At 68.1% G+C, this 56,036-nt stretch carries 58 protein-coding genes and 1 tRNA gene (2 of these 59 running past the window's edge); 28 read left to right on the top strand and 31 right to left on the bottom strand.

Translation table 11 applies throughout. The annotated features are described in order from the left end of the window. A protein-coding gene (locus tag KIK15_RS18570) for a transglycosylase family protein (RefSeq protein ID WP_307851784.1) crosses the window boundary here: on the bottom strand, positions 1-613 show its 5' portion. It extends 509 nt beyond the left edge of the window; only the first 613 of its 1,122 coding nucleotides appear in the window; it begins with the start codon at positions 611-613; the stop codon falls past the left edge of the window. Between the two features lie 82 nt (positions 614-695). Beyond that, on the bottom strand, positions 696-1,541 hold the full coding sequence (locus KIK15_RS07735) for a TatD family hydrolase (protein WP_307851783.1): 846 nt from the start codon (positions 1,539-1,541) through the stop codon (positions 696-698). A 59-nt stretch (positions 1,542-1,600) separates the two neighbouring features. Between KIK15_RS07735 and KIK15_RS07730 the strand changes: the two genes are divergently transcribed. Next, on the top strand, positions 1,601-2,182 hold the full coding sequence (locus KIK15_RS07730; RefSeq protein WP_214243603.1) for a DJ-1/PfpI family protein: 582 nt from the start codon (positions 1,601-1,603) through the stop codon (positions 2,180-2,182). A gap of 4 nt (positions 2,183-2,186) precedes the next feature. Here the strand turns inward: KIK15_RS07730 and KIK15_RS07725 are convergent, their stop codons facing one another. After that, on the bottom strand, positions 2,187-3,059 hold the full coding sequence (locus tag KIK15_RS07725) for a PhzF family phenazine biosynthesis protein (protein ID WP_214243602.1): 873 nt from the start codon (positions 3,057-3,059) through the stop codon (positions 2,187-2,189). Further along, positions 3,056-3,478 carry a heme-binding protein gene (locus KIK15_RS07720; protein ID WP_307851782.1) on the bottom strand — a complete coding sequence of 141 codons (423 nt, stop codon included), beginning with the start codon at positions 3,476-3,478 and terminating at the stop codon, positions 3,056-3,058. The genes KIK15_RS07725 and KIK15_RS07720 overlap by 4 nt, the downstream gene beginning before the upstream one ends. 120 nt (positions 3,479-3,598) lie before the next feature. Between KIK15_RS07720 and KIK15_RS07715 the strand changes: the two genes are divergently transcribed. The 4 genes from KIK15_RS07715 (at position 3,599) to KIK15_RS07700 (ending at position 6,893) form a co-directional block, all read left to right on the top strand. After that, on the top strand, positions 3,599-4,381 hold the full coding sequence (locus KIK15_RS07715; RefSeq protein ID WP_214243600.1) for a hypothetical protein: 783 nt from the start codon (positions 3,599-3,601) through the stop codon (positions 4,379-4,381). 206 nt (positions 4,382-4,587) lie between these two features. Further along, entirely contained in the window at positions 4,588-5,172 is a 585-nt protein-coding gene (locus KIK15_RS07710) for an LGFP repeat-containing protein (RefSeq protein ID WP_214243599.1), read from the top strand. A gap of 109 nt (positions 5,173-5,281) precedes the next feature. Further along, complete coding sequence (locus tag KIK15_RS07705; RefSeq protein ID WP_214243598.1) at positions 5,282-5,764, top strand: GNAT family N-acetyltransferase; 483 nt, start codon at positions 5,282-5,284, stop codon at positions 5,762-5,764. Between the two features lie 70 nt (positions 5,765-5,834). Then, entirely contained in the window at positions 5,835-6,893 is a 1,059-nt protein-coding gene (locus KIK15_RS07700; RefSeq protein WP_214243597.1) for a glycerophosphodiester phosphodiesterase family protein, read from the top strand. A gap of 4 nt (positions 6,894-6,897) precedes the next feature. On the opposite strand, the gene KIK15_RS07695 is transcribed toward KIK15_RS07700, so the two are convergent. Together KIK15_RS07695 and KIK15_RS07690 are read right to left on the bottom strand one after the other, a co-directional pair. Beyond that, positions 6,898-7,458, bottom strand: coding sequence for a hypothetical protein (locus tag KIK15_RS07695; protein WP_214243596.1), 561 nt, complete (start codon positions 7,456-7,458; stop codon positions 6,898-6,900). A 247-nt stretch (positions 7,459-7,705) separates the two neighbouring features. After that, the gene (locus tag KIK15_RS07690; protein ID WP_214243869.1) at positions 7,706-8,476 is read right to left on the bottom strand and encodes a hypothetical protein; all 771 of its coding nucleotides are present in this window, start codon (positions 8,474-8,476) and stop codon (positions 7,706-7,708) included. 156 nt (positions 8,477-8,632) lie between these two features. Here KIK15_RS07690 and KIK15_RS07685 point away from each other — a divergent pair, with 156 nt between their 5' ends. The 3 genes from KIK15_RS07685 to KIK15_RS07675 are packed head-to-tail and all read left to right on the top strand — an operon-like array spanning position 8,633 to position 12,353. After that, a complete protein-coding gene (locus KIK15_RS07685; protein ID WP_214243595.1) occupies positions 8,633-9,541 on the top strand; it encodes an alpha/beta fold hydrolase in 909 nt (302 codons plus the stop codon). A 51-nt stretch (positions 9,542-9,592) separates the two neighbouring features. Continuing rightward, on the top strand, positions 9,593-11,140 hold the full coding sequence (gene metG / locus KIK15_RS07680; RefSeq protein ID WP_214243594.1) for a methionine--tRNA ligase: 1,548 nt from the start codon (positions 9,593-9,595) through the stop codon (positions 11,138-11,140). A 13-nt stretch (positions 11,141-11,153) separates the two neighbouring features. Further along, positions 11,154-12,353, top strand: coding sequence for an aminodeoxychorismate synthase component I (locus tag KIK15_RS07675; protein WP_214243593.1), 1,200 nt, complete (start codon positions 11,154-11,156; stop codon positions 12,351-12,353). A 28-nt stretch (positions 12,354-12,381) separates the two neighbouring features. Here the strand turns inward: KIK15_RS07675 and rsmI are convergent, their stop codons facing one another. Then, positions 12,382-13,200, bottom strand: coding sequence for a 16S rRNA (cytidine(1402)-2'-O)-methyltransferase (gene rsmI / locus KIK15_RS07670; RefSeq protein ID WP_284149973.1), 819 nt, complete (start codon positions 13,198-13,200; stop codon positions 12,382-12,384). Positions 13,201-13,325: 125 nt separating this feature from the next. Here rsmI and KIK15_RS07665 point away from each other — a divergent pair, with 125 nt between their 5' ends. Beyond that, entirely contained in the window at positions 13,326-14,930 is a 1,605-nt protein-coding gene (locus tag KIK15_RS07665) for a dolichyl-phosphate-mannose--protein mannosyltransferase (RefSeq protein ID WP_374222837.1), read from the top strand. A 38-nt stretch (positions 14,931-14,968) separates the two neighbouring features. On the opposite strand, the gene KIK15_RS07660 is transcribed toward KIK15_RS07665, so the two are convergent. From KIK15_RS07660 to KIK15_RS07640, 5 genes are all read right to left on the bottom strand, one after another. Beyond that, complete coding sequence (locus tag KIK15_RS07660; protein WP_214243591.1) at positions 14,969-15,544, bottom strand: hypothetical protein; 576 nt, start codon at positions 15,542-15,544, stop codon at positions 14,969-14,971. Positions 15,545-15,641: 97 nt separating this feature from the next. After that, positions 15,642-16,001 (bottom strand): GntR family transcriptional regulator, encoded by a 360-nt coding sequence (locus KIK15_RS07655; RefSeq protein ID WP_214243590.1) that lies wholly within the window; start codon positions 15,999-16,001, stop codon positions 15,642-15,644. Positions 16,002-16,011: 10 nt separating this feature from the next. Beyond that, complete coding sequence (locus tag KIK15_RS07650) at positions 16,012-17,238, bottom strand: arginine deiminase (RefSeq protein ID WP_214243589.1); 1,227 nt, start codon at positions 17,236-17,238, stop codon at positions 16,012-16,014. 37 nt (positions 17,239-17,275) lie between these two features. Beyond that, complete coding sequence (locus tag KIK15_RS07645; protein ID WP_214243588.1) at positions 17,276-18,487, bottom strand: MFS transporter; 1,212 nt, start codon at positions 18,485-18,487, stop codon at positions 17,276-17,278. Positions 18,488-18,515: 28 nt separating this feature from the next. Continuing rightward, positions 18,516-19,577, bottom strand: a complete 1,062-nt coding sequence (locus KIK15_RS07640; protein ID WP_214243587.1) for a patatin-like phospholipase family protein — start codon at positions 19,575-19,577, stop codon at positions 18,516-18,518. 877 nt (positions 19,578-20,454) lie between these two features. Here KIK15_RS07640 and KIK15_RS18315 point away from each other — a divergent pair. From KIK15_RS18315 to KIK15_RS07615, 5 genes are all read left to right on the top strand, one after another. Beyond that, on the top strand, positions 20,455-20,664 hold the full coding sequence (locus KIK15_RS18315) for a hypothetical protein (RefSeq protein WP_250324424.1): 210 nt from the start codon (positions 20,455-20,457) through the stop codon (positions 20,662-20,664). A gap of 99 nt (positions 20,665-20,763) precedes the next feature. Further along, positions 20,764-21,222 carry a VOC family protein gene (locus KIK15_RS07630; RefSeq protein ID WP_214243586.1) on the top strand — a complete coding sequence of 153 codons (459 nt, stop codon included), beginning with the start codon at positions 20,764-20,766 and terminating at the stop codon, positions 21,220-21,222. A gap of 34 nt (positions 21,223-21,256) precedes the next feature. After that, positions 21,257-21,574 (top strand): hypothetical protein, encoded by a 318-nt coding sequence (locus KIK15_RS07625; protein ID WP_214243585.1) that lies wholly within the window; start codon positions 21,257-21,259, stop codon positions 21,572-21,574. 60 nt (positions 21,575-21,634) lie between these two features. Next, positions 21,635-21,922, top strand: coding sequence for a DUF1490 family protein (locus KIK15_RS07620; RefSeq protein ID WP_214243584.1), 288 nt, complete (start codon positions 21,635-21,637; stop codon positions 21,920-21,922). Next, positions 21,922-24,138: a cation-translocating P-type ATPase gene (locus KIK15_RS07615; protein ID WP_214243583.1), complete on the top strand. Its 2,217-nt coding sequence runs from the start codon at positions 21,922-21,924 to the stop codon at positions 24,136-24,138. The genes KIK15_RS07620 and KIK15_RS07615 overlap by 1 nt, the downstream gene beginning before the upstream one ends. Here KIK15_RS07615 and KIK15_RS07610 read toward each other — a convergent pair. Genes KIK15_RS07610 through KIK15_RS07600 form a run of 3 tightly spaced genes read right to left on the bottom strand, consistent with a single transcriptional unit; the run spans position 24,084 to position 25,744 of the window. Continuing rightward, on the bottom strand, positions 24,084-24,995 hold the full coding sequence (locus KIK15_RS07610; RefSeq protein WP_214243582.1) for a ribokinase: 912 nt from the start codon (positions 24,993-24,995) through the stop codon (positions 24,084-24,086). The genes KIK15_RS07615 and KIK15_RS07610 overlap by 55 nt on opposite strands. A gap of 13 nt (positions 24,996-25,008) precedes the next feature. Next, on the bottom strand, positions 25,009-25,470 hold the full coding sequence (locus KIK15_RS07605) for an NUDIX domain-containing protein (protein ID WP_214243581.1): 462 nt from the start codon (positions 25,468-25,470) through the stop codon (positions 25,009-25,011). 55 nt (positions 25,471-25,525) lie between these two features. Continuing rightward, the gene (locus KIK15_RS07600; RefSeq protein ID WP_214243580.1) at positions 25,526-25,744 is read right to left on the bottom strand and encodes a hypothetical protein; all 219 of its coding nucleotides are present in this window, start codon (positions 25,742-25,744) and stop codon (positions 25,526-25,528) included. Positions 25,745-25,970: 226 nt separating this feature from the next. On the opposite strand from KIK15_RS07600, the gene KIK15_RS07595 reads away from it, so the two are divergent. Beyond that, a complete protein-coding gene (locus tag KIK15_RS07595; RefSeq protein ID WP_214243579.1) occupies positions 25,971-27,680 on the top strand; it encodes an FAD-binding dehydrogenase in 1,710 nt (569 codons plus the stop codon). Positions 27,681-27,746: 66 nt separating this feature from the next. Here the strand turns inward: KIK15_RS07595 and KIK15_RS07590 are convergent, their stop codons facing one another. Both KIK15_RS07590 and KIK15_RS07585 read right to left on the bottom strand, forming a co-directional pair. Then, positions 27,747-28,313 (bottom strand): LemA family protein, encoded by a 567-nt coding sequence (locus KIK15_RS07590; RefSeq protein WP_214243578.1) that lies wholly within the window; start codon positions 28,311-28,313, stop codon positions 27,747-27,749. Between the two features lie 40 nt (positions 28,314-28,353). After that, a complete protein-coding gene (locus KIK15_RS07585) occupies positions 28,354-30,105 on the bottom strand; it encodes a DUF2207 domain-containing protein (RefSeq protein WP_214243577.1) in 1,752 nt (583 codons plus the stop codon). A gap of 256 nt (positions 30,106-30,361) precedes the next feature. Here KIK15_RS07585 and KIK15_RS07580 point away from each other — a divergent pair, with 256 nt between their 5' ends. The 4 genes from KIK15_RS07580 to KIK15_RS18310 are packed head-to-tail and all read left to right on the top strand — an operon-like array spanning position 30,362 to position 34,432. Then, positions 30,362-31,354, top strand: coding sequence for a LacI family DNA-binding transcriptional regulator (locus tag KIK15_RS07580; protein WP_214243576.1), 993 nt, complete (start codon positions 30,362-30,364; stop codon positions 31,352-31,354). Between the two features lie 8 nt (positions 31,355-31,362). Further along, positions 31,363-32,643 (top strand): extracellular solute-binding protein, encoded by a 1,281-nt coding sequence (locus tag KIK15_RS07575; RefSeq protein ID WP_214243575.1) that lies wholly within the window; start codon positions 31,363-31,365, stop codon positions 32,641-32,643. 2 nt (positions 32,644-32,645) lie between these two features. Next, positions 32,646-33,587 carry a carbohydrate ABC transporter permease gene (locus KIK15_RS07570; RefSeq protein ID WP_214243574.1) on the top strand — a complete coding sequence of 314 codons (942 nt, stop codon included), beginning with the start codon at positions 32,646-32,648 and terminating at the stop codon, positions 33,585-33,587. 32 nt (positions 33,588-33,619) lie between these two features. After that, the gene (locus KIK15_RS18310) at positions 33,620-34,432 is read left to right on the top strand and encodes a carbohydrate ABC transporter permease (protein ID WP_214243573.1); all 813 of its coding nucleotides are present in this window, start codon (positions 33,620-33,622) and stop codon (positions 34,430-34,432) included. Here KIK15_RS18310 and KIK15_RS07560 read toward each other — a convergent pair. The 4 genes from KIK15_RS07560 to KIK15_RS07545 are packed head-to-tail and all read right to left on the bottom strand — an operon-like array spanning position 34,422 to position 37,858. Next, on the bottom strand, positions 34,422-35,075 hold the full coding sequence (locus KIK15_RS07560; protein ID WP_214243572.1) for a class I SAM-dependent methyltransferase: 654 nt from the start codon (positions 35,073-35,075) through the stop codon (positions 34,422-34,424). The two genes, KIK15_RS18310 and KIK15_RS07560, sit on opposite strands and share 11 nt — an antisense overlap. A 1-nt stretch (position 35,076) precedes the next feature. Next, positions 35,077-36,510 (bottom strand): NAD(P)/FAD-dependent oxidoreductase, encoded by a 1,434-nt coding sequence (locus tag KIK15_RS07555; RefSeq protein ID WP_214243571.1) that lies wholly within the window; start codon positions 36,508-36,510, stop codon positions 35,077-35,079. Then, positions 36,507-37,160 carry a CDP-alcohol phosphatidyltransferase family protein gene (locus KIK15_RS07550; RefSeq protein ID WP_214243570.1) on the bottom strand — a complete coding sequence of 218 codons (654 nt, stop codon included), beginning with the start codon at positions 37,158-37,160 and terminating at the stop codon, positions 36,507-36,509. The genes KIK15_RS07555 and KIK15_RS07550 overlap by 4 nt, the downstream gene beginning before the upstream one ends. Continuing rightward, entirely contained in the window at positions 37,160-37,858 is a 699-nt protein-coding gene (locus KIK15_RS07545) for a TVP38/TMEM64 family protein (RefSeq protein WP_214243569.1), read from the bottom strand. The genes KIK15_RS07550 and KIK15_RS07545 overlap by 1 nt, the downstream gene beginning before the upstream one ends. A gap of 160 nt (positions 37,859-38,018) precedes the next feature. On the opposite strand from KIK15_RS07545, the gene KIK15_RS07540 reads away from it, so the two are divergent. Genes KIK15_RS07540 through KIK15_RS07525 form a run of 4 tightly spaced genes read left to right on the top strand, consistent with a single transcriptional unit; the run spans position 38,019 to position 41,954 of the window. Then, complete coding sequence (locus KIK15_RS07540; protein ID WP_250324292.1) at positions 38,019-39,278, top strand: ABC transporter substrate-binding protein; 1,260 nt, start codon at positions 38,019-38,021, stop codon at positions 39,276-39,278. Next, entirely contained in the window at positions 39,248-40,114 is an 867-nt protein-coding gene (locus KIK15_RS07535) for an ABC transporter permease subunit (RefSeq protein WP_250324291.1), read from the top strand. The genes KIK15_RS07540 and KIK15_RS07535 overlap by 31 nt, the downstream gene beginning before the upstream one ends. Beyond that, complete coding sequence (locus tag KIK15_RS07530) at positions 40,111-40,905, top strand: ABC transporter permease (RefSeq protein WP_214243568.1); 795 nt, start codon at positions 40,111-40,113, stop codon at positions 40,903-40,905. The genes KIK15_RS07535 and KIK15_RS07530 overlap by 4 nt, the downstream gene beginning before the upstream one ends. Further along, positions 40,902-41,954, top strand: coding sequence for an ABC transporter ATP-binding protein (locus tag KIK15_RS07525; RefSeq protein WP_214243567.1), 1,053 nt, complete (start codon positions 40,902-40,904; stop codon positions 41,952-41,954). The genes KIK15_RS07530 and KIK15_RS07525 overlap by 4 nt, the downstream gene beginning before the upstream one ends. 55 nt (positions 41,955-42,009) lie before the next feature. On the opposite strand, the gene KIK15_RS07520 is transcribed toward KIK15_RS07525, so the two are convergent. The 5 genes from KIK15_RS07520 to KIK15_RS07500 form a co-directional block, all read right to left on the bottom strand. Then, a complete protein-coding gene (locus tag KIK15_RS07520; RefSeq protein ID WP_250324361.1) occupies positions 42,010-42,558 on the bottom strand; it encodes an antibiotic biosynthesis monooxygenase in 549 nt (182 codons plus the stop codon). Between the two features lie 124 nt (positions 42,559-42,682). Next, a complete protein-coding gene (locus KIK15_RS07515) occupies positions 42,683-43,999 on the bottom strand; it encodes an HNH endonuclease signature motif containing protein (protein ID WP_250324290.1) in 1,317 nt (438 codons plus the stop codon). A 299-nt stretch (positions 44,000-44,298) separates the two neighbouring features. Further along, positions 44,299-44,371, bottom strand: a tRNA-Ala gene (locus KIK15_RS07510). Positions 44,372-44,550: 179 nt separating this feature from the next. Then, complete coding sequence (gene glpR / locus KIK15_RS07505) at positions 44,551-45,597, bottom strand: gephyrin-like molybdotransferase receptor GlpR (protein ID WP_214243565.1); 1,047 nt, start codon at positions 45,595-45,597, stop codon at positions 44,551-44,553. Between the two features lie 142 nt (positions 45,598-45,739). After that, positions 45,740-46,405 (bottom strand): GNAT family N-acetyltransferase, encoded by a 666-nt coding sequence (locus KIK15_RS07500; RefSeq protein ID WP_214243564.1) that lies wholly within the window; start codon positions 46,403-46,405, stop codon positions 45,740-45,742. Positions 46,406-46,569: 164 nt separating this feature from the next. Between KIK15_RS07500 and KIK15_RS07495 the strand changes: the two genes are divergently transcribed. After that, a complete protein-coding gene (locus KIK15_RS07495; protein ID WP_214243563.1) occupies positions 46,570-47,817 on the top strand; it encodes a hypothetical protein in 1,248 nt (415 codons plus the stop codon). Positions 47,818-47,825: 8 nt separating this feature from the next. Here the strand turns inward: KIK15_RS07495 and glp are convergent, their stop codons facing one another. Together glp and KIK15_RS07485 are read right to left on the bottom strand one after the other, a co-directional pair. Beyond that, positions 47,826-49,094, bottom strand: coding sequence for a gephyrin-like molybdotransferase Glp (gene glp / locus KIK15_RS07490; RefSeq protein ID WP_214243562.1), 1,269 nt, complete (start codon positions 49,092-49,094; stop codon positions 47,826-47,828). 115 nt (positions 49,095-49,209) lie between these two features. Continuing rightward, a complete protein-coding gene (locus tag KIK15_RS07485) occupies positions 49,210-50,127 on the bottom strand; it encodes a UTP--glucose-1-phosphate uridylyltransferase (RefSeq protein ID WP_374222830.1) in 918 nt (305 codons plus the stop codon). 128 nt (positions 50,128-50,255) lie between these two features. Here KIK15_RS07485 and KIK15_RS07480 point away from each other — a divergent pair, with 128 nt between their 5' ends. From KIK15_RS07480 to KIK15_RS07470, 3 genes are all read left to right on the top strand, one after another. Further along, positions 50,256-50,864, top strand: a complete 609-nt coding sequence (locus tag KIK15_RS07480; RefSeq protein WP_307851781.1) for a 5-formyltetrahydrofolate cyclo-ligase — start codon at positions 50,256-50,258, stop codon at positions 50,862-50,864. A 100-nt stretch (positions 50,865-50,964) separates the two neighbouring features. After that, complete coding sequence (locus KIK15_RS07475) at positions 50,965-51,324, top strand: FmdB family zinc ribbon protein (protein WP_214243561.1); 360 nt, start codon at positions 50,965-50,967, stop codon at positions 51,322-51,324. 103 nt (positions 51,325-51,427) lie between these two features. After that, entirely contained in the window at positions 51,428-52,123 is a 696-nt protein-coding gene (locus tag KIK15_RS07470) for an SAF domain-containing protein (RefSeq protein WP_214243560.1), read from the top strand. A gap of 63 nt (positions 52,124-52,186) precedes the next feature. Here the strand turns inward: KIK15_RS07470 and glmS are convergent, their stop codons facing one another. Both glmS and KIK15_RS07460 read right to left on the bottom strand, forming a co-directional pair. After that, positions 52,187-54,007 carry a glutamine--fructose-6-phosphate transaminase (isomerizing) gene (glmS, locus tag KIK15_RS07465; RefSeq protein WP_214243559.1) on the bottom strand — a complete coding sequence of 607 codons (1,821 nt, stop codon included), beginning with the start codon at positions 54,005-54,007 and terminating at the stop codon, positions 52,187-52,189. Positions 54,008-54,068: 61 nt separating this feature from the next. Further along, positions 54,069-54,329, bottom strand: coding sequence for a hypothetical protein (locus KIK15_RS07460; RefSeq protein WP_307851780.1), 261 nt, complete (start codon positions 54,327-54,329; stop codon positions 54,069-54,071). A 186-nt stretch (positions 54,330-54,515) separates the two neighbouring features. Here KIK15_RS07460 and mscL point away from each other — a divergent pair, with 186 nt between their 5' ends. Then, entirely contained in the window at positions 54,516-54,914 is a 399-nt protein-coding gene (gene mscL / locus KIK15_RS07455; RefSeq protein ID WP_214243558.1) for a large-conductance mechanosensitive channel protein MscL, read from the top strand. Between the two features lie 83 nt (positions 54,915-54,997). Here the strand turns inward: mscL and KIK15_RS07450 are convergent, their stop codons facing one another. After that, positions 54,998-56,036, bottom strand: the 3' portion of a protein-coding gene (locus KIK15_RS07450; protein WP_214243557.1) for a cation acetate symporter. The gene runs 605 nt beyond the window's last position; 1,039 of the gene's 1,644 nt are visible here — the last part of the coding sequence; its start codon lies beyond the right edge, outside the window — the gene reads right to left on this strand; the stop codon is at positions 54,998-55,000.

The raw sequence follows: 56,036 nt of genomic DNA, 5'->3' as shown, positions 1-56,036 counted from the left end.
CCGTCACGGTCATGTCCGCCGAGACGGGGGTGTCGGCGGAGGGAACCACGGTGTCGTCACCTTCGAGTGGTTTACCGAGATCAGTCAGCAGCTCGCCGACGGTCTTCGCCGCCACCGACGGCGTCGAGGGGACCAGCGCATCGACCAGCTTCACCGGCTTGGGCAGGACGACCGCGACGGCGGCGCCGGCCACCGGCAGCGTCTCCGAACGAGGCACCGCCACGTCGATGGTCGGCGAGGCGAGGTCCTGCTGGGCCAGCGCCTGCTCGACGGTCACGGCGTTGGTCTTGATCTCACGCTTGGATCCGTCGACCACCAGGGTGACGGTCTTGAGACGGTGGAAGGTGATGGTCTGCCCGTCACCGACGGCGGCCCTCGGTGCCGGTCGCACCAGGTCGCCGCCGGACGGGTGCAGGCCATGGTCGGCCAGGATGTCCTTGACCGAGGAGCGCATGGTCGACACGGTCATCAACTTGCCGTCGACGTCGATCCTGACGGTCTTGTGCATGACGATGCCCATGCAGGCACCGGCGATGAGGGTGAGCAGCAGGGCAGCGATGGCGAGACGGACCCGTACGGACTTGGAACTGTTGATCCTGGCTATGAAAGTCACACGTCAGTTTCTGGTCGGGAACGGTTTCCGTGCGACGGCCGAACGATGGGCATCGCGACGATCACAGAAGAGTAACGACCCGTCAGCGCGTTGGCAAAGCGATCCGATAAATCGTTTGCGCATTCTTGACGATCGTGGACGCCAGGTCGCGGGGGTCGGTGCCGCGGACGTCGGCCAGCGCCCGCACGGTGTAGGGCAGGCAGTAGGACTGGTTGGGCGCCCCCCGGTACGGGTGCGGGGTGAGGAACGGCGCATCGGTCTCCACCAGCAGCAACTCGTCGGGGACCACCCGTGCCGCCGCCTGCAGAGGTGCGGCGTTGGCGAAGCTGACCGTGCCCGAGAAGCTCAGCAGGTAGCCGCGCTCCACGCATTCCCGCGCGATCGCCTCGTCACCGGAGAAGCAGTGCATGATCACCGTCTCGGGGGCCCCGGCATCGGCCAGCACGTCGAGCAGATCACGGTCGGCGTCGCGGTTGTGGATCATCAGCGGCTTGCCGACCCGCTTGGCCAGGTCGATGTGCCACCGAAACGCCTCGTGCTGCACGGTTTTCGGCGCGCAGTCCGCCGACCGGTCCAGCCAGTAGTAGTCCAGGCCGGTCTCCCCCACCGCCACCACCCGCGGGTGCTGGGCCATCGCGGTGAGCTCGGCTGCGGTGTCGTCGTTCAGGTCACCGGCGTGGGTGGGATGCAACGCCACCGCCGCCCACACGCGGGGGTCCCATTCGGCGGCGGCCACCGCCCACCGGGCATCGACCATGTCATCGGCGACGGTCACCACGCCGCGCACCCCTACGGCCTGCGCGTGATCGAGGATCGCGTGGACGGTGTCGGCGTCGCGGCCACCGCAGGCGGCCAGGTGGGTGTGGGCGTCGATCAGGTCGCCCACCGGTTCCGGGTCGGGCGGCGGCACGCGCGGCTTCTTGCTCACCGGATCATCGTGCCGCACCCCACCGCGGCACCGGTGCTCGCCCACCTACGATGCGCCTCATGCAGACCATCGGGATCTACCTGTTCGACCGGTTCGAGGAACTCGACGCGGTCGGCCCGTGGGAGGTGCTTTCGGCGTGGACCCTGGAGCATCCAGGCGATGGGTGGCAGGTCCAGCTGATCGCCGACGACCTCGCCCCGATCACCGCGGCCAAGGGCATGGCCGTGGTCCCGCACGCGACCCGCGACATCGACCTCGACATCGTTCTGGTCCCCGGCGGCGTGGGGACGCGCACCGTGATGACCGATGCGTCGGTGCTGGGCTGGTTGCGTGGGCTGCATGCGGCCGGCCATCTGGTGACCAGCGTGTGCACCGGCGCGCTGGTGTTGGCCGCGGCCGGGTTGTTGCGGGGACGGCCCGCGACCACGTACCACCAGTCGTTCGACGATCTCGAGGCGATCGAGCCCACGGTGGCCTCGCGACGCGATGTCCGGTGGGTCGACGACGGCGACATCGTCACCAGCGCCGGGGTGTCGGCGGGCATCGACATGGCGTTGCATCTGGTGTCCCGGCTGGTGTCGGTCGAACGCGCACGCTCGGTACGCGACCTCATCGAGTATCACCCCGACCCTCCGGTGTGACGCCTCAGAGGTCGACGGTGCCGGAGATGACGGTGACTGATCGTCCGCCCACCCAGATCGTGTCGCCGTCGGCGCGCAGTGTGACATCGCCGGCGCGACCGATCGCGCTGCCCTGACGTGCGGTGTAGGTCTGCGGCAGCTCACCGGAGCCGATCAACCACTGCGCGAAACCCGCGTTGAGGCTGCCGGTCACCGGGTCTTCGTTGATACCGAGATCGGGCACGAATCCACGTACCTCGACGTCGGCCGGCCCGTCGGTGTGTGCACCGATGACACCGACGTGAAATCCCATCAGCGCCTGCCAGTTCGGGCGCAGCGCCAGCACTTCGGCGGCCGAGGCCAGTCGCACCCCGATCCACCCGGGACCGTTGTCGATGTGGCGGGCGTCGAGGACCGCCGACCGCTCCACCCGCAGTGCGCCGCAGATCTCGGCGAGCAGATCAGGGGCAACGGGTTCGTCACGACGCAACGGTGGCGCAGCGAACTCGAGCCCGTCGTCGGACACCGAGATCTCGACCAGCCCGACACCGCATTCCTGAACGACCCTGTGGCCCTTGGGTTGTCCCCCGGCGTCCAACCATGCCTGCGCCGACCCCAGCGTGGGATGGCCGGCGAAGGGCAACTCGCCACCGGGGGTGAAGATGCGGACGCGGTAGTCGGCGGCCGGGTCGGTAGGGGGCAACAGGAAGGTGGTCTCCGAGAGATTGGTCCACCGTGCGAAGTCGGCCATCTGCGCGTCGGTCAGGTCGGCCGCGTCGAGGACCACAGCCAGCGGATTACCGGTCAGTGGGCCGGATGCGAACACATCAAGCTGAACGAAGTGGGACTTCGTCCCCCGTGAGTGATTGTGGAGGGCGGGCCCTCCAGAATCGCTCACGGGTTCGGGGTGAGGCCGACCGCGGAGATACCCGCCACCGCGGCCGCCTCATCGGCGTCGGAGGTGTCGCCGGTGACCCCGACCGCCCCGAGCAACACCCCGTCGGCGTCGCGCACCAACACGCCACCGGGCACCGGCACCAGAGAACCGACCGCGTCGGTGACAGCAGCGATGAAGTAGGCCTGCTGCTCAGCGCGCGCCATGATCGACCGCGACCCCATCCCCAACGAGAGCGCCCCGTATGCCTTGCCGTGGGCGATCTCGAACCGCTTCATCGACGCGCCGTCCTCGCGCTGGGCGGCGATCACGTGACCGCCGGCGTCGAGGACCACGACGGTCAACGGCTTCAATCCCTGTTCGCGCCCGTGCGCACGGGTCGCGGCGATGAGGGACAACGAGGTGTCGAGGTTCAGGGTCACGCCGGTGCCTTTCGCAGAGCCGTCACGTGAACGTGCGGCAGATTGGAATTGGTTCGGTGGAATTGGTTCGGTGGAGTCGGTTCGGTGGAGGCGACTGGCGCCTTCGGGCACCATTCAACCGTGACCGATCCGCTGGACCCCGACCACGTCCGCTCAGAGTCCGCCCGGTGGGTGTCGCGGTGGTATCCCGCCCACGCTGATCACCATCGACGTGACGGCCTCGAGTGGTATCAGGTGGGCCCGCTGGCCACGGTCATCGAGGTCGGATTCGACCCGCACGACACGGCAGACGGTGTCGTCGACCGCCTGATACACACCGTCACAGCCACCGGGGCCGACGAACTCGAATTCGACATCGGGCCCGGCAGCGCACCGGCGGGCACCGAGCAGGTGTTGCTCGATCGCGGCGCCCGCATCGTCGAGCGCGCCGACGTGCTGGCCGCCGACATCGCCGAGGGTCTGGCAACCCTGGCAGCGCGGCCGCCGTCGGCGGCGCACGCGCGGATGGTCCGCTCACGCGACGACGTCGACGCCTACGAGCGAATCCAGGCTGCGGTGTGGGATTACCCGCCACCCACCGACCACGACATCGACCGCGCCCTCATCGACGTCGCCGATGCAGGCGACAAGTGCCTCGGGCTACTGGACGCAACACCCTGCGGCGCATCCGGTTTCACGATCGACGGCCAGACCTGCCGGCTGTGGGGCGGGGCGGTGATCGCAGCCGCCCGCCGAAGCGGGGTGTACACGGCGATGGTGTCCACCCGACTGCACAACGCACGCGACCGCGGGGCCACCCTGGCCCTCACCAACGCGCGCACGCAGACCTCGTCGCCGATCCTGCGACGCCTGGGATTCACCGTGTTCGCCCAACGCCACACCTTGCGCGTGCCCACCCGCTGAGCCGCAGCCTGCGTTCTCGACGGGGGCGTCTGTCGTCTGAACAGATGAATCGACTCCTTTTCGAAATCCGGTGTAACGCCACGCTCGCAGTCTCGATAGTCAGAGCAAGCACGCAGTGGTACCACCCGGTACCACGCAGCTCCCGCTCGTGCGATGACCGACCGGACGATCCCGGTCGTCGGAATTTCGGCAAGGAGATGAACGACATGAGAACAGCAACCAAGCAGCGGATCGCGGCAATTCTGACCGCGTTCTGCGTCGGATCCGTTCTGGTCAGCGGGCAGATCGCCGGACCAGCATCAGCCGACAGCTATCCCGGCGGAGTACTGGTGAAGGGCCGCATCGAGCAGGCTTACCTGCAATCGGGCGGACAGGCGAAATGGGGCCGCCCGTTGACCACCGAACTGGTGGCAGGCAAGGGCGGGCGCTTCCAACTGTTCTCCCGCAACACCTCCTTCTACTGGAACCCGCGGGTGGACTTCGGTCGAGCGCATCAGATCAGCGGCCCGATTCGCGCCAAATGGGGCGAGTTCAATTGGGAGAACGGGAAGCTGGGCTACCCCGTCACCAACGAATTCACCGAAGGCAACGCCAAGGTCAACTTCTTCCAGGGCGGCACCATCTACTACTCGAAAGCCACCGGGGCACACCCGGTCTGGGGCGGCATCCTGTTCAAGTGGCGTGCCCGCGGCGGTGTCAACTCCACGCTGGGCCTGCCGATCGGCGACGAGCAGGGGTTCGGCTTCTACTACTCACAAAAGTTCCAGAACGGAACCCTGTACTGGCCCTGATCCGTCGACCGACGCCCACCGGTCCTGCACCTCAGGACCACACCCCGGCGCGGCCGGTCGGACCACGAGTCCGGCCGGCCGTTGCGTGTTCGCCCACTAGGCTCGAGTCATGGGACCGCCCCCACCCGGGCCGCACCTGCGCATCCTGGTGCCCGAGGACGACCCCGATCTGCGTGCTCTGCTGGAGGATTCGGTGACCGAGCTGCACCGCCGCTACCCCGACTACCTTCCCGATCCGCTGATCCCCGACGGCGAGTACTTCGTCGCCGAGATCGACGGCCAGGCGGTGGGGTGCGTGGCGTTGCGCGTACCACCCGATCTCCCGGACGAGGGTCACGGCGAGGTGAAGCGTCTGTATGTGGCGCCCTACGGACGCCGCCGAGGGGTGGCCGCGGCCCTCATGGGCGCGCTGGAGACCCGAGCCCGAGCACGCGGAATGACTACGGTCGTGCTCGAGACCGGCACTGCTCAGCCCGAGGCGATGGCCCTCTACACCGCGCTGGGCTATCAGCCCACCCCGTCGTTTGGCGAATGGGCTACCAATCCGCAGAGCCGTTGCTACGCAAAACGTCTCGACACGCCAGCGCGCTGACCGCACGGTTCAACCGGAGGTCACCTGCAGTCTGCGTGACGTTTCGCAACGGCCGATACCCTCGCCACCCATGCATCGAGCCCGACTTCTCTCGTTGACCATTCTGACCCTGATCGTCTCCCAGGCTCTGCTGATCACCGGACCGGCATCGGCACAGCCGGGCCCGTCACCGCGCAGCTTCGACCTGCAGGCGCATCGAGGCGGGATCGGCCTGACCACCGAGTCCACGCTCGCCGCCTTCGACAAAGCGCTACGACTGGGGGTGAGCACCTTGGAACTCGACACCCAGGTGACCCGCGACCTCAAAGTGGTCGTGTCCCATGATCGCCAGATCTCGCGCGACAAGTGCCGCGACACTGCGCCGGCCACCGTCGATGACCAGCAGTTCCCGTACGTGGGCAAGTACATCAAGGATCTGACGCTGGCCCAGATCACCACGCTCGACTGCGGGTACCGCCGACTGACCGACTTCCCCGATCAGGAGCAGATCAGCGGAGCCCGCATCATCGAACTACGAGAGTTGTTCGCGCTCATCCGATCCCGGCACGCTCGACACGTCATGATGAACATCGAGACCAAGGTGGAGGCCGGTGCGCCCGAACAGACGATGCCGCGAGAGGTCTTCGTCCGCCGGGTCTATGCGGAGATCGCGCGCTCGGGCCTGCGTCGCCAGGTGACCATCCAGAGCTTCGACTGGGGTGCGCTGACGGTGATGCACCGCCTCGACCGGCGAATCCCGCTGGTGGCGTTGACCAATCGCGACTTCCTCCAGGTCGGCCAACCGGGAAGATCACCCTGGCTGGGCGGGATCGACGCCGACGACTTCGGTGGCGACCTGGTGCGCTCGGCGCTGTCCGTCCCTGGCCTACGCGCGATCTCACCGGTGCAGGGGTTCCCACAAAACGGCCGCTTCGGAAACCCCGATTTCACGCCGTACCCCGATGCGCAGATGGTCGCCGATGCCCACCGCGCGGGCCTGAAGGTGATCCCCTGGACCGTCGACGACCCGGCAACGATGGCCTACTTCGTCGACCTCGGTGTGGACGGCCTGATCACCAACTACCCCGATCGTCTCCGAGAGGTGTTGGGCAGCCGTGGAATTGCGCTCCCGCGTCCCGTGCTCAGCTGAATCGCTAGCGCGTCATCCCGGGACGTGACGCGGGCACCGTCCCCGTCCCACGTCCTATCGCCTCGAACATCCACGCCAGCAGGCAACCCACCACCACCGGCCACAACCAGTTCACCGCTGTTGTCCCCCAGCTGTAGTGGTCAACCTCGTAGATCAGGTGGTGACGTGCGTAGGCAGCGGTACCCACAGTGACCACCACACCGATCACCCACAGGTACCCACGTCGGCGTGCGATCCCCCAGGCGGCGACCGCCAGCGCGGAGGCAGCCACTCCGGTGACCATGATCGTCACTCTGAAAGTGTCAGGGCCAAGGTCGAAGGCCATGCGCGTCTTCACCAGCACCCACCCGGGGCCGACCTCCAGCAGACCCGCGCCGATGAGCACCGTCGCTGCCACCATCCGCCGGGCGAGGGTGCGCCCGAGCAACAGCACGGCCACGATGGCGACGGCGTACGGGAGTCCTCGCAGGACAGCCAAGGTGTCGACATCTGTTCTCTCATTCCTGAGCAGGGAGGCGATCCAAGCGGCCGCGACGACCGCCGGGACCACCAGCGCCGAGAGCACCACCTGCAGAGTCGGCGACAGCGCCGGCGTGGGTTCGTACCTGCGCCCCGGGTGCCCGGCAGGCCACGGGGCGGGCCGAGGATAGGACCCGTTGGGGCCGGGCGATTGCGGGTACGAGGACGGGGACGGGTGGGACGGTCCGCTGTGTTGGCTCTCGAACATCGTCAGATGATGACTGACGAAATCGACATCCGCCGGACATCTGAGCGAACTTCTTTCCGAGGGCTGTCACCCGAGCGTCGCGGTGTCAGCGCCCGCGCACCGAGGGTGGCGGCGAACCCTGAGGCGATCCGACCGGCGCCAACCCTGGGGCCGGAGCAAAGCGCGGGGGCGGACCGTAACCGACCGGCGGACCGTAACCGTGGGGCGGACCGTAACCCGGCGGTGGGGTGAAGCCAGGGTCCGGCGGCGGATTCGGAGGCCTCAGTCCTCGCCCGACGCCGTCGATCGCCCAACAGATCAGGCAGCCGATCAGCACTACGATGCCGCTGAGTGCGGCACTGACCCACCAGAAATTGTCCGACCACCAGTACGAGTTGAAGTCCTGCCAAAACATCACCTGCAGACCCACCGCCATGACCAGGGTGGGAAGTAGACCGAACACCCACGCCAGGCCACGGCGACGCGCCACCCCCCACGCCGCCACCGCGAGCACTGTCGCCGCACCCGAACACACCGCAAAGAACACCCGAACGGTGGTGACGTCGTCGCCGAACGCGTCGGTGGCGTTGTACACGGCCACCGTGCCCCAGTCGAGAAACGCTGCCGCCGAGGTCAACACCGCTGCACCCACCCGTCGACCGATCGAGCGTCCACCGATGAGTACGGCGACGAGCAACGGCAGATACGCCAGCATCCCTGCCACGCCGAAGCCGACATATCCAGACCGCAACGACCCGTCGTCGTAGTCCGGCTGGAAGAGGTAGTGCTGCACCGCTACACCACCGGCGGCCAGCGGTATCACCAACGCGGCGAGAATGCCCTGCACCAGCGGCGGGATCGTCGGTGCGGCAGACATGGCGACCGGAGGGGGCGGTTGTGGCGGGAATCCCGCAGGTGGTCTCGACATCGGCGACAGGGGCGGCTGTGGTTGCACGGCACTAGTGTGAAGGATCGCTGCCGCGCCCGCAGGTGCGACCACGAACAACGCTGCCACTGCTGCGAACGGGATCCCATGACCGACATCCGGACCGGCCACGCACCCGTCGGCGAGCTGAACCTCGCCTACGAAGACCATGGCGACCTCGATGCCCCGCCGGTACTGCTGATCATGGGGCTCTCAGCCCAGTTGACCGGCTGGCCCGACGGGTTCTGCGCCCGACTGGTCGACCACGGATACCGCGTCATCCGCTTCGACAACCGAGACATCGGGCTGTCGACACATCTCACCGGCGTCAGGGTCGGCGGGTCGGCGATCATGCGAATGCTGCGTACCGAGTTCGGTCTGCCCTCGCCGGTGCCCTACACGGTGGTGGACATGGCCGACGACGCCGTAGGGGTTCTCGATCACCTCGGCATCGAGCGCGCCCACATCGTCGGTGGTTCCATGGGCGGCATGATCGCCCAGGTGGTCGCGGGCAAGCACCGCCACCGCACTCGGTCGGTGGGCATCCTGTTCTCCAGCACCCTGCAGCGGCTGCTGCCGCCCCCGCATCCGCGTCAGCTGCTGGCGATGCTGTCGGGTCCGGGTAAGAACGCCACCCGCCAGGACTACATCGAGAACTCCGCCGACGCGCTGCAGAAGATCGGCAGCCCCGGCTATCCGCTGGACCGCGACGCCGCACTGGAGTTGGCCGCTACCTACTACGACCGGGCCCACAACCCGGCTGGGGTGGTGCGGCAGGCCGCTGCGGTGATGGGTACCGGGTCGCTGCTGCCGCACGCCCGGGCCATCAGCGCACCCACCGTGGTGATCCACGGCACGGCCGACCGACTGATGCCGCCCTCGGGGGGCAAGGCCATCGCCAAAGCCGTTCGGCACAGCCGACTGGTCCTCATCGACGGCATGGGTCACGACCTGCCCGAGCCGCTGTGGCCGCAGATCACCGACGAACTGGTGGCCACCTTCCGAGCCGGCGGCTGAGCACAACCGCACCGGAAAACCTGTGGGCCGCCCCGATAAGCTGGGCTGACCATGGCAGCTGCACAGACCCCGTTCTACGTGACCACCGCGATCGCCTACCCCAACGGCGTACCGCACATCGGTCACGCCTACGAGTACATCTCCACCGACGCGATCGCCCGCTTCAAGCGGCTCGACGGATTCGACGTCCGGTTCCTCACCGGCACCGACGAACACGGGCAGAAGATGCAGCAGACCGCAGCCGCCGAGGGAATCGAGACCCGGGCGCTGGCCGACCGCAACGCGGCGGCGTTCCGGGACCTGCAGGTGGCGCTGGGCAGCAGCTTCGACCGGTTCATCCGCACCACCGACACCGACCACATCGCCGCCTCCCAGGCCATCTGGCGCCGGATGGCCGACAACGGTGACGTCTACCTCGACACCTTTTCCGGCTGGTACTCGGTGCGCGACGAGGCGTATTACGCCGACGACGAACTGACCACGCTCGACGACGGCGCCAAGATTGCCACCGTCACCGGCACCCCGGTCACCTGGACCGAGGAGTCGAGCTATTTCTTCCGGCTGTCGGCGTATCAGGAGAAGTTGTTGGCGCACTACGCTGCGCACCCCGAGTTCATCGGCCCCGACACCCGCCGCAACGAAATCGTCAGCTTCGTCGAGGGCGGGCTGCGCGACCTGTCGATCTCGCGGACCACCTTCGACTGGGGGGTTCCGGTGCCCGACGACCCGGCCCACGTGATGTACGTCTGGGTGGACGCGTTGACCAACTACCTCACCGGCGCCGGGTTCCCCGACACCGATCCACAAGCCCTGCAACGGTATTGGCCAGCCGACCTGCACATCATCGGCAAGGACATCATCCGGTTCCACTGCGTGTACTGGCCGGCGTTCCTACTCAGCGCAGGCATCGAGCTGCCGAAACGTGTTTTCGCGCACGGCTTCTTGTTCAACAAGGGTGAGAAGATGAGCAAGTCGGTGGGCAATGTCGTCGACCCCTACGATCTGGTCGCCGAGTACGGACTCGATCCGCTGCGATACTTCCTGCTGCGCGAGGTGTCCTACGGCCAGGACGGGTCCTACAGCCACGAAGCCATCGTCGCCCGCATCAACGCCGACCTGTCCAACGAGTTGGGCAACCTGGCTCAGCGCAGCACCTCGATGATCGGCAAGAACTTCGATCATCAGGTGCCCGCTCCGGGCGAGTACACCGACGCCGACGCCGCGATGCTGGCCGCCGCCGACGCCCTGCTCGAGCAGGTCCGCGCCGACATCGACTCCCAGGCCATTCACCTTGCGCTGGAACGGATCTGGGGCGTATTGGCGCAGGCCAACCGCTACATCTCGGCCGAGGAGCCGTGGAAGGTGATCAAGGTCGATCCAACGCGGGCGGGCACGGTGCTCTATGTGTGCGCCGAGGTGGTGCGGATCGTGGCGCTGCTGGTGCAACCGGTGATGCCCGAATCCGGCGGCAAGCTGCTCGACGTGCTGGCGGTGCCTGCCCACGCCCGCACCTTCGCCGCCGTCGCCGATCGGCTGGTGCCCGGCACGGCGCTCCCCGCCCCCAGCCCGGTGTTCCCCCGCTACGACGACAAGCGCTAGCGCGATCTCCGCGATGGCAAGCGGGGCAATCGATCTCGGTCCGGGACCCAGCGCGCCCGAGCTGCTGGGTCGGCTGGCCGAGCGTGCCGCACGTCACGGACAGCCCGGCCCGGCCGCGCTCATCGGGCACTGGCTGGGCGCGCGGGCGGTACTGGCGCCGTCGATCGAGGTCGCGCCTGCCCCCGCTTTGCCGGACACCCCCGACGGCTGGTGGTTGGGATACATCTCGTATCCGGATCGACTCGACGAGGCCGCGCTACCGCCGATCTGCGGCGGCGTCACCGACACGATCCTGGTGTTGCGCGAGCGCCGATGGTGGCTGCATCGCCACGGCGATGCTGCACTCGCCGACGTCCCGGACTGGTTGCCTTCGTTGCTGTCTCGGCGTCAGATAACGCCGGTGACCCACTGGGAGGTGTCGTGGACCATGCCGCCACCGGCCCCCCACACCGCAGCCATCGAGGCCTGCCTTGCGGCCATCCGCGACGGCGAGGTGTACCAGGCGTGTGTGTGCACCCGCATCCTCGGCGCCCTGCACGGTGCGGCGATCGACTACTACCGCAGCGGACTGGTCACCATGTCTCCCCGCAAATCTGCTTTCCTGCAGGGTGATTGGGGTGCGGTGGCCTCGTTCTCCCCGGAGACCTATCTGCGGCGGCGCGGCGACACGGTGGTGTCGCGACCCATCAAGGGCACCCTGCCCATCGACGCCGACCCGGCTGAGTTGCTCACCTCGGTCAAGGACGTAGCCGAGAACGTGATGATCGTCGACCTGGTGCGCAACGACCTGGGTCGGGTGGCCGTCCCGGGCAGCGTCGCGGTGCCCGAACTGCTGCACACCCGGCCCGCACCCGGGGTGTGGCATCTGGTGTCCACGGTGGTCGCCGAGGTACCGGCCACGCTGAGCGCTGCGGCGTTGGTGGAGGCCACCTTCCCACCGGGATCGGTGACCGGTACCCCGAAGCTGCGGGCGCGAGAGTTGTTGATCAACTGGGAAACCCACGCTCGTGGGGTCTACTGCGGCGCGATCGGGGTGGTCTGCCCCGACGGCGACCTCGATCTCAGCGTGGCGATCCGCACCGTGGAGGTGACCCCGGACGGTACGGCGGCGTTCGGGGTGGGCGGCGGGATCACCATCGATTCCGACCCCGCGCGCGAATGGCAGGAGTGTCTGGACAAAGCCGCCACCGTGATGGCGCTACGCGCCCCGTGAGTGAATTTGGAGGGCCGGCCCTCCAAATTCACTCACGGGCGCGCAGCGCCGCCTCGTAGAGGTCGCGGCGGCTGGTCGCGCTGCCGGTGGCCACCTGCGCGCAGGCGTCTTTGAGCCGCATTCCGTCGGCCACCAGCGCCGACACCCGCTCCACCAGCGTGTCGGTGTCCTCCTCGACCGGTGATGCACCCTCGATGACCACGGTGATCTCCCCACGCACCCCCGCCGCCGACCACTGCGCCAACTCGGCCAGCGTGCCGCGCCGCACCTCCTCGTAGGTCTTGGTCAGTTCCCGACACACCGCCGCGCGACGACCCGGACCCAACACCGCCACCGCGTCGGCCAGGCAGTCGGCCAGCCGGTGCGGCGACTCGAAGAACACCACCGTGCGCGGCTGGGTGAGCAGGTCGGTCAACCAGGTCCGGCGCGCACCGGGTTTGCGTGGGGCGAACCCGTCGAAGCAGAACCGTTCCACCGGTAGCGCGGAGAGCGCCAGGGCGGTGGTCACCGCCGACGGCCCCGGCAGACAGGTGATCGGCAGGCCCGCCTGCGCACACGCCACCACCAGCCGGTAGCCGGGGTCACTGACCGAGGGCATCCCGGCGTCGGTGACAAGCAGCACCGTCGCCCCGTCGACGATGTCGGCCACCAGCGCCGGCGTGCGTTGGGCCTCGACCTGGTCGTAGTAGCTGAGCACCCGACCGGTGATGGTCACGTCCAACGCGGCGGCCAGCGCACGGGCGCGGCGGGTGTCCTCGGCGGCGATGACGTCGGCGGTCCCCAGCGCAGCGCGCAGCCGCGGTGACGCGTCGTCGGCCTGACCCATCGGGGTGGCGGCCAACACCAGCTGCCCGGGTCCATCAGGTCTGGGTCCATCAGGTCTGGGTCCATCAGGTCTGGGTCCATCAGGTCTGGGTCCATCAGGTCTGGGCGCGTCGTCGATCGTCGTCTTCGTCACCGGATGAGCCTACGATCGGACGCGTGACCCTCGCCCCGCCTCTCAACGACACCGTCGGCGACCTCGACGGACCCGAGGATCGCGGCGCGGCCGAAGACCTGGGCACCCGGCCCGGCCCGGCGGTCCCCGACCCGGTGTTCGGGGCCACCGACACCGTGCGCGGGTGGGTGGTCGCAGCGATCGTCACCATCGTCGCCGCGGTCACGCGGTTCTGGGACCTGGGCACCCCCACCGACCAGGGCACCCCTGTCTTCGACGAGAAGCATTACGTGCCGCAGGCGTGGCAGGTTCTCACCGGCGGCAACTGGATCGAGGACAACCCCGGCTACGGCCTGGTGGTGCACCCGCCGGTGGGCAAATGGTTGATCGCGTTGGGCGAGGGCATGTTCGGCTACACCCCGGTGGGCTGGCGGTTCGCCGCTGCGGTGGTGGGCACCGCGATGGTTCTCATCGTCTTCCGGCTCACCCGCCGCCTCACCCGCTCCACCCCGATCGGCGCCGTGGCTGCGGTGTTCATGATCTGCGACGGTGTCACCTTTGTGCAGTCGCGGGTGGGAATGCTCGACATCTTCCAGATCTTCTTCGTCCTGGGCGCCATCGCCGCGCTGGTGGCCGATCGAGATCAGACTCGCGCGCGGATGCACCGGGTGTGGATGGAGGGTCGCATCCACGACAGTCCGTGGGGGCCGCGGCTGGGATTTCGGTGGTGGCGTTTCACCGCGGCGGTCCTGCTGGGTCTGGCGCTGGCCACCAAATGGTCGGGCATCTACTTCGTGGTGTTCTTCCTGGCGCTGTCGATCGGCTTCGACATCGCCAACCGCAAGGCCTACCACGTGCAGCGCCCCTGGCTGGGCACCCTGCGTCGCGACGTGGTGCCCGCCGGTTTCAGTCTCAGCGTCACGCCGGTGCTGGTCTACCTGGCGTCGTTTGCCCCCTGGTTCGCCGGGGAGACCTCGGTCTACCGCTACTCGGTGGGCAACCAGCTGGGCTACGACGGGGCGTTCTCCTGGGTTCCGGGGGCGTGGCGATCGTTGTGGTACTACGAGTCGGGGATCTTGAAGTTCCATGAGGGCCTGACCAATTCGGCCGGTAACCACCACCCGTGGGAGTCCAAACCGTGGACGTGGCCGATGGGGTTGCGACCCATGCTGTACGCGGTGCAGAACGGACCGGACCAGTGCGGCGGCGGCCCGTGCGTGCGGGTGGAGATGCTGGTGGGCACCCCCGCGATGTGGTGGTTGGCGTTTCCGATGCTGCTGTGGGGTCTGTGGCAGTGGCTGATCCGCCGTGATTGGCGCTACGCCACGGTGATGGTCGGCTACGCGGCGTCGTTCCTGCCGTGGTTTCTCAACCTCGACCGGCAGATGTACTTCTTCTACGCGACCGCCATGGCGCCGTTCCTGATCATGGGTCTGGCGCTGTGCATCGGCGACCTCGTCGGCGCCGACGGCCGCTGGGCCCGATTCACCCAGCACCGCAGGATGATCGGGGTGGGATTGGCCTCGATCTATCTCGGCCTGGTGGTCACCAACTTCATCTGGTTGTGGCCCATCCTCACCGGCCAACCGTTGTCGCTGCACATGTGGAACATGCAGATGTGGCTGCCCAGCTGGCGGTAGCCGCGCCATCGGCGACGCGGCCACCACCGTCGGCCGTTCTACCGCAACGGCAGGCTGTTGAGACCATCGACGACGAAGGGCCGAGGATAGGCATCCTTGATGGCCCGCAGGTCTACGTAGCGCCATGGCTGGTTGCGCAGCAACGGGTCGGAGGCGAACACCTCGACGGTGTTCTTCACGAAGGTGACCCGCCCGGGGATGGGTGTGGTCTGCCCACTCGACGGATAGTTGCCGAGGGAGATCGTGGTCTTCGCAGGCACTCCGGTGCTGAACACCGAGAAGATCGGCTTTCCGCCTTCACCCAGGATGGGGGTGGGGCCGTAGACGGCGACGTCATAGGACGGGCCGCCGTTGGGCAGCGGCGCCGGTGCGCCCCGCAAGGTGAGACGGGCGAAGATCGTGCCCGTGGTCGGGTTGTAGTCGAGGGTGCCCAGTAGCAGGTCGGCACCCGGCGGGGTGAGGAAGAACGAGGGCAGTGACACGCCCCAGGCGTGCAGTGTCTTTGCTGACGGGGCAGGTGCGGCGGTGGCCGAACCGGCGAACACGGTGACCGCCAGCCCGCAGGCCACAGACACTGCGACCGAGGTGATGCGAGACAGCCAGGTGGAGAACATGGGTGGGCACTCCTTTGCGAAGGTTTGGTAACGGTACCGAACAGTACCACCGGTTGTGATGGGAGGAAACCACCGCGCGCTGAAGTTGTGTGGTGGGTCAGCCCGCGTGCAACGCGGCCGCGACCATCGACGCGATGTCGGCGTCGCCGATTCCCAGCTCGCGTAACCGCTGCACGTGCTCGACGGTCAACTGCTCAGCGCGCGTCATCGCTGAATCGGACTGGGCTTTGACGAAGGTGCCTCTGCGACCACGGGTCTCGATCACCCCGGCCGCCTCCAGTTCGCGATACGCCCGCGCCACTGTGTTGGGCGCGATGGACAACTGCGAGGCCAACGCGCGGACAGTCGGTAGCCGCACCCCGACGATCAGCTCGCCAGCCGCGATGAGGCCGATGATGCCGGCGCGCACCTGCTCGAACGGCGGCTCGGCGGCACCGGGGTCCACAGTCAGGTTCATCGGTCCACGCTCACAACAGCTCTCGCGCCACCGGGCATGACATGCACCGTGGGCCACCGCGACCCGACCCCAGCTCGCTGCCGCTGATGGTCAGCACCTCGATGCCCGAATCCACAAGTCGCCGATTGGTTTCGGTGTTGCGGTCGTAGGCCACCACCACACCGGGAGCGATGGCCAACGTGTTGTTGCCGTCGTCCCACTGCTCGCGCTCGGCGGTCACCGCATCCAGGCCGGTGTCGATCACCCGCAACTTCTCGATCCCCATCGCCTCGGCGGCCGCGGACACGAACGGAGCCGGTCCGGTGACCCGCGGGTGGTCGGCGGCGGCGGTGATGGTGAACGCCGAGAGCGTGTCGACGATGGCCGGATACATCACCACCGCATCGACGTCGACCATCGTGCACACAGTGTCCAGGTGCATCGAGGCCCGCCGCTGCTCGATCGGAACGGCCAGCACGGTGTGAGCCAAACCATCGTCGAACAGACTGCGCGCCAACGCTTCTGCTCCAGCCGGGGTGGTGCGCTCGCCCACGCCGACCGCCACCACGCCCGGCGCCATCAGCAGCACGTCGCCACCCTCTACCGGCGCGACGTGGGACTCATAGACCCGGCGTGCGCCGCGGAATCGAGGATGGTGTGCGTAGAGCAGATCGGTCAGCGACGTCTCCCGCATGCGGGCCGGCAGCGCGAGGGTGGTGATGGCGAAGCGTTGTCCGATCCAGAACGAACTGTCGCGGGTGAACAGCAGATTGGGCAGCGGGTCGATCGCGAACTCGATGCCGTGATGCATCCGGCGCACCAACGACGACCGCGCCGCCGCCGGGCTCTCCGGTAGCTCGTCGAACGTCATGCCCGCCATCAGCACCCCGGCGAGCTCGGCCGGTGGCAGCGTGCGGAGATGTTCCGAGAGTTCCTGCGCCAGATGATGACCCAGCCGGCGGGCGCTGACCGCGGCAGCGATGCCCTGCATTCGGGCCGCACCGGAGAGACCGATGGTCTCCACCAGCAGCTCGCCCAGCAGCAGCACCTCCACCCCGCGCGAGGTCAACAGCTCGGCGAATGCGTCGTGCTCCTCCTGGGCCCGGTCCACCCACGGCAGACCGTCGAACAGCAACTGATCGCTGTTGCGGGGGGTGAGGCGGCGCAGTTCGTCACCGGGCCGGTGCAACAGCACCGTCTGTAGCCGCGCCACCTCGGAATTGGCGCCCAGCGCACCACCCAGGGCCGGAGTAGTCATGACGACAACGGTAGTGCGCGCGGTGCTCGGCTGCCGGTCACGACGGGCTGGTCGGTGCGGCGGATGCGGCCACTCGCGCCGGCGCGGTCTCGCGCGCCCACACCCACAGGGCCAAGGCCAGCAGCGGCACCACCCCGGTCAGCAGGAACGCCGGCCCGAATCCCCCGCCGTGATCGACCATCAGGCCGGCCAGGATCGGCCCGGTGACCGCACCGACGTCGGAGATCATCTGATATGAAGCCAGCGCGCTACCACCCTTGCCGCGTACCGACAACACGTCGGCCAGCGCCGCCTGGTGGGTGGGAGCGAACAGACCCGATCCGACCCCGGCGAAGAAGCTCAGCATCGCGATGACCCACAACGAGTCACTGAACCCGATGAACAGTGTTGCCGCCGCCATCACCGCCAGTCCAGGCAGCATCACCGGCTTGCGACCGTGGACATCCGACAGCCGCCCGGCGACCAGGATCGAGACCACGTTGCCGGCCGCGTAGATCGCCAACACCACACCCGACCAGCCGCTCGGTGCACCGAGCCCATCGACGATCAGCAACGGCACCACCGCCACCCGCACGCCCTGCGAAGCGAAACCCTGCGTGAAGCTCGACGCCAGCACCGCGCGATACGTTCTGTCGCGCAATGCTTCTCGCAACCCCATCGGGTCGAGGGGTGGTCCGGTGTCGACCACCGGGCGCCCACCGACGCCCCGCAGCTGCGTAGCCACCACCACCGAGGCGATGACCAACGCCACCGCGTAGACCACGAACGGCAGCCGCAGTCCGAACCCGATCAACCCCGCCCCGATCAACGGACCGCTGATACTTCCCAGGAGGAAGCCGGCGCTGAAGTACCCAGACACCCGACCCCGGATGTCAGGCGGGGACAACCGGATCAACAGCGCCAGCGCCGACACGCTGAACATCGTCGAGCCCACCCCGCCGAGCCCGCGGAACAGCAGCAGTTGCCAGTAGCTCTGCGCGAACGCCGAGGCGAAGGTCGACACCGCGACGATCGTCAACCCGGTCAGGTAGACCCGGCGCTCCCCCAGGCGTGCCACCAGGGCACCGCTGGCCGGGGCGAACACCAGACGCATGAACGCGAACGCCGAGACGATGACCGTCGCAGCCGTGGCCGACACCCCGAAACTGCGCGCGAATTCCGGCAGCGCCGGGGCGATCAGTCCGTATCCCAAGGCGATGACCACGTTGGCGGCCAGCAACACCCAGATCCCGCGCGGAATCTGCTTCATCGAGTCTTCACAGTCACATCGTGCACGCTCAAGGGGTGGGCGAGGTCCGGGTGCGCACCCGCTGTAGATGCGGAACGCTGCGCCCGGCGTAGTCGTCGAAGGCTTGCTCGGCCAGTGCGCGGCCGAGGTCGATCATCTCCTGTGCCCGGTGGAAATCCATGCTGTTGAGCGAGTTCCGCGGAATCTGGATCAACACGTCAGGCGGAAAACTGGCCAGCTGATGGCGAACCAACGCCTCCTGCATGATGTCGATGGAGCGATCCATCACCGAGAACGCCGACAGTTTGCCCACCGCGGCCGCAGCGACCGAGGCCGCACCGCGTGTCCCGGCGCCGTTCTTCTCCACCACCACCGCGGTGCGCTCGGTGTCGTCGGGGACCTCGGGCTGCGTCTCTTGCGCTCCTTTGGGGTGGGGCGAGAACAGGTTCACCATCCCGCGCACCACCGAGCTCTCCCCCGCGATCCGCATCATCGCATCCCACGTCGACTCCCGTGGTGCGCCGTCGTCGGACCCGTCCTCGTGCGCATCATCAGATCCCCCGGTGTCGGCCCCGACGTCCACGGCGATGATCACCTCCGCGCCGGCCGCAGCGAGCGGCGCGATCGGAAGTGGCTGCAACAGGCCGCCGTCGATGTAGACGCGACCGTCGAGTACGTGCGGGGTGATGACGCCGGGAATGGCGATCGACGCGCGGATGGCCTCGTCGACCTCGCCACGCTGAAACCACATCGGGCGCCCACTGTTGAGGTCGGTGGCCACTGCGGTGAACGGGATCCGAAGGTTCTCGATGAGGGTCTCCCCCAGCATGTCGCGCACCCGGTCGATGATCTTGTCGGCGTGGATCACCCCCGGTGCACTCAGTGAGATGTCGAGCAGTTTGAACACGTCGAACTGCGAGAGCCCCGTCGCCCACTCGGTCCACTCGTCGAGACGGTCGGCGGCGTAGAGACCACCCACCAGCGCACCCATCGACGACCCCGCCACCGCGACCACCTCGTAGTCGTGTTCGGCGAGTACCTGCAACACACCGATGTGGGCGTACCCACGCGCGCCTCCGCTGCCCAAGGCCAGGGCCACCTTCGTCGTCACGGGATCAACAGTAGGACGGCGAGGTAACCAGCAGATATCGTCCCCTCACGCAGTGGGGTGCCTACGGTGCGTTTCTTGGCTTGTCGCAGTGCTTGCGGTGCTGCCCGGCCCCGACACCGCGGTGGTCTGGCGATCGGGGCGTTTCGCAGTGCCCGCCGCGGCGACTACGACGCGGTGACCGCCGGGACACCGGGCAGGGAGATGAAGGCCGGCATAGGAGGACAGAGCACAACCCTGCGAGCGAGAAAGTCTCAGGCGCAGCCGGGTTGAGAGATTCTCGACCCGAGGGGCACGGCAGTGTCGCGGGGTGGGGTTTGGTGACGTAGGGAGGTCAACGGGATGCGTGAATCACCCTAGGTTTTGTGCCGCCTCGGGTTGGGGCTGGTCCTCGGTCGTGAGGTCAGCGTAGTAGAACGTCTCGTACTCGATGGGTGGGATGTGGCCGATACTCGAGTGCAGTGGCGTCGTCGGCGAGCCAACCTGCCCATGCCAGGTTGAGGGCGATCGCCGATGTTGCCTTCGCGCCGCTCAGCCGGAGCGGTCCGAGTACTCGCTCACCACCCACCCTGCGCGGGAACGCGCGACGGCCCTCGCCACCACAACGCAGTTGGTCCAGGGGTCATCGACAAGTCCGCGCCCACACCCCCGGAGGAGGACAATTGATTGACGGCACTACGCATTCGGTAGAGCGTCAAACCCTGAACGCGGCCCTGGGCACGAACCGCAGAGCGGTCATCGAGCAGGTCGCCGGCCTAGCGGACGCCGACGCCCGTCGCCGACTGGTCCCCCGCTGACAACACCAATCACACTGATCGAACACGTCGCCGCGGCCGAGCGCACCTGGTTCCAGCGATTCTGGGAAGGGTCGGCGCAGGCGGTGCGCAGTTTCCGACAGGGCCTGCGGTCCAGCATCACCAACCCCAAGGTGATCACCTTGTACGTGATCGGGTCGCTCCACCTCGTGGCGGTGGTGGCCGGGGCGCACCGAGCCCGTAGCGTGTTCCCGCGGCACAGCTATCGCCGAAACATGGACGTCATGACCGGCACCGCGCTGGTCGGATTCGGAGCTGCGCTGGCCGGCGAATGACGGGGTCGATGGCGCCAACCACCGGACCGACCGATGAGTTGCGGCGGCGCGGACGGTCAGCACACAGGTAGCAACCAAACCAGACGAAAGGCTGCGCTCATGAATGCCATCACCCCATGCCTGTGGTTTGCCGGAGACCTCGGCGACGCCCTGGAGTTCTATCCGACGGTGTTCGCCGACTTCGTGGTGCACTCGGTCAACTCGGGACCGGCGGGCGAGGTCTACACCGCCGAGTTCGAACTGAACGGCCAGCGCCTCATCGCGCTGAACCATCCGTCGGACTTCCGCTTCAACGAGTCGATGTCGTTGATGATCTCGTGTGCCGATCAGGCCGAGGTGGACCACTACTGGGACGGGCTGATCCAGGGCGGGAAGCCGTCGCAATGCGGGTGGCTGGTGGACCGGTTCGGGCTGAGCTGGCAGGTGGTGCCCACCCGACTGCACGACCTGCTCAACGACCCCGACCCCGCCCGCGCGCAAGCCGCGATGAACTCGATGTTGTCGATGACCAGACTCGACATCGCCACCCTGGAGGCCGCCGCGGCATCCGCGGGGTGAACAGGAGCCCCGCGGGACTGGGATGATCGGTGTCATGACATCCGGCCCCGACCCGCATCAGCCCACGCCCGACCCGACCGTCCGGCAGGCCGTCGTCTACGTGGCGACGGTGATGGGGTTGGCGGTGGCCTTCATCGCCGCCGGTGGCCTGATCTATGACACGGTGCCGCTGGAGATCGTCATCGTCTTCCCGCTGATCGTGTTCGCGGGCACCGTGGGGGCCGGCTGGTGGACCTACCGGACCTGGCAGGCCGGTGGGCGCTGGCAGGTGTGGCAGGGCGCGACCTGGTTTCTGGTGGCCATGTTCCTGGTCACCCTGGGCAGCACCGGCGGTGCGCTGCTGGACGCCTGACAGGGCCGGCCATCGAGTAAGTTCAACGAGATACGTTGTCATCAACTCGAAGGACCTGCGATGTCGACCACCTCCTTTCTCCGCGCCGCCGCCGGGACCGTCGTCACCGGCGCCGTCGGTGCTGCCGCCTACGACCTGACCAAGCGCGTGGTGAAGAACGTCTCGCTGCGCGAGAGCGCCGTGGTGGCCACCTCGTGGGCCATCCGCGGCACCCGGGTGGCCGAGGCCGGAGCCGAGAACGCTCGGCTCGCGGTGGCCGACGTGGTGGCCGAGGCCAAAGAGCGCGTCGGCGAGGAAACCACCCCGCCCGGCGTGGGCGGCGGTCACGACCACGATCACGACCACTGATGACCGCGACGCTCACGCGCGTCGCCCCCGCAGACGCCGACCCGACCGACGATCTGACCCTGCTCTCCGATGCCGCCGGGCGACTGCGCATCCGCGCCCCATGGTTGCGCGGTTCCTCGGTTCGCGCGGTTGCCGTGGAAGAGTTGGTGTTACGGGTACCCGGGGTGCGGGCGGTACACGCCTACCCGCGCACGGCGTCGATCGTGGTCTGGTTCCGCGCCACCACCGACCGCACCGCCATCCGCTCGGCGATCGCCGCAGCGGCAACCACACCCGCAGAGACGCTGCCCGCGCGCGCGCCGTACTCCACCGAGATCGCCAACGGCGACATCGTCCGGATGGCGGCCGGCGGAATCATGCTGGCCCTGTTGGGTATTCGGCGCTACGGCCTCAACCGGCCGCCACTGCTGGGGCCGGGCAGCCGACTGGTGGCCACCGGCGTCACCATCTTCACCGGCTATCCGTTCCTGCGGGGCGCGCTGCGCACGCTGCGCGGGGGTCGGGCCGGTACCGACGCACTGGTGTCGGCCGCCACCGTGGCCAGCCTGCTGCTGCGTGAGAACGTGGTCGCGCTGACCGTGCTGTGGTTGCTCAACATCGGCGAGTTCCTCCAAGACCTCACGCTGCGCCGCACGCGGCGCGCCATCTCGGATCTGTTGCGCGGCAACCAGGACACCGCTTGGATCCGCCTGCCCGACGGCACCGAGGTGCAGGTGGGCATCGAGTCGCTGGAGGTGGGCAACGAGGTGGTGGTGCACGATCACGTCGCGGTGCCCATCGACGGTGTCGTCGTCGACGGCGACGCCCTGGTCGACCAATCCGCCATCACCGGCGAGAGCCTGCCCGTGGCCGTGGGCCTGGGGGCTCAGATCTACGCCGGCTCGGTGGTCGTGTCCGGTCGGCTGGTGTTGCGTGCCGAGGCCGTGGGTGACAACACCACCATCGGACGCATCATCGCCCGCGTCGAGCAGGCCCAGGCTGACCGCGCTCCCATCCAGACCGTCGGCGAGAACTTCTCCCGGCGTTTCGTGCCTGCCTCGTTCTTGTTGTCCGCGTTGACACTTGCCGTCACCCTGGATGTCCGCCGCGCGATGACGATGCTGCTGATCGCCTGCCCGTGCGCGGTGGGGCTGTCCACCCCGACCGCCATCAGCGCCGCCATCGGCAACGGCGCACGGCGGGGGATCCTGATCAAGGGCGGATCGCATCTCGAGCGCGCAGGCGGGTTCGACGCGGTGGTGTTCGACAAGACGGGCACGCTGACCCAGGGTCGTCCGATCGTCACCAACGTCGTCTCCTTCCACGACGACTGGCAGCCCGAGCAGGTGCTGGCCTACGCCGCGAGCTCGGAGATCCACTCCCGACATCCGTTGGCGCAGGCCGTGATCCGGTCCACCACCGAACGCCGCATCGAGATCCCCCCGCACGAGGAGTGCGAGGTGTTGGTGGGTCTGGGCATGCGCACCTACGCCGACGGACGCATCCTGCTGCTGGGCTCGCCGTCGTTCCTGGCCGGCGAGAACGTGGCGGTCAGCGCCGAGGCCGAGCGGTGGGTGGCCGACATGCGCTCGCGCGCCGAGACGCCGCTGCTGCTGGCCGTCGACGGGGCCCTGGTCGGGTTGATCAGCCTGCGCGACGAGGTACGCCCGGAGGCGGCCGCCGTGGTGGCCGATCTCCGGCGAATCGGTGTCTCCCGCATCGCCATGCTGACCGGCGACCATCCCGCCACCGCCGCCGCGGTGGCCGCCGAGCTCGGTATCGACGAGTGGCACGCCGAGGTGATGCCGGAGGACAAACTGGCCACCGTGCGAGAGCTGCAAGAGGCAGGTCACGTGGTGGCCGTGGTCGGCGACGGGGTGAACGACGCACCGGCGCTGGCGGCCGCCGACATCGGTATCGCCATGGGCATCAGGGGTACCGACGTGGCCGTGGAAGCCGCCGACATCGCCCTGGCCGGTGACGACCTGACCAAACTGGCCGACGTCCGTGAACTCGGCAGCCGCACCGTGGACCTGATCCGTCAGAACTACGGGATGGCCATCGCGGTCAACGCCATCGGACTACTCATCGGAGCCGGTGGGGCCCTGTCGCCGGTGCTCGCCGCCGTGCTGCACAACGCGTCGTCGGTGGCGGTGGTGGCCAACAGTTCTCGTCTCATCCGCTATCGCGTGGACACGCCTGCGACGACCGCGGCGACCTCGGCGGGAGTGGGATAGGACGCGATGGTCCCGGGGCGGGTCACCGACAACGACGCCACGGCGGTGCCCACCGACACCGCCGTGGACAACGGCGCCCCGGCGGCCAGCTGGGCAGCCAGGGTGCCGACGAACAGATCGCCGGCACCGGTGGTGTCGACCACCGGAACCGCGCTCGCCCGGTGGTGTCCGCTGCCACCGGCATCCACCCACACCGCGCCGGCGCCACCGAGGGTGACCACCACACTGCGCACCCCCTGCGCGCGCATCGTCTGCGCCGCGACGAGCACCGACTCGACCGAGCCGGTGTCGGTCCCGGTGAACTCGGCCAGCTCGGTCTCGTTGACCACCAACGGATCACAGCGTGATGTCACCGCATCAGGTAGCGGGCGCGCTGGCGCGGCGTTGAGCACCAGACGACCGGACGCGACCTGGGCCACCTGTTCGACGACCGGATCGGGGATCTCCAACTGGCACACCACGACCGTCGCGGCACGCACGGCGTCGACCTCGGCGGGCGCCAGTTCGGTGAACGTGGCGTTGGCACCGGAGGCCACCACGATGGTGTTGTCGCCGGCGCCCACCTGGATGTAGGCCACCCCGCTGGGGACGCCGGGAGCCTGCGCCAACAGGTCGACGTGTACTCCCGCCGCGCTGAGCTCATCACGCAAGCGCACACCCGCGTCGTCGGCACCGACCCGCCCCACGAACGTGACCCCGCCTGCTGAGATACGTGCTGCAGCAGCCTGATTGGCGCCTTTACCACCGAGGTTGGTGCGCACGCCGCGCGCGATCACCGTCTCCCCGGCCCGCGGGAGACGATCGACGTCGAGCACCACGTCGAGGTTCACCGAACCGACCACCACGATCTGATTCACGACAGGGTCTGATTCACGAGAGGGCCGCGTGTAGTCGGTCGAGGAACGGGAGCTGCGCGGGCAACAGCTTGGTCCGCGCCGTGTCCAGGTCGAACCACTCGATGCGGTCCACCTCAGGGAAACTGCGCATCCGGCCCGAGCCGCGCGGCCACTCCATCTCGAACTCGTTGCTCACCGCGTGGGTGAGGTCGAGGTCACCACGCACCGCGAACGCGGTCACCACCTTGCCGCCCTTCTGCGCCACGTCCCCGAGTTCGATCACCGCACCCTCGGGCGCGGGGATCGAGGTCTCCTCGGTGAACTCGCGGCGCGCCGCGTCCAGCGCCGCCTCGTCGGGGTCGTAGAGGCCCTTGGGTACCGACCAGACGCCTTCGTCGCGGCGGGCGTAGAACGGTCCCCCCGGATGGACCAGGATCACCTCGAGTGCATCGGCCTGGCCCCGGAACACCACCAGTCCAGCGCTGCGTGTCGGCACGTCGAGAATGGTCGCATGCCTCACCTCAGCGGACGGGTGCGCACCGCCGAGAGGGTCAACGCAGACGTAGCCCGCTGGGACTACGGTCCGCCCGATCCACCGAACGCACCGACTCATCCCCGCGGGGATCATCAGACGTCGGGTCGTCGGTGTGGTGCCGATCGGGCGGGATGCGGTCGGCGTCGCTGCGGGCGATCATCGCACCCACCACGAGTGCCGTGACGACGGCAGCGCCGAACCAGCCCACGAGCGCGAGGAGGATCACGGACACCATGAGCCCATAGTGGCGAGAAATAATCACCGTGACAAATATTTCGTCATCACATCGCAACCTGAGGATCGGTCAGCGGACACCTTCCGTTCATCTTTGCGTCAACGCCCCAACGCGCCGCACCGAGGTGTCGTCCTCGACCACCAGGACGGGTACCCGGGCGTTATCGTCGGGTCACGATCGATGGCGACGTGCGTCGATCGCAGCGCGATGTCGACGAGGAGCAGCCATGGACACCGACGTCATCGTGGTGGGAGCCGGCCTGGCCGGACTGGTCGCCGCACACGAGTTGACCGCCGCCGGGCACCGGGTGGCCCTGCTGGATCAGGAGAACGCAGCCAACCTCGGCGGCCAGGCCTGGTGGTCGTTCGGTGGGCTGTTCTTCGTCGACAGCCCCGCGCAACGTCGCCTGGGCGTCAAGGACTCGTTCGAGTTGGCCTGGAGCGACTGGCGCAACAGCGCAGGTTTCGACCGGGTGGACCCGGTGACCACCGCGGCAGGCACCGTCGGCGGTGAGGACGAGTGGGCGATCCGGTGGGCCAGGGCGTACGTGGAGTTCGCCGCCGGCGAAAAACGTCCATGGCTGAACTCGCACGGGGTGACGTTCCTGCCCACCGTCGGCTGGGCCGAACGCGGAGGGCTGCGCGCCGACGCCCACGGCAACTCCGTACCCCGATTCCACGTGGCCTGGGGCACCGGGACCGGGGTGGTGCGCCCGTTCGCCGAGTCGGCGCACCGCGCACATGACAACGGGCGCTTGACCTTTCACCACCGACACCGGGTAGACGAGGTGGTGACGCAAGGCGGTGCGGTGATCGGGGTGCGGGGATCACTGCTGGCAGCTGATGATTCACCTCGCGGCGCGCCGTCCAACCGGACCGTCGTCGGCGACTTCGAGCTGACCGCGCAGGCCGTGGTGGTCACCTCCGGGGGCATCGGGGGTGACCACGATCTGGTGCGGCGGTACTGGCCTGCGCGCCTGGGAACCGCGCCCACCCACATGATCACCGGTGTGCCTGCGTACGTCGACGGCCGGATGCTCGACATCACCGCCGCCACCGGCGCGCGCCTGGTCAACCGAGATCGCATGTGGCACTACACCGAAGGTGTGATCAACTACGACCCGATCTGGCCCTCGCACGGCATCCGGATCCTGCCCGGACCGTCATCGCTGTGGCTGGACGCACTGGGGCGCCGGATGCCCGACCCGTGCCTGCCCGGATTCGACACGTTGAGCACGCTGGCGCATCTGCGGACCACCGCAGACATCGCGCGCCACGACCACTCCTGGTTCGTGCTCAACCAGCACATCGTCGCCAAGGAGTTCGCGCTGTCGGGCTCGGAACAGAATCCCGACATCACCTCCGGCGACAAACGCGGTCTGCTGCGCGAACGGGTCCTGGGCAAGGGGGCACCCGGTCCGGTCCGCGAGTTCCTGCGCCGCGGTGCCGATTTCGTCACCGCCGACACCGTAGAGGAACTGGTGTCTGGGATGAACGCACTGACCACCGAAGACATGCTCGACCCCGCTGCGGTCCGCGGGATCGTCGAGGCTCGGGACGCCCAGTTGGACAACGCCTACTGCAAGGACAGCCAGATCATGGCGATCCGCAACTCGCGCTCGTTCATCGGCGAACGCCTCGGCCGCACGGCGTCGTTGGGCAAGCTGACCGACCCCGCCCACGGGCCGCTCATTGCGGTAAAGCTTCACGTGCTGACCCGAAAGTCGTTGGGTGGCATCCAGACCGACCTGTCGTCGCGGGCGTTGCGCGCCGACGGCTCGCCGGTGCCGGGGCTGTACGCCGCAGGTGAAGCCGCCGGCTTCGGCGGTGGTGGCGTGCACGGCTACAACTCGTTGGAGGGCACCTTCTTGGGCGGATGCCTGTTCTCCGGGCGCACCGCCGGCCGCGACCTGGCCGCTGCCCTGGGCTCCCGCTGACCCGTCGAGTGGGCGGAAAACCCCGTCGAGTGGGCGGAAGTTCCTGACGACACCGACGCCCGCTGGTCAGAAACTGACCGTCGGCGGCGCCTGTTGGCCCTCTGGCGCCTTGTAGAACTCGCGCTTGGTGACCTTGGCGAAGCCGGCGAAGAACATCCACGGGATGGTCTGAACCAGAGTGTTCAGCGTGGTCACCGCGTCGTTGTAGAACTGCCGGGCGAAGGAGATCTGGTTCTCGGTGTCGGTCAGCTGGCTTTGCAGATCAAGGAATCCGGTGTTGGCCTTGAGATCTGGGTAGGCCTCGGCCACCGCCATCACGTTCACCAGCGCCTTGCCCAGTTCGGCGTCAGCGGCCGCCTTCTCCGGCACCGACGGACTGGTGGCCGCCGCAGCCACCCGAGAACGCGCCGCAGTCACCGCCTCGAACACGCCCTTCTCATGCGCGGCATAGCCTTTCACGGTGTTGACCAGGTTGGGGATCAGGTCGGCCCGGCGGGTCAGCGCAACGTCGATGCCACCGAGCGCCTCCTGGGCGCCGATGTCGGCCTTGCGCAACTTGTTGAAACCGATCACACCGAACCCCACCAGCGCGACGACCAACACCAGAATCACGATCAGGACCACGATCACCATGTGCTCACTCCATTTCTGTCATGTCGAATCAGGGCGCCGATCACCATGATCCGCCGCCGCCACCGCCCCCACCGCCGCCGCCGGAGAACCCTCCCCCACCACCGCCGGACGAACTGGAGCGCTGGGTGGCCTGGTAGGCACTGATGGCGGAGTCGACGGTGCCGTTGAAGTCCGACGCGAACGAACCCATGGGGTTCATCGTCGAGCCGGGAAGGTAACCGAAGCCGGGACCGATGTAGCCGGGCATCGGCGGCTCTTCGCGGAACTGCACGCGGTACTTCTCGGCCCACACGTCGGCCACCCCGAACGCCACCGCCCACGGGATGTAGGCGGTGTAGAGCTCACGACGACCGCTGAAATCGAACCGGGCCTCGCTCGATCGGGTCCCCAGCACCCGCCGGAACCCCCCGAGCTGCGACCACAACGCTCGCCCGCCGGCGGTACGGAACGTGGTGGCCCCCGGCTCCAACACCGGCAGCGCCACCGCGGCGAACACCCCCAGGGGCAGCCCCAGCACCGACATGTGAAACGGGTTGAAGAAGTACAGCGCAGCCGCGCCCAGCGCGAACACCCCGAGCAGCAGCCGGCCGTACAGACCCGCAATGGACACCACCAACAGTTTCTCGCGGGAGGCCCACGAGGACAGTTGGGAGTCGAAGGTGCCCCGCACGGTGCGCAGCTGCCTGCCGATCTCCACATTCCCCGGTTCGGCCAGAAACGTTGTGCCCGGGGTGATCCCGAGGCTGCTGGCGACCGATCGACTCACCTCGTCGACCGTGGCGAGGTTGCCGCCGGGTGCACCGGTGATCGCCCAGACGTCGTTCTGCTTGTCCAGGGTGACCACCTTCTTGTCACCGAGCTCCAGCAGGGTGGCCGCATACAGGTCGTCTCCGCTGCTCTCGGTGAGCACGAAAGCGCCCTGGGCGGGACCGATCCCCGGCGGCGGTGCGTACATGAGCGGAAAAGCGGGATCAGCCTCATGGGTGGCCCGCACGATCAGCGCGGCACCGATCGCCGCGAGAAGCGTCAGGGCCAGGACAGCACCCAGCCACGGCACCGACCGACCGAACACGTCGTCGAGGGTCTGCGACCAGGGCAGCTCGGTGCGGCTCGGGGTGGCGATGGCCAAAAAGGTCTGCACGGTCACCGGGGTCTGCGGTTGCAGCGCCCCCGTGCTGATCGACAGGGCGTTGCCGCGCACCTGCGTGGTGCATCCCCCCGATGCGCCCGCACCGATCGCGCACCGGGTATCCGCTGGTGCTGCAGGCAGATTCACCGTGATCGAGCTCTGCTGGATGGGCATACGCCACCCGCCGGGGATGACGTTCCAGTAGAACTGGGCGCCCGACTTCGGCTTCGATGCCCGCGACAACGCGCCGGGGATCCGGTAGCGCAACTCGTAGCGGTGGTTGCCGTCGATGGTGGTGTTCGGATCACCGATCTTGGCCACCACATACCGGCCGCCGCGCTGGGTGCTGGTGTCGAGCCGTTCGGGCCGTCCGTCGCGGGTGACCGTGATGTCGTGGGGCACCAGGCGAACACGAGTGTTGTTGGGGTCCACGACGTCGAAGAACCGGAAGATCCCGTGCCGGAACAGCGGGAACTCGACGTCGATGGTCTCGGTGGCGGTCAGTTCCCCGTCGGCGGCCACGTCGAAGGTGGCCTGGTAGTCGGTGATGATCGACGACTCCGGCTCCGACGGGGAGTCGCCCCCGCTGGTGAACAGCACGGGCAGGAACATCGCCGCGGTCGCCACGATCAGGCCGATCAGGATCGTCAGCGCCCGTTTCATGGCGAGAGCATAGCCCCGCCTGATGTTCGACGAGGGTGGACGAGAACACCCCCAGCCCCGTAGGCCAGTTATCGATAACTGTGCGGTCGGGCGGGAGATGACGCCAAAGTCACGGTCCCCGAAAAGCATTCCAGGGTGCGGTGCCCTAGGTTGGACGGGTCTGCAGCTGCGGGCGACCCGCACGTTCTCCCTGTCGATGAGGTGTTCCGCCATGCCCTACGGCCGCAATCATCGCCCCCGGCCGAGCATGGCTGACGTGGGCCGGGTCGCGGAGGTCTCCGCCCAGACCGTCTCGCGCTACTTCACCGGGTCTGGCTATGTCAGCGCCGAGACCCGGGTTCGCATCGAGGACGCGGTCGCGCAGTTGGGCTACCGCCACAACCGGGTGGCTCGCAACCTGCGTGTCAACCACACCGACACGATCGGCGTCCTCACCCTGGGCCAGCCCAACCATGGCAACTCCTCGATCCTGATGGGGCTGGGGTCTGCCGCTCGCTCCAACGGTTTCTCCCTGGTCATCAGCCAGCTCGACACCGGCCCCGACCCCACCGTGGGCGCCGGGGACGTGCGTCGCGCGCTGGACAACTTCATGTCGATGCAGGTCGACGCCATCGCAGTCGCCACCCCGTACCCCGGCACCGAGGCGCTGATGGACCGGCTCTGGGAGACCGTTCCGGTGCTGGCGCTGACCGCGCGTCCCTGGGCGGTGGCCGACACCGCGATCGCCGACTCGCGTACCACGGGGGCGCAGGCCACCAACCATCTGCTGGGGCTGGGGCATCGTCGAATCCTGCATCTGGCCGGGCCGGTGCTGCGCAACGAGACCGAGGAACGACGGGTGGGATACCTCGACGCGATGGCGGCGGCGCAGGTGGAGGCGGGACCGGTGGTGTTCGCCGAGGATTGGACAGCCGAGGCGGGTGCGGCGATCGGGTCGCGGGTGGACACCGACATCTTCACCGCGGTGTTCGCCGCCAACGACGAACTGGCGTTGGGGTTTCTGCACGCCATGCGCGAACGGGGTCTGCACGCGCCGCACGACTTCTCCATCGTCGGGGTGGACGACATGCCCGACACCCGCTTCTTCGCACCTCCGCTGACCACGGTGCGCATCGACTTCCAACGCCTGGGCTTCGAGGGTTTCGGCGTCATCCACCGTCGGATCATGGGTGGCGAGGGGGGCCCGCAGGTGCTGGTCTCACCCGAGCTGATCGTCCGGAAGTCGACCGGTAGCCCGCGGCCACGATGATCGGTCGGGTGCAGGTGCATCACCGGACCAGCGTGGCGTCGCTGGTGGTGATCACGCTGATGGTCACGCTGGCGGTGCTGTCCGGGTGCTCGCCGTCGAGTCGATCTGATGGTCGAATCCACCTGTCGTTGTGGATCAACACCCAGTCCCCCACCAAGCTGGCCGCGCTGAGAACGATCGTCGCCGGCTACCAGCGGCACGACCCCACCACCCGGATCACCGTGGAACAACGCGCAACTGACGCGCACAAGCAGGCGATGCGCCAGTCATCGGGAACACCCGCCGGCCCTGACATCTATTGGTACTGGGCGGGTCCGGGGCTGGGCGGTGCCCTGGTGGCGCGCGATGTCAGCCTCGACCTCACCCGCTATTACCTTCGCTACGGGTGGACGCGCCGATTCACCCCCGATTCGATGCGCTACATCACCGCTTACGGTGGCTACCAGGGTGTTCCGTGGACCCTGCAGGGTCAGGGCCTGTTCTACAACCGGGATCTGTTCGCCCGCGCGGGCATCACCAGTGTGCCCACCACCTACGCTGCGCTCGTCGCCACGGCCGAACGCCTACGCGCCGCGGGGATCGTGCCGTTGGCCACCGGAGGCACCGTGGGCTGGTTTGTGATGCGGCTGCTGGACTCGCTGATCGAGACCACCTGTGGTGCAGCCACCCACGACGCACTGGCGTCCGGACGCGCATCCTGGGCTCGCGAGCCCTGCGTGACAACGGCGTTCACTGAGCTCAAGCGCTGGGGCCAGCGCTACCTGAACAAGGGGTTCATGGGTACCGATCGCGACCAGGCGGTGGCGCAGTTCGTCCGCGGCCGCGCGGCCATGGTCATCGAGGGCAACTGGTTCAACACCCAGGTGACCGATGCAGGTGTCAACCCGAACTCGATCGGGGTGTTCTCCTTCCCCACCGGCACCGGCCGCACCTACGGGTTCGGCGAGGCCATGTACATCAGCGCCCGCAGCCGTCATCCCGATCAGGCCGCGGCCTTTCTCGACTACGCCACCTCCACCCCTGTCCAGCGCGCGAATGTCGGCGTCTGGTCGGCGTTGTCGGTCAACGCCGCGGTGGGCCCGTCGACGCGGAATGCACTCGATCAACAGTGGCCGCCGATCTACGGCGGCGGCCGCGGGCTGTATCTGAACAGCGATCAGAGCTTTGCGCTCGATCGCACCACCGAGTACTGGCGCATCCAGGATTCGGTGTTGACCGGGCTGATGTCACCGGCCGCGGCCGGGCCACGGTTCCAGGAGTTCATCGACGCCGAACAACGGCGGAGGTGACGATGACCAGCACCTCTACGCCGCCTGACGCCGACCCCGGCCCGGCCCGCCGTTCACCGGTGGCGCGACGGCGTTGGCCCACGGCGGTGGCGTTCCTGCTGCCTGCGGCCATCCTGTACGGCTATTTCGTCGTCTGGCCGATGTTCGACACCGTCCGACTGTCGCTGTACTCCTGGGATGGATTCGCCGCCTCCCCCCAGCGGTGGGTGGGCCTGGACAACTATCGACGCCTGGTGACCACCGACGCGGTGTTCTGGATCGCGTTGCGCAACACGATGATCTGGGTGGTGCTCTCGCTGGCCATACCGATGGCGTTGAGCCTGGCCCTGGCCCTGGCCCTCAACCGACACATGCGCGGGCGCAACGTGTTCCGCTCGGTGTTCTACCTACCCGCGGTGTTCGCCTCGATCAGCGTGGCCGCGATGTGGAAGTGGATCTATGACCCTGTTCTCGGGGCGGCCGACCAGCTGATGCGTGCGGTGGGACTGGGGCGGTGGTCACCAGAGTGGTTGGGCGACCCGACGATCGCGTTGTACTCGATCTTTGCGGCGTCGGTGTGGCAGGGCGTCGGATTCGGGATGGTGCTGTTCCTGGCTGGGCTGCAACAGATTCCCGAGGAGCTGATGGCGGCGGCGCGGCTGGACGGAGCCGGCCGCTGGACCACGTTCTGGGCGGTGATGGCCCCGGCGCTGCGACCGACCACCGTGGCGGTGGTGGTGCTGACGAGCATCAACTCTCTCAAGGTGTTCGACCTGGTGGTCGGGTTGACCGGCGGCGGGCCCGCGCAGTCGACCCAGGTGTTGGCGTTGTGGGGATACACCCAATCGTTCAGCAACAACGACTTCGGCGCGGGCGGCGCGGTGACCACCGTGTTGTTGGTGGTGTCGTTGCTGCTGGTGGTGCCATACCTGCTGTGGACCCTGCGCAGGGAACGAGCCCGGTGAACGCCGCGGGTCTGCGCAGGGGGCGTGATCACGTGAGCATCGGGTTGTGGATCGCGTTGGCGGTGTCGGCGGCGGTCTGGGCTGCGCCGTTCGTCTTCGTGGTCCTCACCTCGTTCAAGGGCCCGGGCGAGGTGAACACCTCCCACGCCTGGGAACTGCCCAAGAACTGGGTCTGGTCAAACTATTCCACCGCCACCGAGGTCGGTGACCTGTGGACTGCGGCGGGCAACAGCATGCTGATCGCGGTGATCAAGGTCCCGCTGGGATTGTTGCTCTCGGCGGCCGCGGCCTTCGCGATCGCCCGGATCCGGTTCCGGCTCAACATGATCGTGCTCATCGCGTTCACCGTCGGAGCCCTGGTGCCGGTGCAGGTGACGTTGGGGCCGTTGTTCATCACCATGCTCGACCTGGATCTGCTGGACTCTCGGTGGGGAATCATCCTGCCCTACCTGGCCTTTGGGGTGCCATTCCAGATCTTCATGCTCTACGGGTTCTTTCGCGCCGTCCCCGATGAACTCGAGGAGGCGGCCCGGGTCGACGGCGCGTCGCTGTGGCGTCAGTTCTGGTCGATCTTCCTACCGTTGGCCAGACCGGCGCTGGCGGCGCTGTTCATCCTCGACTTCGTGGCCAGTTGGAACGAATACGCGATGGCCACCACTCTGTTGCAGAGCCAACGCAATGCGACGGTGCCACTGGCCGTGCGCAGCTTCAGCACCCAGTTCGGCACCGACTACGGCGCGCTCAACGCCTTCCTCGTGCTGTCGGTCATCCCGGTGCTGTTGGTGTTCTTGATCTTTCAACGCTATTTCGTCCGGGGCGGGTTCAGTGGGGCGATCAAGAGCTAGGTGATCGCCCGACGCAGGCGTGGATGTGACCGCCGCAGACCTCCACGTCACGATGGTCGGGCGCCAGGGTGTGCAGGTGCAGCCAGGGACGCGCGGTGATGTCGGCTCCCCCGGCCCGGCAGGCGGCCCGGGCCAACGGCGCACCCACCCACCGCGTCAGCGCGGTGCCGAGCGGGCCGCGCCCCACCGGTTGCGCCATGTCCACCACCAGCACCGCAGCATCGGGGAGCTGGGCACACACCCGCTGGAGAACCGAGTGCGGATCGGGCATCAGGGACAGCGCGTAGGTGGCCACCACTGCCCGGACCGGGCCGTGCTCGCCGGTGTCGATCGCAGCGAAGTCGACATCGGCACAATCTGATCGGATCAACTGATCCGCCGATCCGGGTCGGTGCCGGGCGATCCGCCGGGCGGCCTGCGCCAGCATGTCCGGGCTGCGATCGATACCGATCACCCGTCCGCTGGGCCCGATCTGCCGCCACAGCCACGGAAAGTTCAGGCCGGTGCCACATCCGAGGTCGACGACGGTGTCGCCGACGGTCAGGTCCAGCAGCGCCATCCCAGCGGCGCGGCCACGACGGTAGACCGGCCACTCGGCGGAGATGAGGTCGTAGAAGCGGGCCGAGGCAGTGTACTTCTGCATCTCAGCGCCCCCGCCGGCCCGACCGGGCCCGGATCGCGACGACGGCGCGTAGCGCCGATGCCACTGCGGGCGTGGACAATCGGCCGCGGACGTCGGCCACCGCCGCGTTCCAGGGGCCGTCGTTGTAGGTGGGGTACGGGTGCATGGTGGCGGCCAGGTCTGCGGTGGTGCACCTGGTGCTCACCGCCAGCGCCAACTCGCCGATGGTCTCACCCGCGCGGGGTCCCACCACCAGGGCACCGACGATGCGGTGTCGCCGGTCTACGACGATCGTGGAGAACCCGTCGGTGCGCGCAGCGGTCACCGCCCGGTCCACATCGTGATGCGGCACGGTCAGCGCGCGCAGTCCACCGCGGGCGCGCACGTCGCACTCGCCGACCGCGGCCACCTCGGGATCGGTGAACACCACGCGCGGGATGAGGGTGGCGGCCCGCCGGCGCAGTCCCAGCACGGCATTGGTGGCCGCGGTGCTGGCGTGTGATCCGGCCACGTGGGTCAGCGCAGGATGCCCGGTCAGGTCGCCGGCCGCCCAGACCCTCGGGTTGGTGGTCCGTAGGGTGGCATCCACGGTGACGAATCCAACTGCGTTGCAATCGATCCCGGCACGATCGAGTCCGATTCCGCTGGTACGAGGGGTGCGTCCGGCCGCCACCAGGACGTGCCGGGCCTCGAGCGAGGTCGTCGCCTGCGACGAGGTGAGCATCAGGCGTGGGCTCGCCGGGGTGTCGCCGTCGAACCCCACCACCCGATGATCGGTGAGCACCCGAACGCCGTCGGCGTGCAACGCTGCGGTCACCAGCTGTGCCGCGCGGGAATCGAATCCGGTGAGCAACTGCGGCCGGGGTTCGACGAGGGTCACCTGTGTTCCCAGTCGCGCGAACGCCTGACCCAGCTCGCATCCGATCGCCCCGCCGCCGAGAACCACCAGGGTCGACGGTATGTCGGTTCGATCCCAGACGGTGTCGGTCGTCATCAGGTCGATCCCGCGGGTCATCAGGGCATCCGCGCCCAGGGCCACGGCGTCGGGGATGGCTGGGGCCGACCCGGTGGCCAGCACCGCTCGGCGAAAACCGATGGTGGAGTCGCCGACTGCCACCACGTCGGGACCGACGAACTCCGCGTGCCCGGACATCACCTGCACTCCGGCGGCGGCCAACGCCTCCGGCGAGTCGATGGGTGCAATCGCGGCGATGGCGGCCCGGACCTGGTCGAACACCGCAGGCCCACCAGATCGCATGTCGCCGAGAAACGCCCCGGTGCGCGAGGCGATCTCGATGAGTGTCTTGGACGGGACACATCCCCGCCACAGGCAGTCACCACCCGGGCGGTCGGCCTCGACGAGCCCGACCCGCGCCCCCAGGGTGGCCGCGGTCTTGGCGGCCACGATGCCTGCGGTGCCACCACCGATCACCAGCAGATCAACCGGCCGGTTCATCCCACCTCCTCGGCGTTGCCCTGCGCACCACGCAGGATCCGATGGCCCACCACCATGCGGTGGCAGGCGGTCATCCCCACCAGCACCGCCCACACCACCGCGATCGGGGCGGCCACACCGGGCATCACCAGCCACAGCGAGTGCACGACGATGGTCTCGGCCCCCTCGGTGAGACCACCGAGAAACGACAATGATCGTCCACTGTCGATGCGGGTACCGACGCGCTCGGCGATGGACGAGAAAGCCAGAAACGCGGTGCCGTTGACGTAGTAGGCCAGCAGCACGGCCAGAAACGGCCACCACGGGGCCCCGAACTGTGTGGTCGCTCCCACCGCCACTCCGACAACGGTGGCGCCGTAGACGCAGAAGTCGGCGGTGATGTCGAAGAACCCACCCGCCGCCGAACCCGACCCACCCGCGGTGCAGCGGCGGCGGGCGAGCGCACCATCGAGACCATCCGCTATCCGCGAGGTCAGCCACAACGCCAGTGATGGCCACCACCACCCCATTCCAGCCGCGCCGGCCGACGCCAGCCCCAGGATCAGACCAGCGCCGGTCAGCCGGTCGGGGGTGAGGAACCGTCGATCGATCGCGCCCGCGGCAGCATCGAGCACCGGAGCCAGGCGACGGCGCAACACGGTGTCGAACATCAGCGGACCTCGTCGCCGGATGGGGCCGCGGCCGGCAGCGTCCCGTCGCGCTGCCACCGCGACGCCAGCCGGTTGGTCACCAGCGCGATCAACACGACCGAGACGACCGCCGCAGCGAACGGCCACGACAACGGCGAGGTGCCGTAGGCCCCCAGCGCGGTGTAGCCGATGACCCCCGGCGTCATCCCCAGCACGGTCCCGACCAGATAGGCACGCACGCTGATGCCGCTCAATCCAGCGGCGTAGCCGATGATCGCGAACGGGAACACCGGGATGAGGCGCACGGTGAGGACGGAGACGAAGCCGCGGCGGTCCAGGAAGCCGTCTAGACGGGCCATCGGCGACCCGACCAACCGCACCGCGAGGTCGCGACCCACCGTGCGGGCCAGCCCGAACGCCAACGCCGCACCGATGGTGGCGCCGACCATCACCACGGCCACCCCGCCGAGGAGCCCGAACGCCAACCCTGCGGCGATGGTCAACACCCCGGCGGGAAACGGCGTGGCCGACAGGCCCCCGTAGAGCAGCACGAACACCACCGGGCCCCAGGCACCGAACTCGGCCACCCGCGCGCGCAGCTGATCGGCGTCGCCGAGGTCGACGGTGCCGGCCACGATCACCACCACGATGACGGCTGTGACCAGCACCGCAACCCGTAGGATCGGCACGCGACGGCGAGTTCCGGCCTCGACGGGCATCGGGGTCCTCTCGACGAGGGCCGCCTGGCGGGGCGGCGGGGTGACGCGGAGCTGCGGGGGCCATGCCGCTGCTGACACCACGGTGCCATGATCGAGAGCACAACGCGGTCCACGTCGCCGTCGACCTGCGCAGCCATGCCCACCCACCGAGGAGAAGTCGATGACCCGAACGTCCCTGCATCCTCGGCGGGGGTCGATGGTGGCGGTGGTGATGCTGGTGGTGGCCGCACTGCTGGGGTCGGCCGCGTGCAGCGCTCCCGACTCGACGCCGCTCGAGGCCAAGAACCTGCCGTGGGAGAAGGTGCTCGAACAGGCACGGGGACAGACGGTGTCACTGTGGATGTACGGCGGGGACACCCAGGGCAACGCCTACGTCGACCGCACCCTCATCCCAGCCGCCAGGCAACTGGGGGTGACGCTGCGCCGCGTTCCCATCGCCGACACCTCCGATGCGTTGACCCGCATCCTCTCCGAGCGACAGGCCCGTCGCACCGACGGCTCCGTCGACCTGGTGTGGGTCAACGGCGACAACTACGCCAGTGGGAAGCAGGCCGGGGCCTGGTTGTGCGGATGGACGGCGTCGCTACCCAACATGAAGTACGTCGACCCCGCTGATCCGCTGCTGAGCAAAGACTTCGGCGTCAGCGTGGACGGATGTGAGGCACCGTGGCACAAGGCCCAGTTCACGTTCGCCTACAACGCCGCCCGCGTCAGCGATCCGCCGACCACCTTCGCCGGGCTGCTGGACTGGGTGAAAGCGCACCCGGGACGGTTCACCTACCCCGCACCACCGGACTTCACCGGTTCGGTGTTCGTCCGCGAGGCGTTGCTCGCGGTCTCCGGCGGGCCTAACCGGGTGCCGTTGTCCTACAGCAAGACTGCGTTCGACAGTGTGGCTCCGAAGCTGTACCAGCGCCTGCGGGAGCTGGCCCCGTCGCTGTGGCGTGGTGGGTCGACCTATCCCCAGACCTCGGCCCAGCTCGACGAGCTCTACGCCGGCGAGCAGGTGGACATGACCATGACATACGGACCGGCCACCCTGACCGATCTGGTGGCCAAGGGCACGTTCCCGGCGCAGACGAAGGTGCTGCCGCTGACCGACGGAACCGTCGGCAACGCCAGCTTCTTGGCCATCCCGTCGACGTCGGGTAACCAGGCCGGAGCCCGCGTGGTCGCCAACCTGGCGCTGTCGCCGGCTCAGCAGGCCGCCAAGGCACGCCCAGACGTGTGGGGTCAGTTCACCGTGCTCGACCTCGACCGGCTGAGCCCGACCGACCGGGCCGCGTTCACCGCGTTGCCCGCCTCGCCGGTGGTGCCGCCGTATGAGGTGTTGGCCCGCAACGCACATTCGGAGTTGTCCTCGGCGTGGGTGAACCCTCTCGACGAAGGTTGGCGCGCATCGGTGGTGGCGGGCCGCTGAGTACCTCGATGGTCGCCCGGCTGCGTGGTGGGCTGTGGGCGGCCCCGGCCGTGGTGCTGGTCCTCGCGACGATAGGGACTGCGGTGGGCACCGCCATCGCCCAGAGCCTGGGCCTGGTACCGCTGATCGGCCGGCCCACGCCGGGGGTGGCGGCATACCGCGCGCTGGCACCGGAACTCGGTGCATCCCTGCGCGTCTCGCTGGGCGTGGCCACTGCGGCAACCGTCGTGGCCGCGCTGATCGGCTTCACAGTGGCGGTCGTGGCCACCTCGGGACGGCGTATCCCGCTGGCGGTGGCGTCGGTGACGGTGCCCGTGCCCCATCTGATCGGCGCTGCCGCTGTGGGGTTGTTGCTAGGGGATTCAGGACTGCTGCCGCGGTGGCTGGGCGTCGACTCGGCGTGGCCGCCGCTGGTCGGTGGCCGGTGGTGGGCCGCGGTGATCATCGAATATGCCTGGAAGGAAGGCGCTTTCATCGCCGTGGTGGTGACCGGCGCGTTGGCCGGTCGGCGGCGCGCGCTCGATGAGGCGGCCGCGTCCCTGGGTGCGGGCCCAGGTACCCGGCTTCGGTTGGTGACGCTGCCACTGGCCGCACCCACGGTGATCCTCACCTCGGCCATCGCCTTCGCCTACACCGTCGGCTCCTACGAGGTGCCCCGGCTGTTGGGACGGCCCTACCCAGAACCGTTGGCGGTCAGCGCGGTCCGCCTGTTCCGATCGATCGACCTGACCACCCGACCCCAAGCCGCGGCGCTGGCCGTGGTGACCATGACACTCGCCGCGAGTGTCATCGTGGCGGCCTTGCTACTGGTTCGACGGACGTCGTTGTGGCGGTGAGCATCACCGCGCCGCGCGACACCGGCGGGGCAGGCCGGGTGTTGCGGGCGCTGCTGGTCGTCTGGTTTGCCGCACCCCTGCTGCCGCTGCTGTTGTGGTCGGTGGCCGATCGGTGGCCCTTTCCGGCGCGATTACCGCAGGAGTGGGGATGGGCCGGGGCACAGACCGCCGCCGATTCCGGAGCGGGCTCGGCGTTCGTGACGTCGACGGCGGTGGCGTTGACGGTGGCCGCCATCGCCACGCCGGTAGGAGCTGCGGCCGGGTGGGCTCTGGCGCGGGGTCGGGTACCGGCGCCACGCCTGACCTATGCGGTCCTGATGGCGCCGTTGGTCTTTCCGGCGTTCGCCATCTCCTTGGGCCTCGACGTCGTGGTGTTGCGTTCGCGCATCCCTGCGCAGCTGGCGGTGGTGGTGATCCTGGCGGTGCTGGCCATCCCCTACACGACCACGGTGATGCGGCTGGGGTTTGCCGCGCACGGTGCCGACCACGAGGACCAGGCCAGGTTGTTGGGGGCCCGGCGGTGGACGGTGTTCTCCCGGGTGACGCTGCCGATGATGGCCCGACCACTGGCCACCGCAACGTTTCTCGCGTTCCTCACCGGCTGGAGCGACTATGTGGTGACCCTGTTGGTCGGGGGTGGCCAACTGCGCACCATCCCGATCCTGGTCGCCTCATACGCGGCCGGGGTGGGCAACGATTCGGTGGTTGCGGTGCTGTCGGTGACCGCGATCATCCCGCCGTTGGCGCTGTTGGTGGCCGTCGGCGGGCTGCGCCGGGTGGGTGCGCGGTGAACGCCACCAGACTCGGTGTCTCCCTGACGGTCACCGACCTCACCCGAGCACACCGCGCAACCGACCGGCCCGCTCTGGACGGCCTGAACGTGTCGGTGTCGGCCGGGGAATGCGTTGCGCTGCTGGGTCCTTCGGGATCGGGCAAGAGCACCGCGCTGCGGTGCATCGCCGGGGTGGATGTTCCCACGCGCGGCAGCGTGGTGATCGACGGGGTGGACATGACGGCGGTGCCACCCGAACGCCGCCGGGTGGGCTTCCTCACCCAACGGCCGCTGCTGTTCCCGCATCTGTCGGTGCTGGACAACGTGGCGTTCGCTGATCGGGCCAACGGTGCGTCGCGGCGCGCCGCTCGGGCCACCGCACGCCACCACCTGGATCTGGTGTCAGCGGGCGAGCTGGCCGATCGCGGCAGCAGCGAACTCTCGGGTGGACAGGCGCAGCGGGTGGCGTTGGCGCGCACGTTGGCCGCGCGCCCGGGAATCCTGTTGCTGGACGAGCCGTTCAGCGCGTTGGACACCGCGCTGCGCACCCAGATGTATGACCTGCTGCGCCGGATACGCGCAGAGCTGGCGCCGACGATCGTGGTGGTCACCCACGATCAGAGCGAGGCCGCCACGGTGGCCGAACGCATCGGGCTGCTCGATGACGGTGTGATGGTGCATCTCTCGTCGGTGACCGATGCGTTTCGTCGGCCGCAGTCGATCGCTGCGCACCGCATCATGGGTGGACTCAACAGCATTGCCGGTGAGGTACGCGATCACCGGCACCACAGCCGCCTGGGTGTGGTGGAGCTGCCCGACGATCACCCACGCATCGTCGGGCGTGGCCATCTGGTGATCCGGCAGGAACGCGTTCGCATCACCACCGCAGGCCCGACCACGCGCGACGGCACGGTCACCGACATCGAGCCGATCGGCATCAACCGACGGGTAGTGGTCGATGTGAACGGTGAACCGGTCACCGCCGACGTCACCGACGACTCCCCGCTGCACGTGGGTGACGTTGTGGGAGTGCACCTTCCACCAGATCACTGCTGGGTGATCCCCTGACGTCGGCTGGGCGGAAACTCCCGTCGGCTGGGCGGAAAATCCGATTGACGTGCAGTCAGCGGCTGTCCAGCCAACGCCGTAGTCGCGCTGTGATCCACGGCAACACCAGGTACACCATCAGCGGGGTGTTGATAAGCGTGGCGATGAGAGTTTTCAGCACCAGCGGGACACCCTCGAGGTGAGCGATGACGCCGAAGTTGATCGCCAGGCTCAGGGGAAAGAAACCGAGCCAGATGGTGATGGCCTGTTTCCATCGCGGCGGCGGCGCGCCCATCACCCGAACCGCGTGGGTCAGCGTCGACTGCGGCTCGAACCAGCCCTCCACTCCGGACAGTCGGTGCTCGACGCGGTCGATTGCCACACCCTCGCCCCGCGATATCCATGCCTTGCGTACCGGTGACTGCGTCCAGGCCTGCCGGTCGGAGTCACTGGCGAACCGATAGATGACGTAGTACTCGCTGGGGTCGGCCGAGGACCGTAGCCAGCCACCGCCGAGGAACCCGGGAAACGTTCGCACCAGGGCGATCCCGGCATCGGTCCAGGCCACGAAGTCGTGTTCACGCCCCGGCTCCACCCGCCGCGCCACCGACGTCGTGACGTGCATCGAGTCGGGACCCGACGGCGGCGCATCTGGATCGGACGCGGACTGCTCGGGTGGGGATGCCATGAGCCCATGGTCGCACCGAAACGGTCCGGCCTCGACCCGAGCCGCGTTCCGCGGAACGCGGTCAGGCGGCGATCGGGTGGCGTGATGGTGTGTGGTCCCAGATGCCGTAGAGGACTTCGATGGTGTAGGCCAGGTCGAGGGGTCCGGGTTCGATGGGTGTGATCGCGGTGGGATGAAGTGTGGTGTTGGGCAACCAGTTTCCGGTCACCGCGAGTGTGGGTGCGGTGTCGATGAGGGTGCCGTCGGGGCGGTGGAAACTGAATTGTTGGTTGCCGCGAGCTTCGATGGTGAACACCCCGTGGTGCAGTGCCTGGTGGTGGGTGGAACACAGCATGATCAGGTTGTCGGGGTCGGTGGTGCCACCGTCACGCCAGAACCGCACATGGTGGGCGTGTAGGTGTCGGGTACGGCCACACACCGGATGCCGGCAACCACGGTCACGTTCGAACACCACCCGCAGCAACGCATGCGTCGGGAGACGGCGTTTACGCCCGAACGTCAACGCCACCCCACGCCGGGCACCCCTCGTCGGGCGTGGCGCGTGGCCGATGGTGCGGGTGGAACCACCGCAGGATGCTGCATCTACCTCGGCGGCCGTGAGAGGAGGTCCATCATCGAGATGCGCATCGACGCTGGAATCGGTGGCGCTGTCGGTGTGGATGACGATTTCGGCGCCGGGCGCGAACTCCGGCATCGCGATCGCGGTGCGGGCGGCATCAGCCATCACGATCACCGCATCAGCGATGTTGGCGGGAACATGGCGCCACAGATCCGGTTTCGCCGCCACCACCACCTCCTCGCCGTCGCCGTCGCGGGTGGTGGTGGGGATGGGGACATCGGGGTCGCCGGTGGTGCGGGTCCGTTCGTACTCGCTGCGCACCACCCCGGCCAGGAACCGGGCCCCATCGACCGGGGACAGTCGCATCGTCACCGCCAGGGTCCCGTCATCACACCACCGCCAGCGGGCTGAGGAGTCGACCCGCCCGGCCGTGTACTCGTCCTGGGCGCGGTCGATGTGGGCGATGGAACGGACCACCCGCTCCACCTGGGCGGCGGTCGCCGAGATCGCCACAGTCAGCAGTTCGGTTTCCCGGTCGGGGGTGGCAACCCGGGTGACCGCCCGAACCTTCGAATACGACAGGCGGCCCTGCGCGAACGCCGCACGCAGTAGTGGTAGCTCGGTCAGTGCGTGAGCGATCCGCAGATGATCCTGCGCAGTCCGCAACGACAACCCGGTCTTCCACGACAGCCAGTGCGCGCACGAGCGGATACCAGCCCCCGTCCACACCCCCCGCTCATCAAACACACGCAACAGATCCAGGAACCGGGCCGTCAACGCCGCGATCTGAGTGGCATGCCCGACCACCCGATCAGTCAACTCCCGATCACTCAACCCCTCCGGCGCCGCCTGATCAAACAGATCCGACGGTGACACTGGCAACGCGGTGACCGACACTGAAATACCCCCCGTGAACTGCGACGATCCAACTAGCCGCAGCCTAACGGCACCCTATGACAATCCGCCTGAACCGCGTTCCGCGGAACGCGGTTGGCGGTCCGTTCGGGGGTCAGCCCATGTCGACGAGCATGTCCGCTGGCGTCGAAGACATCTCGGAAGAACGCAAAACCTGAATCGCCGGACTGCTCGCTCGACAAGCAAACGCAGTGGCCTGAGAGTGGAGCTAAGGGGAATCGAACCCCTGACCTTCTCGATGCGAACGAGACGCGCTACCAACTGCGCTATAGCCCCTGGTACAGCTCCACGAGCCTAGCAAAGGGCGCGCAGCCGGGGAAAACGGCAGCTCAGAGGCCATCGACGTGAGCAGGCTGATGGCTTGGCCTCCCGCGGTTCCTGTGCGCACCAGTAGCATTCGCCATCAGTCTCCGGGAGCCGCATTGCACTGGTGCACAACGACTCCCACGTGATCACTACTCGCCGACCGCCCGGCTGAACTCGGCGTCCTCACGCATCACGCGACGGCGCTGGAACGGCGGCAGATGCTCGAACACGGGATGCTCATCGTCGATCTCCAACACCACCGCGCCACCGGGTCGACGCAGACGGTCGGGTATCTGATCAGGCACCACCTGGCGCGACTCACGGCGCAGCCGCCCCTCGGCGCGCGCCACCTCGGCCGCTCGGGCCGCGCGCTGGCGCCGGATACGCTCCTCGATACGAACGGTGCGCCGCAGGAACGCCAGATATCCCAGCAGTGCGACCACCGCCACGCCCGGCGCGGCCCATGCCGAACCACCCAGGGCCACACCCACTCCCAGCGCGATGATGGCCAACGCAGCCAACGCCAGCACCACGCGTTGGCGGGTGCGGTAGCGGCGCTCGCTGCGCCGCTGATCGGCCACCGGGTCGTAGCCCCCGCGCCCACGGCGCGTCAGCGGCTCGGAGACCACCTCGTAGTCGGAGTCGTCATCCGCCGCGTCCCGATCGTCGGCCACGCTGTCGTCGACATCGCCGTCGTGGCTGTCGCTGGCGTAGCCGTCGGATTCCTCGACGTCGGAGTCGTCACGAGCCGAGCCATCGACCTCGGCGACCACGTTGTCATCGATCTCGTCGCCAGGCGAGTCACCCTCGGTACCGGCAACATCCGACGCCTCGGGCGCCGCGTCGGCCTCGGCAGTCGACACCGAGTCGACACCGCTGTCGATATCGAGATCAGCCTCAGTGACCTCGTCGGCCACCTCGGTCTGGACATCGGAATGGTCGTCGTCGACGTTGATCAACACCCCGGGCTTGCGGTACTCGCGTACCGGCGGCGTCCATTCGGCGTCATGCGGATGACGACCGGTGGCCACCCGCCGTCGAGCCCGGGCCATGGTCTGCCCGCCACGGCTGAGCACCCGCGTGGCCAGGGTCGCCTCGGTGGTCTTGCGCACTTCGGGACGATCCTTGATGACCATCGGCACCAGGACGAACAACCAGATCGCCACCAGCAGTACCCACAGCACGGAATTGGGCATGGCCGATGCTCTCCTCTCCTGATCCGACGTCTTCGCGCGACACACGAGACCTTGTCGATCAGGCTATGGCGCATGGGGCCCGGACCAGCGCAGACGCGCCGACACCGCCACCAGATAACTGAAACGCGTGTGACGCAGGAGGTCAGCGACCGGGCAGTGTGAGACGGCCGGCCCGGATGAGGGTGTCCACCGCGGTGCCGACGATCTCCTCGGTGGTGAGGGCGAACAGCAGGTGATCCCGCCAACCGCTGTCGATGTCCATGTAGCGCTCCAGCAGTCCTTCCTGCCGGAACCCCACCTTCCTCAGCACCGCCTTGGACGCCGCGTTGGCTGGTTGCACGGTGGCCTCCAGGCGATGCAGGCCCACCGGCCCGAAGCAATGGTCCACCGCCAACGCCACCGCCGCTGTCGCGACTCCTCGACCGGTCATGTCGGCGTCCACCCAGTACCCGATCCAGGCGTTACGCAACGCTCCACGTTGGATGTTGCCGATGGTCAACTGGCCCGCGAACGTCCCGTTCACCTCGATGACCAGAGGCAACATGGTTCCCGCGGTGGCCTCACGCCGCAGCACCGAGTGCAGCGACGGCCACGCCGAGGGATGGTGACGGGCCCGCCAGTCACCATGACCGGTGGGTTCCCACGGGATGAGGGTGTTCTGATTCTTGATACGCAGGGCGCTCCAGGTGCGGGCGTCGCGCAACCGCACACCCCGCAGCGTGACCTGCCCTGCGGCCGTGACGACGGGACCCAGCCGGGTAGGCCACCCAGGGTGGCGCCCCGAGGAACCCCACCATCGACCACTCATCTGCGCAGCGTATTACGACCTATGGTGCCCGCGGGCACCCTGGGCGGGCTCGACACCCGGTTGAAGCGATGAGAGCTGGTGAGAATGTGAGACTCCGCGAGACCTCTTGGCGACTAACCTCATCAGCCGTACAAATCGAACGATGACCGGGAGCGGCAGCACGAATGGACACCAGACGATTGCTCGCGCTGCTCACCGTGATCGCCGTCGCCACCGGTTGTGCGAGCACCGTCGACGGCAAGAGCGTCACATCGTCGAAGTCCGCAGACGCCACCACACTCGACACCGGCGGGTTTCCCAGCGCCCCGTCGCCACAATTCGGGTACGCCGTACAACCAGATGTGGAGCTGAACTACATCGAGGGTCAGCGGATGGCCGAGTTCATCGTGTTGCCCTTCGAGATCAATTCGTCTGTGCGCCAATCGGATACGCCCAGTGAGGTGATCAGGGGGCGGGACTCGTTCCAGCGGGTGTTCCGCAACAACACCGCCATCGCAGATGCGGTGGACGGACCCAACTCGAGGTTCCTGGCCGGCTTCGTGGTGTCGGGTCGCACACCCGGCGACGGCACGAACGATCCCGACGCCACCGGCATCACCCACATGGTGTTGCGCTATACGACATCAGCCGGTGCGGCCGCAGCTGCCCGCGCGATGTTCGGGGCATCGCTGCGATCGCCGTCGACCGGCCTCACCCCTGAGACACCGGTACCGCTGCCGGGTCTGCCGAACACGCTGGCCAGCACGTCGACCACGATCGAAGGGGCCGGGTTGACGACGATGACGGCGTTCACCTCCTTCGGTCCCTACGCCTTCTACACCATCGTGGCGACCAGTACCGCGCGGCGGGCCGAGCTGCCCGCCCAGATCGATCGAGCCGTGCGCATGCAGGCGCCATTCATCGCCAAATTCCCTGCGACCGTGTCGAATCCGAACGTGCCGGCCCGGGTGAAGATCGACCAGAACAACATCCTGATCTATGCCATCCCCGCCGACACCGACAGCCGGTCGATGCTGGGCACCACCCGGGCGGTGTACGGCGTACGCGGGATGGCCACCCTGTTCACCGATCCGCAGGGAACGGTGGCACTGCTGGCGAAAACAGGCTCGCTGTACAACGCGTTCTGGCGCAGCATCGTGCTGCGGGCCGACACCCCACTCAAAGCCGTGGAGTTGCGCGACGGCCTGATCGCCTCGGACAAACAGGCCGGCTATGAGGAGGTTCCACCACCGCCTGGGGTGTCGTCGGTGTCGTGCCTGTCCCTGAAGACCCAGGCAGGCTCACGCAACGGCTGCTACGTACTCAACGGCCGCTACGTGGCCGTGGTCTACGACGCCGACCCGAAAACCACGCAGCAGTTGGCCACCGCGCAGTACCTGATCCTCAACAAGGCCGACCAGAACGCGAAATAGTCGCGCCCTCAGCCGCGCTGGGCGAGGAAGGCGACATCCACCTCGTCGCCGGTGCGCACGTCGTCGACGTCGGCGTCGACCATCACCAGACAGTTGGCCTCGGCCAGCCCGGCCAGCAGGTGCGACGATCCGCTCTCGGAGCTGCCGATCACCTGCACCAGGTATTCGCCGGACTGTTCATCACGCATCAATTGTCCACGCAGATAACCTTTTCGACCACGCACCGAGGCGATCGGCCCGATCGTCCTGGCCCGGATCACCCGACGCATCGGCTTGCGTTTGCCCAACGCGATACGCACCAACGGCCGCACCATCACCTCGAACGCGACCAGCGCACTCACCGGGTTGGAGGGCAGCAGAAACGTCGGTACCTCGTCGCGGCCCAGCTGACCGAACCCCTGCACCGACGCGGGATGCATCGCGATGCGTGCCACATCGATGTCGCCCAGCGGCGCCAACGCATCGCAGATGTCCTCAGATGCGGTGCCGCCCAACGGCGCACAGATCACCACGATCTCCGATCGGATCAACTGCCCCTCGACCACATCGCGTAGCTGCGAGGGCTCGCGGCTGGCGATGCCGACCCGGTTCACGTCCGCCCCGGCATCTCGCGCGGCAGCGGCCAGCGAGTAGCTGTTGACGTCGAAGATCTGCCCTGGCCCGGGTTGGCGATCGATGTCGACGAGTTCACCGCCCACCGAGATCACCGACAGCCGTGGCCGGGGATGCACCAGCACGCGGGTACGGCCAACGGCAGCAAGCAAACCCACCTGCGCGGCCCCGATGATGGTGCCGGCGCGGACCGCGATGTCGCCGGGCTGTACGTCGTCGCCGATGCGACGCACGTAGTCGCCGGACTCGACTGCGTGACCCACCTTCACCTTCGACATGCCGCCGTCGGTCCAGCGCAGCGGCAGCACCGCATCGGCCAGAGTGGGCAGCGGCGCACCGGTTTCCACCCGCACCGCCTGCCGGGGCTGCAGTCGCGTGGGGTTGCGAGAGCCGGCTTCCAACTCCCCGACCACCGGCAGCACCACCACCACGTGCTCACCGGGGGCGTCGGACTCCTCGTCGGCCACGATGCCCGCCTCGGCCACGTCCACGCTTCGCACCGCGTAGCCGTCGATGGCGGCTTGGTCGAACGACGGCATGGGCGCCTCGGTGACCACTTCCTCCGCGCACAACAATCCCTGCGCCTCGGAGATGGCCACCCGCACCGGTCGGGGCGCGACCGCGGCGGCTGTGACCCGTGTGAGGTGATCCTCGACCGAACGCATCTCGCCTCCCACCCTGGCCCGTCGCCGTGCTCCGGCCGCCCGCCGATCGGGCGCCTCGCCGACTGACGTTAGTCGGTCGGCACCCGCATCTGGTGGCGCGACGCGGCCTGCGGCATCACTGCTTGAGCCGCTCCAGCAGGAACTCGCGCAGCTCCGGGCCGTAGTCCTCGCGATCGAGAGCGAAGTCGACCGCAGCCTTGAGGTAGCCGCCCGGATTGCCCAGATCGTGCCGGGTTCCCTTGTGCACCACCACATGCACCGGATGCCCCTCGGCGATCAGCAGGGCGATGGCGTCGGTCAACTGCAGTTCGCCGCCGGCACCCGGGGTGATGCGGCGCAGCGCGTCGAAGATGGCGCGGTCGAGGATGTATCGGCCCGCCGCAGCATAATTCGACGGCGCGTCTTTGGCGTCAGGCTTTTCGACCATGCCCTTGAGCCGCATCACGTTGGGGTTGTTGGCATCCGGCAGCTCCTCGACGTCGAAGACGCCGTAGGCACTGATCTTGTCGTTGGGGACCTCGATGGCACACAACACCGTTCCGCCGCGACGCGCCCGCGTGCGGGCCATCACCTCCAGCACCCCACCGGGCAGCACCAGGTCGTCGGGCAGCAGCACCGCCACCGCGTCCTCGTCGTCGTCCAGCACCGATTCCACACAACCCACCGCGTGCCCGAGTCCCAGGGGCTTGTCCTGGATGACCGAGGACACCTCCATCAACGACGGCGCCTTGCGCACCTTGGCCAACATGGCTGCCTTGCCACGCTTCTCCAGGGTGTTCTCCAACACCAGGTCCTCGACGAAATGCGCCACCACGCCGTCTTTGCCGGGCGAGGTGATGATGAGCAGCCGTTCGGCGCCGGCGGACTTGGCTTCCTCGGCCACCAGCTCGATGCCCGGGGTGTCGACGACCGGCAGCAGCTCCTTGGGCACCGTCTTGGTGGCGGGTAGGAACCGGGTGCCCAGACCGGCCGCGGGGACGATGGCGGTCCTCGGGATCGGTGGTGTGTTGGGCACGTGCTCGTACTCGGTCACCTTCGACACTGTCGTCAACCCCTTCACCCATCGACTGCACACGTGAGCGCACACTCGCGCCACGGTGATCATGCGTGCACTGAACTTATAGGGTGACGGGCATCGCAGCGTCCGACGGCAGGAGAACAGTGGCGAGTGACACCTCATCGCGCGCCGCCAAGGACGCGCTGCGCACGCGCCTGCTGGCCGCTCGCCGGGCCCGCGACACCGCCGAGCGGCGCGCCGTCGACGCAGCCCTGGGGGCTCGGGTGCGCGCAGGCCTGCCGGGGGTCTCTGCTGGTGACACGGTGTGTGCCTATGTGGCGGTCGGGGGTGAACCGGGCACAGACGCGATGCTCGCCGCCCTCCGTGAGCAGTCGATCCGGGTGCTGTTGCCGATCACCCCACCCGGCCCGCCGACGGTGGTGAACTGGGCCACCTACGACGGCCCGGACGATCTGCGACCGGGCCGCTACGGTCTGCGCGAGCCGTCCGGCGAATCGGTCGGCCAACACGCGATCACCGAGGCGGCGATGGTGCTGGTGCCCGCGCTGGCGTGTGATCGACGCGGTGCCCGGTTGGGCCGCGGGGCCGGTTACTACGACCGCACGTTGGCTCGCCTGAGCGGCCGCCCGCCGCTGCTGGTCGGGGTGGTGCACGACGACGAGCTGCTCGACGAGGTACCGACCGACGACCTCGATGTCGGGCTGCACGCGGTACTCACGCCCAGCGCAGGCCTGGTGTTGGCACTCCCATGAGGTGAGTGCCAGCATCCGCGCTAGAATGTGGCGTATTGCGCAACGCAGGCAGGTCAGCGTCGCATCCAGTTCCCAGCTCAGCCGTTTCGTGGAGGTACCGGTGCCCACTTACTCCTACGCATGCACCCAGTGCGACAACCGGTTCGACATCGTGCAGTCGTTCAGCGACGAGTCGCTGACCGAGTGCCCGCAATGTCAGGGCAAGCTGCGCAAGCTGTTCAACAGCGTGGGCATCGTGTTCAAGGGAAGTGGCTTCTACCGCACCGACAGTCGTTCGGGCTCCAGTGCATCCGAGAGTGCCGCCCCGGCCGCTGCATCGTCGGATTCCGGTTCGTCCTCGGGCTCGGGCGGTTCGGACTCGGGCTCGTCGGGCCCATCAGGTTCGGGCTCGTCGGGATCGGGCTCGTCGAGTTCGGGCTCGTCGAGTTCCACCCCGAGCACCTCGGCCGCCGCTTCCTGACCCTGCGCGTCCTGATCCCGCTGGGATCCACAGATCGGCTCCATCCCCAGGGTCACCACCGCGTCCAGCGCACCTCGCGCCGGCCGAGTTCTAGCGTCACCGCATGGCCTCCGATCGTGTTCGGCTCGACCCCACCGTGCTCGACCGCTTGCACCGCGCGACCCGACCCGGTTGGGTACGCACCCTGCTGGTCCGTCGCATCGCCGCCGCCGCGCTGTTGATCGGATCGGTCGCGATGGCAGTTCTGGCCCAACGCGACGACGCCCCCGCCATCGTGGTGGTGGCCACCCGCGATCTCACACCCGGAACAGCGCTGGTGGGCACCGACCTCACCACGCTGCGCGTCGCCCCAGACCTGGTTCCCGCCGGGGCGCTGCGGATGGACCGCGACGGCGTGGGCCGCACCGTCACCGGCCCCATCCGCAAGGGCGAGATCATGACCGACGCCCGCCTGCTGTCGGCACGACTGCCCGGCTCGTTGACCGGCGACCCCGATGCGCGTCTGGTTCCCATCCGACTGGCCGACGACGCGGTGATCGACCTACTGCGCGCCGGTGATGCGGTGGACGTGGTGACCGAGACCCCCGACGCAGGCGCCGCCGCGACCGACAGCGACACCCCACGCGCGGCACCGCCGTCTGCTCGCCTGCTGGTGCGCGGCGCGATCGTGGCGTTGGTCCCCCACCGCGACGCCCGTACGCGGGCACCAGCGGTGGTGATGCTGGCCATGAGCGAGAAAGCCGCCCACGAGGTGGCGGCGGTGGCCCTGTCGGCACCGGTCACCGTCGTATTCCATTGAACCGCTGCGCTACTCGGTCCAGACTGATCCGCTGCGCTACTCGGTCCAGATTGATCCGCTGCGCTACTCGACGGTCACCGACTTGGCCAGGTTGCGTGGCTTGTCCACATCGCGCCCCAACGCCACCGCCGCGTGGTAGGCCAACAGCTGGGTGGGGATGATCATCAGCAACGGATCCAGCTCGGGTTCGGACTTGGGGACCACGATGGTCTCGACGGGCAGATGCGCCAGATCCACACCCGGATGGGTGATGGCATACACCGGTCCACCGCGGGCCAGCACCTGTTGTGCCGCAGCGATGTTGCGGTCGGTCAACGCATCGTCACCGATGACGGCCACCGTGGGCAGGTCGGGGTCGATCAGTGCCAGCGGACCGTGCTTGAGCTCGCTGGTCTGGTAGGCCTCGGCGTGGATGTAGCTGATCTCCTTCAGTTTCTGGGCTCCCTCACGGGCCACCGGGAAGCCCCGCACCCGCCCGATGTAGAGCGCGCTGCGCGCACCCGCAAGCCGCGCGGCGATGGCGGCGATGGCACCGTCATCGCCGAGGATCTGCTCGATCTGTCCAGGAAGACGATGCAGGGCAGCGAGAATGCGCTGACCGTCGGCGAACGACAGGTCATGCAGTCGCCCCAGGTGCACGGCCAGCAACGCGAAAGCCACCCCCATGTTGGTCAACGCCTTGGTCGAGGCCACCGAGATCTCCGGCCCCGCATGCAGATAGATGCCGCCGTCCACGGCGCGTGCGATGGTCGAACCGACCACGTTGACCAAACCCACCACGCGACCGCCCTTGCGACGGATCTCCGCCACGGCGAACGCGGTGTCGGCGGTCTCCCCGCTCTGCGACACCACCACGTACAGGGTGGACGGCTCGATGATGGGCTGCCGGTACCGGAACTCCGACGCCGGTTCGGCGTCAGCCGGGATACGCGCAAGGTCTTCGATCAGCTGCGCCCCGAATTGCCCTATGTAGTAAGCCGATCCGCAACCGAGAATCTTGACGCGGGTGAAGCTGCGCAGTTCGCGCGGGTCCATCCGCAGCCCGTCGAGGCGGGTGGTGGCGAAACGTTCGTCCAGCCGACCACGCATCACCAACTCTGCCGCCGCAGGTTGTTCGTGCAGCTCCTTGAGTAGATAGGTCTCATAGCCGCTGTGCTCGAGATCCTCGGCCGCCACCGCGATCTCGACCGGCTGCCGTTCGGTGGCGGTGCGACTGCGGTCGAAAGTGGCGAACCCGCCGGCGGTGACCGTCGCCAACTCGCCGTCGTCGAGGTGCACCACCTGGTTGGTGTGGCGGACCAGGGCGGCGAGGTCGCTGGCGATCAGCATCTCCCCCGAGCCCACACCGAGGATCAGTGGGGACCCACTGCGCGCCACCACGATCCGATCCGGATGGGCGGTGTCGATGACGGCCAACGCATAGGTACCGGTCACCCTTTCCAGCGCGTCGAGCACCGCGTCCTCGAGGGTGTCAGCCGCCGAACGCTCGATGAGATGGGCCAGCACCTCGGTGTCGGTGTCACTGGACAGGGCGATCCCCGACTCGGTCAGCTGCGCCCGCAGGCCGGCCGCATTATCGATGATCCCGTTGTGCACCAACGCGATCCGACCGGCCGCACCCTGATGCGGATGCGCATTGGCCGCGGTGGCCGGGCCATGGGTGGCCCACCGGGTGTGGCCGATCCCCAGCTTGCCGGCCATCCGCTTGGGCAGGGTCTGCTCGAGCTGACGAACCCGCCCCACCTGCTTGACCACCGTGGTCCCCGACGCACCGAGCACCGCCACCCCGGCCGAGTCGTAGCCGCGGTACTCCAACCGGGTGAGGCCCTCGACGAGGAAGGGGCGGGCGGGACGAGATCCGATGTATCCGACGATTCCACACATGGTGGTCAGCCCTGCCTTTCGATGTTCGGGGAGGTGCGGGAGCAGTCGACGAGCCCACGGCTCAGCCGTAGACGATGCGGCGCAACTGTCGGGGGCTCAGCGTCGGCGCGGCCACCACCCGATGCGACAACTCCGCGGCGATGATCGCGAACGCGTCGTCGTTGCGGGTGCCGTGTAGCTGCAGCGCCGCGTGCCGCCGACGGACGAACTCCTCCACCGGTTCGCCAAACCAGGCCACCACGTCACCGATCACCCGCTGGGCCTCGCGCTCGGAGAGTCCGGTGCTCGCGACCACGCGGGCACACAGTTCTGGGTCGATCACAATCCCAAGCATGGGCGTTCACGCCCGACAAGATCAAGAATTTGCCCGTTTTCGGGCAGATCATGCGACATGACGCGGGGGACCCGCCGCCTGGTCACGTTCGCCCGGCCTGCATCGACCTGCATGTTTAGTATTCCGCTGTTGGGGGGCCAACCCATCGCACACTACGAGGAGGAGTGCAGCACGATGCTCAAAGGTTTCAAAGATTTCCTGATGCGCGGCAACGTCATCGACCTCGCCGTCGCGGTCGTCATCGGCGCCGCGTTCACCGCGATCGTCAAGGCGTTCACCGACAACATCATCCAGCCGCTGATCAACGCCATCGGCGGCTCGGGCACCGCCGAAGGTCTGGGCTTCAAGATCCTGTCGGACAAGGCCAACACCTTCGTCGACATCGGGTCGCTGATCACCGCCGCGATCAACTTCGTGGTCGTGGCGGCCGTGGTCTACTTCGTCATCGTGTTGCCGTTCGAGAAGCTCAAGTCGCTCAACGCATCCGACGACCCTGCCGATCCGGCCGGCCCGACCGAGGCCGAACTACTCGGCGAGATCCGCGATCTGCTGGCGGCCCAGAAGAGCGCCTGACCACCACCCGTCGACACCACACGACCGGGACCACCCCAAGAGTGGTCCCGGTCGTGTCGTATCCGCGCGGTGCGGCAGGAAATTCAGTGTGACACAGCCTTTTCCACACCGACACCGGTCAGCGAACGCACTTCCATCTCGGCCTGCTTGGCCGGGTTCTCCTGGCGTCGGCCGCCCACGTAGGTGCCGATGACGGCGAGGGCGAACCCGACCGGGATGGAGATGATGCCCGGGTTGGACAGCTCGAACACGTGGAAGTCGCTGTCGGGCAACATCGATGTCTTGGCCCCAGACACCGCCGGCGACAAGATGATCACGCCGATGCAGGTGGCCAGCCCGCCGTAGATGCTGAACAGCGCACCGGTGGTGTTGAACCGTTTCCAGAACAGCGAGAACAGCAACGTGGGCAGGTTGGCCGAGGCGGCGACCGCGAACGCCAGCGCCACCAGGAACGCCACGTTCTGCCCGATTGCCATGATGCCCAACACGATCGAGACCAGACCGATCACCACCACGGTGATCCGCGAGACCCGCACCTGCTGTTCTTCGGTGGCGTTGCCGCGCTTGATCACGCTGGCGTAGATGTCGTGGGCGAACGACGCCGCGGCGGTGATGGCCAGCCCGGCCACCACGGCCAGGATGGTCGCGAACGCCACCGCCGAGATGACGGCAAGGAAGATGGTGCCGCCGAGCTCAAAGGCCAGCAGCGGTGCCGCCGAGTTCTCCTTGCCGGGCGCGGCGAGGATCTTGTCCGGGCCCACCATCTTGGCCGCCCCGTAGCCCAGCACCAGAGTGAACAGGTAGAACGCGCCGATCAGGCCGATGGCCCAGGTGACCGAGCGGCGGGCCTCCTTGGCCGTGGGCACCGTGTAGAACCGCATCAACACGTGCGGCAGGCCGGCGGTGCCCAACACCAGGGCCAACCCGAGCGAGATGAAGTCGAGCCGCGACATGTCGCTGATCCCGTACTTGGCGCCCGGTGCCAACACATCACGCCCGGCGACAGCCTCGTTCGCCGAACCCGAGACCGTGGCCTGAGCGTCGGCGAGCAGCGTGGAGAAGTTGCCCTTCACCTCCAGCAGCACCAGCACGAACATGATTCCGGCGCCGGCAATCAACAGC

Origin of the sequence: Williamsia sp. CHRR-6 (genome assembly GCF_018474015.1) — a bacterium.
Lineage (GTDB): Bacteria > Actinomycetota > Actinomycetes > Mycobacteriales > Mycobacteriaceae > Williamsia_A.
Note: the sequence above shows the minus strand (reverse complement) of the source record. Positions and strands in the feature narration are given on the sequence as shown.

What these genes read in the sequence shown, in the direction of transcription:
- KIK15_RS07710 (WP_214243599.1), top strand. Translation starts at nt 4,588, where the DNA reads ATGAGAACAGCAACCAAGCAGCGGATCGCGGCAATTCTGACCGCGTTC.
- KIK15_RS07570 (WP_214243574.1), top strand. Translation starts at nt 32,646, where the DNA reads ATGACCAGCACCTCTACGCCGCCTGACGCCGACCCCGGCCCGGCCCGC.
- KIK15_RS07600 (WP_214243580.1), bottom strand. Translation starts at nt 25,744, where the DNA reads ATGGTGTCCGTGATCCTCCTCGCGCTCGTGGGCTGGTTCGGCGCTGCC.
- glpR (WP_214243565.1), bottom strand. Translation starts at nt 45,597, where the DNA reads ATGCCCAATTCCGTGCTGTGGGTACTGCTGGTGGCGATCTGGTTGTTC.
- KIK15_RS07675 (WP_214243593.1), top strand. Translation starts at nt 11,154, where the DNA reads ATGGCAAGCGGGGCAATCGATCTCGGTCCGGGACCCAGCGCGCCCGAG.
- KIK15_RS07585 (WP_214243577.1), bottom strand. Translation starts at nt 30,105, where the DNA reads ATGAAACGGGCGCTGACGATCCTGATCGGCCTGATCGTGGCGACCGCG.
- KIK15_RS07685 (WP_214243595.1), top strand. Translation starts at nt 8,633, where the DNA reads ATGACCGACATCCGGACCGGCCACGCACCCGTCGGCGAGCTGAACCTC.
- KIK15_RS07705 (WP_214243598.1), top strand. Translation starts at nt 5,282, where the DNA reads ATGGGACCGCCCCCACCCGGGCCGCACCTGCGCATCCTGGTGCCCGAG.
- KIK15_RS07560 (WP_214243572.1), bottom strand. Translation starts at nt 35,075, where the DNA reads ATGCAGAAGTACACTGCCTCGGCCCGCTTCTACGACCTCATCTCCGCC.
- KIK15_RS07655 (WP_214243590.1), bottom strand. Translation starts at nt 16,001, where the DNA reads ATGAACCTGACTGTGGACCCCGGTGCCGCCGAGCCGCCGTTCGAGCAG.
- KIK15_RS07630 (WP_214243586.1), top strand. Translation starts at nt 20,764, where the DNA reads ATGAATGCCATCACCCCATGCCTGTGGTTTGCCGGAGACCTCGGCGAC.
- KIK15_RS07700 (WP_214243597.1), top strand. Translation starts at nt 5,835, where the DNA reads ATGCATCGAGCCCGACTTCTCTCGTTGACCATTCTGACCCTGATCGTC.
- KIK15_RS07470 (WP_214243560.1), top strand. Translation starts at nt 51,428, where the DNA reads ATGGCCTCCGATCGTGTTCGGCTCGACCCCACCGTGCTCGACCGCTTG.
- KIK15_RS07550 (WP_214243570.1), bottom strand. Translation starts at nt 37,160, where the DNA reads ATGTTCGACACCGTGTTGCGCCGTCGCCTGGCTCCGGTGCTCGATGCT.
- KIK15_RS07615 (WP_214243583.1), top strand. Translation starts at nt 21,922, where the DNA reads ATGACCGCGACGCTCACGCGCGTCGCCCCCGCAGACGCCGACCCGACC.
- glmS (WP_214243559.1), bottom strand. Translation starts at nt 54,007, where the DNA reads ATGTGTGGAATCGTCGGATACATCGGATCTCGTCCCGCCCGCCCCTTC.
- KIK15_RS07660 (WP_214243591.1), bottom strand. Translation starts at nt 15,544, where the DNA reads ATGTTCTCCACCTGGCTGTCTCGCATCACCTCGGTCGCAGTGTCTGTG.
- KIK15_RS07625 (WP_214243585.1), top strand. Translation starts at nt 21,257, where the DNA reads ATGACATCCGGCCCCGACCCGCATCAGCCCACGCCCGACCCGACCGTC.
- KIK15_RS07730 (WP_214243603.1), top strand. Translation starts at nt 1,601, where the DNA reads ATGCAGACCATCGGGATCTACCTGTTCGACCGGTTCGAGGAACTCGAC.
- KIK15_RS07520 (WP_250324361.1), bottom strand. Translation starts at nt 42,558, where the DNA reads ATGCACGTCACGACGTCGGTGGCGCGGCGGGTGGAGCCGGGGCGTGAA.
- KIK15_RS07595 (WP_214243579.1), top strand. Translation starts at nt 25,971, where the DNA reads ATGGACACCGACGTCATCGTGGTGGGAGCCGGCCTGGCCGGACTGGTC.
- KIK15_RS07500 (WP_214243564.1), bottom strand. Translation starts at nt 46,405, where the DNA reads ATGAGTGGTCGATGGTGGGGTTCCTCGGGGCGCCACCCTGGGTGGCCT.
- KIK15_RS07545 (WP_214243569.1), bottom strand. Translation starts at nt 37,858, where the DNA reads ATGCCCGTCGAGGCCGGAACTCGCCGTCGCGTGCCGATCCTACGGGTT.
- KIK15_RS07555 (WP_214243571.1), bottom strand. Translation starts at nt 36,510, where the DNA reads ATGAACCGGCCGGTTGATCTGCTGGTGATCGGTGGTGGCACCGCAGGC.
- KIK15_RS07650 (WP_214243589.1), bottom strand. Translation starts at nt 17,238, where the DNA reads ATGACTACTCCGGCCCTGGGTGGTGCGCTGGGCGCCAATTCCGAGGTG.
- KIK15_RS07540 (WP_250324292.1), top strand. Translation starts at nt 38,019, where the DNA reads ATGACCCGAACGTCCCTGCATCCTCGGCGGGGGTCGATGGTGGCGGTG.
- KIK15_RS07590 (WP_214243578.1), bottom strand. Translation starts at nt 28,313, where the DNA reads ATGGTGATCGTGGTCCTGATCGTGATTCTGGTGTTGGTCGTCGCGCTG.
- KIK15_RS07690 (WP_214243869.1), bottom strand. Translation starts at nt 8,476, where the DNA reads ATGTCTGCCGCACCGACGATCCCGCCGCTGGTGCAGGGCATTCTCGCC.
- KIK15_RS07620 (WP_214243584.1), top strand. Translation starts at nt 21,635, where the DNA reads ATGTCGACCACCTCCTTTCTCCGCGCCGCCGCCGGGACCGTCGTCACC.
- glp (WP_214243562.1), bottom strand. Translation starts at nt 49,094, where the DNA reads ATGCGTTCGGTCGAGGATCACCTCACACGGGTCACAGCCGCCGCGGTC.
- KIK15_RS07495 (WP_214243563.1), top strand. Translation starts at nt 46,570, where the DNA reads ATGGACACCAGACGATTGCTCGCGCTGCTCACCGTGATCGCCGTCGCC.
- KIK15_RS07645 (WP_214243588.1), bottom strand. Translation starts at nt 18,487, where the DNA reads ATGAAGCAGATTCCGCGCGGGATCTGGGTGTTGCTGGCCGCCAACGTG.
- metG (WP_214243594.1), top strand. Translation starts at nt 9,593, where the DNA reads ATGGCAGCTGCACAGACCCCGTTCTACGTGACCACCGCGATCGCCTAC.
- mscL (WP_214243558.1), top strand. Translation starts at nt 54,516, where the DNA reads ATGCTCAAAGGTTTCAAAGATTTCCTGATGCGCGGCAACGTCATCGAC.